The organism is Pseudooceanicola marinus (genome assembly GCF_020177265.1).
Classification (GTDB): domain Bacteria; phylum Pseudomonadota; class Alphaproteobacteria; order Rhodobacterales; family Rhodobacteraceae; genus Pseudooceanicola; species Pseudooceanicola marinus_A.
The window spans coordinates 168663-224429 of record NZ_JAIVMC010000001.1 but is presented as its reverse complement, the minus strand read 5'-3'; the positions used below and the strand labels follow the sequence as shown (position 1 = coordinate 224429).

General features: G+C 66.5%; 55 protein-coding genes (2 of these 55 running past the window's edge). 26 read left to right on the top strand and 29 right to left on the bottom strand.

The features are described 5' to 3' along the window. Positions 1-1263, top strand: partial view of a protein adenylyltransferase SelO gene (locus tag LC066_RS01090; RefSeq protein ID WP_224896190.1) — the 3' portion only. Its footprint begins 165 nt before the window's first position; the window shows 1263 of its 1428 coding nt (coding positions 166-1428); its start codon lies off the left edge, out of view; the stop codon is at positions 1261-1263. 132 nt (positions 1264-1395) lie between these two features. Here the strand turns inward: LC066_RS01090 and LC066_RS01085 are convergent, their stop codons facing one another. Continuing rightward, positions 1396-2055, bottom strand: a complete 660-nt coding sequence (locus LC066_RS01085; protein ID WP_224896189.1) for a hypothetical protein — start codon at positions 2053-2055, stop codon at positions 1396-1398. Between the two features lie 38 nt (positions 2056-2093). Between LC066_RS01085 and LC066_RS01080 the strand changes: the two genes are divergently transcribed. From LC066_RS01080 to LC066_RS01040, 9 genes are all read left to right on the top strand, one after another. Further along, complete coding sequence (locus tag LC066_RS01080; RefSeq protein ID WP_224896188.1) at positions 2094-2807, top strand: endonuclease/exonuclease/phosphatase family protein; 714 nt, start codon at positions 2094-2096, stop codon at positions 2805-2807. A 57-nt stretch (positions 2808-2864) separates the two neighbouring features. Continuing rightward, on the top strand, positions 2865-4130 hold the full coding sequence (locus LC066_RS01075; protein WP_224896187.1) for a cation:proton antiporter: 1266 nt from the start codon (positions 2865-2867) through the stop codon (positions 4128-4130). Between the two features lie 87 nt (positions 4131-4217). After that, positions 4218-5087 carry a DMT family transporter gene (locus LC066_RS01070; RefSeq protein ID WP_224896186.1) on the top strand — a complete coding sequence of 290 codons (870 nt, stop codon included), beginning with the start codon at positions 4218-4220 and terminating at the stop codon, positions 5085-5087. Between the two features lie 365 nt (positions 5088-5452). Next, positions 5453-6556, top strand: coding sequence for an OmpP1/FadL family transporter (locus LC066_RS01065; protein WP_224896185.1), 1104 nt, complete (start codon positions 5453-5455; stop codon positions 6554-6556). A 303-nt stretch (positions 6557-6859) separates the two neighbouring features. Further along, complete coding sequence (locus tag LC066_RS01060; RefSeq protein WP_224896184.1) at positions 6860-8020, top strand: OmpP1/FadL family transporter; 1161 nt, start codon at positions 6860-6862, stop codon at positions 8018-8020. 212 nt (positions 8021-8232) lie between these two features. Then, a complete protein-coding gene (locus tag LC066_RS01055) occupies positions 8233-9105 on the top strand; it encodes an ATPase (protein ID WP_224896183.1) in 873 nt (290 codons plus the stop codon). Positions 9106-9144: 39 nt separating this feature from the next. Continuing rightward, entirely contained in the window at positions 9145-10110 is a 966-nt protein-coding gene (locus tag LC066_RS01050; RefSeq protein ID WP_224896182.1) for a homoserine O-succinyltransferase, read from the top strand. 145 nt (positions 10111-10255) lie between these two features. Next, on the top strand, positions 10256-11125 hold the full coding sequence (ppk2, locus tag LC066_RS01045; protein WP_224896181.1) for a polyphosphate kinase 2: 870 nt from the start codon (positions 10256-10258) through the stop codon (positions 11123-11125). Beyond that, positions 11118-11738 (top strand): TetR/AcrR family transcriptional regulator, encoded by a 621-nt coding sequence (locus LC066_RS01040; protein ID WP_222480152.1) that lies wholly within the window; start codon positions 11118-11120, stop codon positions 11736-11738. The genes ppk2 and LC066_RS01040 overlap by 8 nt, the downstream gene beginning before the upstream one ends. A gap of 15 nt (positions 11739-11753) precedes the next feature. Here the strand turns inward: LC066_RS01040 and LC066_RS01035 are convergent, their stop codons facing one another. The 4 genes from LC066_RS01035 to LC066_RS01020 form a co-directional block, all read right to left on the bottom strand. Next, positions 11754-12425, bottom strand: coding sequence for a YrbL family protein (locus LC066_RS01035; RefSeq protein WP_224896180.1), 672 nt, complete (start codon positions 12423-12425; stop codon positions 11754-11756). Positions 12426-12619: 194 nt separating this feature from the next. Next, positions 12620-13108, bottom strand: a complete 489-nt coding sequence (gene rpsI / locus LC066_RS01030; RefSeq protein WP_085890046.1) for a 30S ribosomal protein S9 — start codon at positions 13106-13108, stop codon at positions 12620-12622. Between the two features lie 5 nt (positions 13109-13113). Continuing rightward, positions 13114-13575, bottom strand: a complete 462-nt coding sequence (gene rplM / locus LC066_RS01025; RefSeq protein ID WP_085890047.1) for a 50S ribosomal protein L13 — start codon at positions 13573-13575, stop codon at positions 13114-13116. Between the two features lie 174 nt (positions 13576-13749). Next, positions 13750-14196, bottom strand: a complete 447-nt coding sequence (locus tag LC066_RS01020; RefSeq protein ID WP_224896179.1) for a PaaI family thioesterase — start codon at positions 14194-14196, stop codon at positions 13750-13752. Between the two features lie 56 nt (positions 14197-14252). Here LC066_RS01020 and LC066_RS01015 point away from each other — a divergent pair, with 56 nt between their 5' ends. The 3 genes from LC066_RS01015 to LC066_RS01005 all read left to right on the top strand — a co-directional run bounded on the left by LC066_RS01015 (position 14253) and on the right by LC066_RS01005 (position 17714). Further along, positions 14253-15041: an enoyl-CoA hydratase gene (locus LC066_RS01015; protein ID WP_224896178.1), complete on the top strand. Its 789-nt coding sequence runs from the start codon at positions 14253-14255 to the stop codon at positions 15039-15041. Positions 15042-15537: 496 nt separating this feature from the next. After that, a complete protein-coding gene (trmFO, locus tag LC066_RS01010) occupies positions 15538-16920 on the top strand; it encodes a methylenetetrahydrofolate--tRNA-(uracil(54)-C(5))-methyltransferase (FADH(2)-oxidizing) TrmFO (RefSeq protein WP_224896177.1) in 1383 nt (460 codons plus the stop codon). A 173-nt stretch (positions 16921-17093) separates the two neighbouring features. Next, positions 17094-17714: a class I SAM-dependent DNA methyltransferase gene (locus LC066_RS01005; protein WP_222480933.1), complete on the top strand. Its 621-nt coding sequence runs from the start codon at positions 17094-17096 to the stop codon at positions 17712-17714. Positions 17715-17808: 94 nt separating this feature from the next. Here LC066_RS01005 and LC066_RS01000 read toward each other — a convergent pair whose 3' ends face one another. Then, positions 17809-18354, bottom strand: a complete 546-nt coding sequence (locus LC066_RS01000; protein WP_224896176.1) for a YbhB/YbcL family Raf kinase inhibitor-like protein — start codon at positions 18352-18354, stop codon at positions 17809-17811. Positions 18355-18518: 164 nt separating this feature from the next. Between LC066_RS01000 and gluQRS the strand changes: the two genes are divergently transcribed. Then, a complete protein-coding gene (gene gluQRS, locus LC066_RS00995) occupies positions 18519-19400 on the top strand; it encodes a tRNA glutamyl-Q(34) synthetase GluQRS (RefSeq protein ID WP_224896175.1) in 882 nt (293 codons plus the stop codon). Between the two features lie 7 nt (positions 19401-19407). Here the strand turns inward: gluQRS and hisI are convergent, their stop codons facing one another. Beyond that, positions 19408-19767 (bottom strand): phosphoribosyl-AMP cyclohydrolase, encoded by a 360-nt coding sequence (gene hisI, locus LC066_RS00990; RefSeq protein WP_222480938.1) that lies wholly within the window; start codon positions 19765-19767, stop codon positions 19408-19410. A 102-nt stretch (positions 19768-19869) separates the two neighbouring features. Between hisI and LC066_RS00985 the strand changes: the two genes are divergently transcribed. Further along, on the top strand, positions 19870-20319 hold the full coding sequence (locus tag LC066_RS00985) for an iron-sulfur cluster assembly scaffold protein (protein WP_224896174.1): 450 nt from the start codon (positions 19870-19872) through the stop codon (positions 20317-20319). Positions 20320-20376: 57 nt separating this feature from the next. After that, positions 20377-21798: a methyl-accepting chemotaxis protein gene (locus LC066_RS00980; protein WP_224896173.1), complete on the top strand. Its 1422-nt coding sequence runs from the start codon at positions 20377-20379 to the stop codon at positions 21796-21798. Between the two features lie 254 nt (positions 21799-22052). Here LC066_RS00980 and LC066_RS21400 read toward each other — a convergent pair whose 3' ends face one another. The 5 genes from LC066_RS21400 to LC066_RS00960 form a co-directional block, all read right to left on the bottom strand. Next, positions 22053-22175, bottom strand: coding sequence for a hypothetical protein (locus LC066_RS21400; protein WP_263624943.1), 123 nt, complete (start codon positions 22173-22175; stop codon positions 22053-22055). A gap of 220 nt (positions 22176-22395) precedes the next feature. Next, the gene (gene recG / locus LC066_RS00975; RefSeq protein ID WP_224896172.1) at positions 22396-24486 is read right to left on the bottom strand and encodes an ATP-dependent DNA helicase RecG; all 2091 of its coding nucleotides are present in this window, start codon (positions 24484-24486) and stop codon (positions 22396-22398) included. Further along, the gene (gene ligA, locus LC066_RS00970; protein WP_224896171.1) at positions 24483-26909 is read right to left on the bottom strand and encodes an NAD-dependent DNA ligase LigA; all 2427 of its coding nucleotides are present in this window, start codon (positions 26907-26909) and stop codon (positions 24483-24485) included. The genes recG and ligA overlap by 4 nt, the downstream gene beginning before the upstream one ends. A gap of 370 nt (positions 26910-27279) precedes the next feature. Next, complete coding sequence (gene ctrA / locus LC066_RS00965) at positions 27280-27999, bottom strand: response regulator transcription factor CtrA (protein ID WP_224896170.1); 720 nt, start codon at positions 27997-27999, stop codon at positions 27280-27282. Between the two features lie 95 nt (positions 28000-28094). Beyond that, complete coding sequence (locus LC066_RS00960; protein ID WP_085887992.1) at positions 28095-28373, bottom strand: DUF1153 domain-containing protein; 279 nt, start codon at positions 28371-28373, stop codon at positions 28095-28097. Between the two features lie 172 nt (positions 28374-28545). On the opposite strand from LC066_RS00960, the gene mnmA reads away from it, so the two are divergent. After that, positions 28546-29691: a tRNA 2-thiouridine(34) synthase MnmA gene (mnmA, locus tag LC066_RS00955; RefSeq protein ID WP_224896169.1), complete on the top strand. Its 1146-nt coding sequence runs from the start codon at positions 28546-28548 to the stop codon at positions 29689-29691. Between the two features lie 99 nt (positions 29692-29790). Here mnmA and lpxB read toward each other — a convergent pair whose 3' ends face one another. The 14 genes from lpxB to pyrH all read right to left on the bottom strand — a co-directional run bounded on the left by lpxB (position 29791) and on the right by pyrH (position 43830). Beyond that, positions 29791-30945 carry a lipid-A-disaccharide synthase gene (lpxB, locus tag LC066_RS00950; protein WP_224896168.1) on the bottom strand — a complete coding sequence of 385 codons (1155 nt, stop codon included), beginning with the start codon at positions 30943-30945 and terminating at the stop codon, positions 29791-29793. After that, entirely contained in the window at positions 30945-31826 is an 882-nt protein-coding gene (locus tag LC066_RS00945; RefSeq protein WP_224896167.1) for an LpxI family protein, read from the bottom strand. Before LC066_RS00945 ends, lpxB begins: the two co-directional genes overlap by 1 nt. Position 31827: 1 nt before the next feature. After that, positions 31828-32628, bottom strand: coding sequence for an acyl-ACP--UDP-N-acetylglucosamine O-acyltransferase (gene lpxA, locus LC066_RS00940; protein ID WP_224896166.1), 801 nt, complete (start codon positions 32626-32628; stop codon positions 31828-31830). Between the two features lie 3 nt (positions 32629-32631). After that, positions 32632-33108, bottom strand: a complete 477-nt coding sequence (gene fabZ / locus LC066_RS00935; RefSeq protein WP_085888002.1) for a 3-hydroxyacyl-ACP dehydratase FabZ — start codon at positions 33106-33108, stop codon at positions 32632-32634. A 152-nt stretch (positions 33109-33260) separates the two neighbouring features. Beyond that, positions 33261-34064 (bottom strand): OmpH family outer membrane protein, encoded by an 804-nt coding sequence (locus LC066_RS00930; protein ID WP_224896165.1) that lies wholly within the window; start codon positions 34062-34064, stop codon positions 33261-33263. Positions 34065-34072: 8 nt separating this feature from the next. Further along, positions 34073-36421, bottom strand: coding sequence for an outer membrane protein assembly factor BamA (bamA, locus tag LC066_RS00925; RefSeq protein WP_224896164.1), 2349 nt, complete (start codon positions 36419-36421; stop codon positions 34073-34075). A gap of 172 nt (positions 36422-36593) precedes the next feature. Further along, positions 36594-36725 carry a hypothetical protein gene (locus tag LC066_RS21395; protein ID WP_263624942.1) on the bottom strand — a complete coding sequence of 44 codons (132 nt, stop codon included), beginning with the start codon at positions 36723-36725 and terminating at the stop codon, positions 36594-36596. 169 nt (positions 36726-36894) lie between these two features. After that, positions 36895-38253, bottom strand: a complete 1359-nt coding sequence (gene rseP / locus LC066_RS00920; RefSeq protein WP_224896163.1) for an RIP metalloprotease RseP — start codon at positions 38251-38253, stop codon at positions 36895-36897. A 31-nt stretch (positions 38254-38284) separates the two neighbouring features. Continuing rightward, complete coding sequence (gene dxr, locus LC066_RS00915; protein ID WP_224896162.1) at positions 38285-39466, bottom strand: 1-deoxy-D-xylulose-5-phosphate reductoisomerase; 1182 nt, start codon at positions 39464-39466, stop codon at positions 38285-38287. Between the two features lies 1 nt (position 39467). Continuing rightward, positions 39468-40256 carry a phosphatidate cytidylyltransferase gene (locus LC066_RS00910; protein WP_224896161.1) on the bottom strand — a complete coding sequence of 263 codons (789 nt, stop codon included), beginning with the start codon at positions 40254-40256 and terminating at the stop codon, positions 39468-39470. A 4-nt stretch (positions 40257-40260) separates the two neighbouring features. Next, positions 40261-41001, bottom strand: a complete 741-nt coding sequence (uppS, locus tag LC066_RS00905) for a polyprenyl diphosphate synthase (RefSeq protein WP_224896701.1) — start codon at positions 40999-41001, stop codon at positions 40261-40263. A gap of 105 nt (positions 41002-41106) precedes the next feature. Next, positions 41107-41670, bottom strand: coding sequence for a ribosome recycling factor (gene frr / locus LC066_RS00900; protein WP_224896160.1), 564 nt, complete (start codon positions 41668-41670; stop codon positions 41107-41109). Positions 41671-41889: 219 nt separating this feature from the next. Beyond that, positions 41890-42753 carry an aldo/keto reductase gene (locus LC066_RS00895; RefSeq protein ID WP_224896159.1) on the bottom strand — a complete coding sequence of 288 codons (864 nt, stop codon included), beginning with the start codon at positions 42751-42753 and terminating at the stop codon, positions 41890-41892. 345 nt (positions 42754-43098) lie between these two features. Next, positions 43099-43830 carry a UMP kinase gene (gene pyrH, locus LC066_RS00890; protein WP_224896158.1) on the bottom strand — a complete coding sequence of 244 codons (732 nt, stop codon included), beginning with the start codon at positions 43828-43830 and terminating at the stop codon, positions 43099-43101. 110 nt (positions 43831-43940) lie between these two features. On the opposite strand from pyrH, the gene miaA reads away from it, so the two are divergent. The 6 genes from miaA to LC066_RS00860 all read left to right on the top strand — a co-directional run bounded on the left by miaA (position 43941) and on the right by LC066_RS00860 (position 52212). Beyond that, positions 43941-44813, top strand: a complete 873-nt coding sequence (miaA, locus tag LC066_RS00885) for a tRNA (adenosine(37)-N6)-dimethylallyltransferase MiaA (protein ID WP_224896157.1) — start codon at positions 43941-43943, stop codon at positions 44811-44813. A 77-nt stretch (positions 44814-44890) separates the two neighbouring features. Next, positions 44891-45685, top strand: coding sequence for a helix-turn-helix transcriptional regulator (locus LC066_RS00880; protein ID WP_224896156.1), 795 nt, complete (start codon positions 44891-44893; stop codon positions 45683-45685). Positions 45686-46027: 342 nt separating this feature from the next. Beyond that, positions 46028-47668 (top strand): ABC transporter substrate-binding protein, encoded by a 1641-nt coding sequence (locus tag LC066_RS00875; RefSeq protein ID WP_224896155.1) that lies wholly within the window; start codon positions 46028-46030, stop codon positions 47666-47668. Positions 47669-47781: 113 nt separating this feature from the next. Beyond that, positions 47782-48825: an ABC transporter permease gene (locus LC066_RS00870; RefSeq protein WP_224896154.1), complete on the top strand. Its 1044-nt coding sequence runs from the start codon at positions 47782-47784 to the stop codon at positions 48823-48825. A 13-nt stretch (positions 48826-48838) separates the two neighbouring features. Next, the gene (locus LC066_RS00865) at positions 48839-50035 is read left to right on the top strand and encodes an ABC transporter permease (protein ID WP_224896153.1); all 1197 of its coding nucleotides are present in this window, start codon (positions 48839-48841) and stop codon (positions 50033-50035) included. A 92-nt stretch (positions 50036-50127) separates the two neighbouring features. Next, positions 50128-52212 (top strand): ABC transporter ATP-binding protein, encoded by a 2085-nt coding sequence (locus tag LC066_RS00860; protein ID WP_224896152.1) that lies wholly within the window; start codon positions 50128-50130, stop codon positions 52210-52212. Positions 52213-52309: 97 nt separating this feature from the next. Here the strand turns inward: LC066_RS00860 and LC066_RS00855 are convergent, their stop codons facing one another. Both LC066_RS00855 and LC066_RS00850 read right to left on the bottom strand, forming a co-directional pair. Further along, complete coding sequence (locus tag LC066_RS00855) at positions 52310-52795, bottom strand: hypothetical protein (RefSeq protein ID WP_222481013.1); 486 nt, start codon at positions 52793-52795, stop codon at positions 52310-52312. Between the two features lie 231 nt (positions 52796-53026). Beyond that, positions 53027-53662 carry a lytic transglycosylase domain-containing protein gene (locus LC066_RS00850; protein ID WP_224896151.1) on the bottom strand — a complete coding sequence of 212 codons (636 nt, stop codon included), beginning with the start codon at positions 53660-53662 and terminating at the stop codon, positions 53027-53029. Between the two features lie 292 nt (positions 53663-53954). Here LC066_RS00850 and ssb point away from each other — a divergent pair, with 292 nt between their 5' ends. Further along, positions 53955-54500: a single-stranded DNA-binding protein gene (ssb, locus tag LC066_RS00845; protein WP_224896150.1), complete on the top strand. Its 546-nt coding sequence runs from the start codon at positions 53955-53957 to the stop codon at positions 54498-54500. A 13-nt stretch (positions 54501-54513) separates the two neighbouring features. On the opposite strand, the gene LC066_RS00840 is transcribed toward ssb, so the two are convergent. Further along, positions 54514-54705: a hypothetical protein gene (locus LC066_RS00840; protein WP_222481018.1), complete on the bottom strand. Its 192-nt coding sequence runs from the start codon at positions 54703-54705 to the stop codon at positions 54514-54516. Positions 54706-54880: 175 nt separating this feature from the next. Here LC066_RS00840 and LC066_RS00835 point away from each other — a divergent pair, with 175 nt between their 5' ends. Next, positions 54881-55588: a GNAT family N-acetyltransferase gene (locus LC066_RS00835; RefSeq protein ID WP_224896149.1), complete on the top strand. Its 708-nt coding sequence runs from the start codon at positions 54881-54883 to the stop codon at positions 55586-55588. Between the two features lie 71 nt (positions 55589-55659). Then, positions 55660-55767 carry the 5' portion of a translational GTPase TypA gene (typA, locus tag LC066_RS00830; RefSeq protein WP_222481022.1) on the top strand. It continues 1707 nt past the right edge of the window, so the window shows 108 of its 1815 coding nt (coding positions 1-108); its start codon is at positions 55660-55662; the stop codon falls past the right edge of the window.

The window sequence follows — 55767 nt, the reverse complement described above, 5'->3', positions numbered from 1 at the left end:
CAGTGCTTTTCCGGCAATGCCCTGCCCGAGGGCGCCGAACCCATCGCCCAGGCCTACGCGGGGCACCAGTTCGGCGGCTTCTCGCCCCAGCTGGGCGACGGACGCGCCCTGCTGATCGGCGAGGTGGTGGATACCCAGGGCCAACGCCGGGACCTGCAACTGAAGGGATCAGGGCGCACGGCCTTTTCCCGTGGCGGCGACGGACTGGCCCCCATGGGGCCGGTGCTGCGCGAATACATCGTCAGCGAGGCCATGGCGGCCCTGGGCGTGCCCACCACCCGGTCGCTGGCCGCCGTGGCCACCGGCGACACGGTCTACCGTGAAACCGCCCTGCCCGGCGCCGTGCTGACCCGGGTGGCCAGTTCGCACCTGCGCGTCGGTCATTTCGAGTTCTTCGCGGGCCGCCGTGACGCTGCACGGATGCGGGTCCTGCTGGACCATGCCATCGCCCGCCACGATCCTCAGGCGGACAGCCCGCTGGCCTTCCTGAAGGGCGTCATCGCCCGGCAGGCCGAACTGGTGGCACAATGGCTGTCGCTTGGCTTCATCCACGGCGTGATGAACACCGACAACACGACGATTTCCGGCGAGACCATCGACTACGGCCCCTGCGCCTTCATGGAGGCCTACCACCCGCAGACCGTCTTCTCCTCCATCGACCGGCAGGGGCGCTATGCCTACGACAGCCAGCGCCACGTCCTGCCCTGGAACATGGCGCAGCTGGCCTCGGCCCTGCTGCTGCTGGAAGAAGACGCCGAAGCGATGGTGGAGATCTACACCCAAGCCGTGCATGCCATGCCCGCGCTGATCGACGCGGCGACCCTGCGGCGCTTCGGGCAGAAGCTGGGCCTGGCCGATGCGCGTGAGGCGGATCGCCCGCTGATCGAGGCCTGGCTGGCACTGTTGCAGAACCAGGGGGCAGATTTCACCAACAGCTTCCGCGCCCTGTCACTGGACGTGGCCCAGGCCGAACGCCTCTTTGACGATGGCGCCGGTTTCGCCGCCTGGCGCAGGGAATGGGAGGCACGGATCACCAGCGAAAGCCTGCCGCAGGAGCGGATGCAGGCGACCAACCCGGCTGTCATTCCGCGCAATCACCGCGTCGAGGAGGCCCTGGCCGCGGCCCAGATCGGCGACATGGCGCCCTTCCACCGGCTGACCCAGGTCCTTCAGACGCCCTTTACCCTGTCGGGCGAGAACGCCGACCTGGCACAGCCCGCGGCGCCGGGTGAAGAGGTCGAGACGACCTTCTGCGGGACCTGAGGCGCGACGCCGGCCAGTCCTAGAAGCGACGTGGCCCGAGTTGACCTCCCGCGGGACAACGGGCCGCGCCGCCTCCCGTATCGGAGGTGGCGCCGGTCGCGACCCACCGCACGCTCCTGAGCCGGCCTAGCCCTACGTGTCGTCGTGCTTGTGCTGCCAGTCCTTCAGCTTCTTGAAGAAGCGCGGGTTCCGCTTGACGAAGTCGTCTATCATCCGCGTCAGCCCGCCGCGTTCCTGCCCCTTGAGGTAGGCAAAACCCGCGGAGGCGCCAAGGATCGCGCCCACGTGGTCGACGATCAGGTCGCCCATGGTGTCCCGCAACCCGGACTTCTGCATGTTGGTGCCGAACAGCTGATCCATGGAGAACTCGAACACCTCCCAGCTGGCGCCGATCGACACGGCGAAGCAATAGGCGAAGAAAGCGATGGCAATCGGCGGCGCGGCGTAGCGGTCGCCCTGGAACATGATCAGCACCAGTACCGTGCCGATCAGGCCGAAACCGATGGCCGACCCGCCGTGCATGACGATGTCCCACCACCAGTAACGGTTATAGAAATCAAAGACTTCCCCGAGGAAGATCGTGCCCCAGACGAACAGCACCACCGCCGCCATGAAGCTGGGCGGGACGCGCACGTGCATCCAGCGCGCGACGTAAAGCGGCGTCATCGACAGCCCTAGGGTCACGGCAGCGATGAAGGCCAGGGACCATCGGCCCAGCACCAGGGATTCCGCTATCGAAAAGAGCAGCGAAATCCAGATCAGCCGCGTCACGAGGGATTGTTCGGAAAACATGCTGGAAGCTCCGCCGGGGGGATGTCACATCATGTCCCATGAAAGACGTGACGCTGCGGATCGCAACCTACAACCTGCAGAAATGTGTCGGACTGGACCTTCGGCGCAACCCCCGGCGGGTGCTGGAGGTGATCGAGGACACCGAAGCGCAGATCGTCGTGCTGCAGGAGGCCGACAAGCGCCTGCCGCCGCGTCCCGCCGCCCTGCCCCATGACATGATCCGCGCCGAAGGCTGGCAGATCGTGCCCTTCGGCACGGCGCAGTCGCTGGGCTGGCACGGCAACGCCATGCTCTACCGCCCCGAGGGGATCCGCGTCACGGCAACGGACCGCATGGACCTGCCGGGGCTGGAGCCGCGCGGCGCCATCCTGGCCGAGTTCGACACGGCCCTGGGCCCGCTGCGGGTGATCGGCACCCACCTGGGCCTGGTGGCACGGTCGCGCCGCATGCAATGCGCCGCGCTGCGCCGGGCGCTGGAGGATCGCGCGCCGATGCCCGTGTTGATCGCCGGCGATTTCAACGCCTGGGGATCGGCGGCAGACCTGGACGCGGAACTGGGCATGGTAGACCTGCTGCCCTCGCCGCCCTCCTACCCGGCGCCACGGGCCGTGGCGCCGCTGGACCGCTTCGGTATCGGCGGCGGATTGATGGCCGGGCCGGTGACGGCCCATCGCGCCCAGCCCGCCCGCATCGCGTCGGACCACCTGCCGGTGACGGTGCAGATCTGGCGCCGCGACAGCGACGCGCAATAGCCTTGTCACCCCCCGCGTGCTAGGCCCGGGTCATCCCCCTATTCGCGGACCCCTTCCATGACCATCCTGCAAATCGCCTCTCTCCTGATCGTGCTGGCCGCAGCCTTCGGCACGATCAACTACTTCGTCCTGCGCCTGCCGTCGTCCATCGGCATCCTTCTGGTGGCCTTGGTCACCTCTCTGGCGATGCTGGGCCTCGATCAGCTGCTGCCGCATTTCGCCCTGGCCGACCAGCTGCGCGACATGGTGCTGGGCATCGATTTTTCCGACGCGCTGCTGGAGGGGATGCTGGGCCTGCTGCTGTTTGCCGGCGCCCTGCACGTGAAGGTGTCCGAGCTGCGCCAGCAATGGGCGATCGTTCTGCTGATGGCGACGCTGGGGGTGGCTGTCTCCACCGCGATCGTCGGCTTTGGCTTTGCCTGGCTGACGGGCATGCCCCTGCTGGTCGCGCTGGTCTTCGGCGCGCTGATCTCGCCGACCGATCCGGTGGCGGTGCTGGGCGTGCTGCGCGAGGCGGAACTGCGCAAGAGCCTGGAGACGACCATCGCCGGCGAGAGCCTGTTCAACGACGGGGTGGGATATGTCGTCTACCTGGTCCTCGTGGGTCTGGCCTTCGGCGCGACGGGCCATGGCGCCGGCGGGGGCGAAGAGCAGTCGCAGGTGGCGGCCGCAGCGCAGCTCTTCGCGCGCGAGGCTCTGGGCGGCGCGCTGATCGGGCTGGGCCTGGGCTACCTGGTCTTCCGCATCATGCGCCACATCGACGACGCGGCACTGGAGGTTCTGATTACCCTGGCGCTGGCCTTCGGCGGGTACGAGCTGTCGGTGGCGCTGCATGTCTCGGCGCCGATCATGGCGGTCTGTGCGGGCCTGCTGATCGGGGACATCGGGGCGCGCCACGGCATGTCGGAACGCACCCGCGACTATGTGGAGACCTTCTGGCACCTGATCGACGAGATCCTGAACGCCGTCCTCTTCCTGCTGATCGGGCTGGAGGTCTTCGCCGTGGCCTTCGAACAGGATTTCCTGCTGGCCGCCGTCCTGGCCGTGGGGCTGGCGCTGGTGGCGCGCCTGGGCGCCGTGGCGATCCCGATCCTGCTGCTGCGGCCCTTGCGCAGTTTCGGCCCCGGCACGGTGCAGATCATGACCTGGGGCGGGCTGAAGGGCGGCATATCCGTCGCCCTGGCGCTGTCGCTGCCCGAGGGCGAATGGAAGGCGCTGATCCTGACGGCGACCTATTGCGTGGTGATCTTCTCCATCGTGGTGCAGGGGCTGACCGTGGGCAAGCTGGCCAACCGCGTCGGCCGCCAGCCCGACCTGATGTGACGGCGACCTGGCGCCGGGGCGGCGACAGGCTTGCACCCCCGCCCCAGCCGGGCCAAAAGGTCCCTTGACCATTCAAGGAGCGCCCCCGTGACAACCCGCCAAGACATCCTGCGTGCCGTCCTGTGGATGAGCGGCGCGGTGGCCAGCTTCCTGACCATGGCCTTTGCCGGGCGCGCCCTCAGCAGCAGCCTGGACACCTTCGAGATCATGACCTGGCGGTCCGTCACCGGGGTCATCATCATGGTGGCCGTCATCAGCCTGCGCGGGGACTGGGGGCTGATCGACACCCGGCGCATGGGCCTGCACATCGGGCGCAACATCGCCCACTTTACCGGCCAGAACCTGTGGTTCTTCGCCGTGGCGGTCATCCCCGTGGCCCAGGTCTTCGCGCTGGAGTTCACCTCGCCCCTGTGGGTGCTGGTGCTGTCGCCGCTGGTGCTGGGCGAACGCCTGACGCCGATGCGCGTGCTGGCCGCCGGACTGGGGTTCATCGGGATCCTCGTGGTCACCCGCCCCGGCGCCGAAAGCCTGTCGCCCGGCATCCTCGCGGCGGGCTGTGCGGCCATCGCTTTTGCCATCACCATGGTCACTACCAAACGGCTGACCCGCGACGTGCCAACGTTGTCGATCATCTTTTGGATGACGGTGACGCAGACCGTCTTCGGTTTCCTCTGCGGCGGCTATGACCTCGACTTCGCCTTCCCCACGCTGGACACGCTGCCGCTGCTGGTGCTGGTGGGATGCTGCGGCCTGTTTGCGCATTTCTGCGTGACCACCGCGCTCAGCTTCGCCCCGGCTACGGTGGTCGTCCCCATCGACTTCACCCGGCTGCCGCTGGCGGCGATCCTCGGGGCGATCTTCGTCAACGAACCCTTCGATCTGTGGGTGCTGGCCGGAGCCGCGATCATCTTTGTCGGCAACTACCTCAACATTCGGGGCGAGACGCGCGCGCGGTGAGACGCGCGTCAGTGACCGGCAATGCGCAATCTGCGCGACGACGCCACCTAACCGGCGTCACGGTCCACGCTCAAAAGACGCCAATGCGCGTCAAATGGGAGATTCTCGGTTAAACACGCGATTGCCATCAATACGTGCAATTCGGGCAAAACCATTCGCCATTCCGCATTTCGGAAAATGGCGCAGATCTATTTCCGCTGCATTCCAGAGATTATTGCAAAGCCGCCACATATTGCGCGGCATTCCGCTACGTCAACCACAGGCGAATGGCAAATTACGCACAGGACAATTGATAGGAAAATAATCACGCAATAATATTTCCCCACGGCGGACACGGGAGCAATGTCCGTCAAGGGAGGAAAACCATGAAACTCTATACAGGCGCCCTTCTGGCGCTTCTTGGCGCATCCGCCGCGCAGGCTGGCGGGATCGAACGCACCACGCAATCGGCCATGATCCTGTTCTCGGACGGCAACCGGGTGGAGCTGAGCTTTGGCCGCGTGATGCCGAAACTGACCGGCGTGATGAACGACAGCCTGGGGTCCGGCGATATCGCCAACGACTTCACCTCGCCCTCGTTCGCTTTGAAGATGGATGTCAGCGAGACGGTCGCTCTGGCCTTCATCTACGACAAGCCCTTCGGCTCCGACGTGGTCTATGACGACGGCGACAGCGTGTTCCTGTCCGGCCAGGCCGGCATGGCGGAAACAAAGGCCTACACCTTCCTGGCGAAGTACCAGGCGACCGACCGGGTCAGCGTCTTCGGCGGGATCCGGGTGCAGGAATCCGGCGGCTCGACCGTGCTGGACGGCACGCCCTACAACCTCGTCCTCGCCCCGGCGCCGACCCCCTACGAGGTGTCCTTCGGCGACGACTGGGGCACGGGGTATGTCCTCGGTGCGGCCTATGAAATCCCGGAGATGGCGCTGCGCCTGGCCCTGACCTACAACTCGGAGGTTGAGCACAGCTACGACACCGACGAGAGCTTTGGAGGCGCCTCGGCCGGACCGACCAGCCAGACCAAGAGCGTGACGCCGCAGTCGGTCAACCTGGAGTTCCAGACCGGCCTGAACCAGCGCACCCTGCTGATGGCCTCGGCCCGTTGGGTGGAACATTCGGCGTTCCAGCTGCGACCCGAGGTGTTTGATCGGGAGCTTGTCAGTCTGCGCGATACGACGACCTACCGGATCGGTATCGGCCGGGCGTTCACCCAGAAGCTCTCCGGCTCGGTCACCTATGCCTTTGAGCCGGAAGGCAGCGAAAACGTGTCGTCGCTGTCGCCCTACAACGGCTACAAGCAGCTGTCGCTGGGGCTGAGCTACAAGGCAACAGAGGCGCTGGAGATCTCGGGCGGGATCACCTACCGCCTCTACGGCGATGCCAACGCCACGGTCAGTGGCACCAGCATGGGCCGGTTCGAGGACAACAGCCTGACCGGCGTCGGTCTGAAGATGGCCTACACCTTCTGAGGCTAGCGACCGACAGGGCGCCCGCCGGGAAACGGCGGGCGCCGCAGCGCGGAATGAAACGATGCTGCGCTGCGGAAAGGACGTTGCCGTCCGCCCGACCTCTGCCGGGTAATGCAGCCCCCGGGACGGTAAAACGCCGCCCCCACACCGGACCTATTGCAAGCGGGCCACAGGCCCCGCCGAAAAACCGCAGTTTACCTAAGCTTCCCCCAACGTCATCTGGCACAGCCGATTGATTGGGTCCACTTTGGCGCGAATAGTGGCCCCAGGCAGAGGATACTCTGCAAACGGGAGGAGTTTACCATGAAATTCAAGTCGAGCGCCCTGCTGGTGCTGCTTGCCGCCACCACCGCCACCTCGGCCTATGCCGGGGGCATCGAACGCACGCCGCAATCGGCGATGGTGCTGTACGGCGAAGGCAACCGTTTCGAGCTGAGCTTCGGCTCGGCCAGCCCCTCGCTGTCTGGCGCGGACGCCTTCGGCAACGCCACCGGAAATGTCGCAGGCGATTTCACCCTGCCCAGCTTCGCGCTGAAAATGGACGTGACCGACAAGCTGTCGGTGGCGATGATCTACGACAAGCCCTTCGGCGCAGATATCGAATACGACTACGCTGGAGGCGGCCTGACGACCCCCGCCCTTCTCGCCGGCACGACAGCCCAGGCGGACGTCGATGCGCTGACCCTGCTGGCGAAGTTCCAGGCGACCGATCGCGTCAGCGTCTTCGGCGGTCTGCGCTTCCAGAAGGCAACCGGGGACATCACGCTGGGTGGCGCGGCCTACGCCTACAACCCGCCGCAGAACCCCGCCAACCTGAACGGCTACAACGTGAAGCTGGAGGACGGCACGGGCGTCGGCTACGTCCTTGGGGCCGCCTATGAAATCCCGGACATCGCCCTCCGCGTGGCGCTGACCTACAATTCGTCCATCGAACATGACTTCGACACGATCGAGCGCAACGTGCCGAACCTCGCGGGCCCTCCGGGGTCGCAGATCGCCGGCCCGCTGGAAAGCACCCTGGACGTGAAGACGCCCGAAAGCTGGAACCTGGAGTTCCAGTCGGGCATCGCCGCCGACACGCTGATCATGGGCTCGATCCGCTACGTAAAGCACTCGGAATTCAAGATCGACCCGACCTATGGTCCCGACCTCGTGGATCTGAGCGATACCACCACCTACAACCTCGGCATCGGCCGTCGGTTCACCCCGAAACTGGCCGGCTCGATCATGGTGGGCTACGAGGCGGAGGGCGACACGCTGGTCTCGCCGCTGGCGCCTTCGACCGGGAAGACCTCCCTGTCCATCGGATTGTCCTACAAGGTCACCGAGGCCTTCGAGGTCTCCGGTGGTGTCAGCAAGATCTGGGTCGGTGATGCAACTGCCGCGCCCGGCGGCACCCCGGTGGCCCCGTTTGAGGACAACGACGCGACGGCCTTCGGCCTGAAGGTCGCCTACACCTTCTGATCGCGCCCTGCCGCGCATCGACGCCTCCGGTCCAGTCGGGCCGGGGGCGTTTTCGCGTTCAGCGGCCTGACACGTCCCCTTTCCGGCGTTTCCGATTTGACCCGCGCCACGCTCTCCCCTAACGATTTTCAGGTCGTATTCCCCGGCGGGTGGAGGCGGCGACCGGACATCCAGACGACACTGCCGACGCAGAAGATCGCGAAAGGGGCGAAATGATTTACAAATCCGGACAGGAGTGGCTGGACGCCACCGAGAAGCGCGTTCTTCTTTTCGGCATGTCGGGACTGGGCAAGACCCATGTGTCGAACCTGCTGCGCGATGCGGGCACCTGGTTCCACTTCTCGATCGATTACCGCATCGGCACCGGCTACATGGGCGAACATATCGCCGACAATGCCAAGCGCCACGCGATGCAGATCCCCTTCCTGCGTGACCTGCTGATGACGGATTCGATCTTCATCGGCTCCAACATCACCTTCAACAACCTCAAGCCGCTGTCGGCCTACCTGGGCAAGCCCGGCGACCCGGCCAAGGGCGGTCTGCCCTTCGAGGAATACATGATCCGGCAGGAGCAGCACCGCCTGGCCGAGATCTACTCGCTGATGGACACGCCCCGCTTCGCCCGGCGCGCCATCGACCTCTACGGCTATCCGAATTTCGTTTGCGACAGCGGCGGCTCGATCTGTGAAGTGGTGGACCCCTGGGATCCCGAGGACGAGCTTCTGAACGTTCTCGAAGACACCGCGCTGATGGTCTGGATCAAGGGCGACGACGCCCATACGGAGGAACTTGTCCGCCGTTTTGACCGCGCACCGAAACCCATGTATTACGACCCCGTGTTTCTGCGCGCCGCCTGGGAACAATACCGGGCCGAGACCGGCGAGGCCGAGGACGAGGTCGACCCGGACGCCTTCGTGCGCTGGACATATGCCCGTGCCCTGGCCCATCGGCAACCGCGCTACGCGGCCATGGCGCGCCGCGGCGTGACCGTGCTGGCCGACGAAGTGGCCGCCGTCAAAAGCGCCGAGGATTTCGAAGTCTTGATCGCGGACGCGCTTGAACGGCGCGAAAGCGAACATATCTGAGCGGCCCCCGCCGCGTGCAACCGAGCCACAGGAGCCAGCATGCCCATCAAGATCCCCAACGACCTGCCCGCTTTCGACGTTCTGACGAAAGAAGGCGTGATGGTCATGTCGGAGGATCAGGCGGCCCGCCAGGACATTCGCCCTCTGAGGATCGGTTTGCTGAACCTGATGCCGAAGAAGATCCAGACGGAGACCCAGTTCGCCCGGCTGATCGGATCCACGCCCCTGCAGATCGAGCTGTCGCTGATCCGCATGACGGAGCATCGCAGCCGCAACACCGCGGCCGAGCACATGGAGAGCTTCTACCAGACCTTCGAGGAGATCGAGGCCTCTGGCGAGAAGTTCGACGGCTTCATCATCACCGGCGCCCCGATAGAGCATCTGGAGTTCGAGGATGTCACCTACTGGGATGAGCTGACCCGGGTCTTCGAGTGGACCCAGACCCATGTGCACGCCACCTTCGGCGTCTGCTGGGGTGGCATGGCGATGATCCATTACTTCCACGGCGTGCCCAAGCACCTGCTGCCGGAAAAAAGCTTCGGCTGCTACCCGCAGGAGAACCTGGATCCTTCCTCGGTCTTCCTCAACGGCTTCTCCGACCGGCTGGTCGTGCCGGTCAGCCGCTGGACAGAGATGCGCGAAGAGGACATCCGGGCCGCGGGCGGCGGGTTGCGCACCCTGCTGGGCAATGCCGACACCGGCCCCTGCCTGGTGGAAGACCCGGAGCACCGCGCCCTCTATGTCTTCAACCACTTCGAGTATGACAGCGACACGCTGAAGCAGGAGTACGAGCGCGACGTGGCCAGCGGCGCAGGTATCCTGACCCCGGTGAATTACTTCCCCGGCGACGACCCCAGCCGCAAGCCGCTGAACCGCTGGCGCAGCCATGCGCATCTGCTTTACGGCAACTGGATCAACCAGATCTACCAGACCACGCCCTATGACCCGACCCTGATCGGCTTTGCCGAATACGACGACGAGCTGGCCGCCGACGTTCCCGTCTGAGGCCCCATGCGCCCGCCCTCTCGCGGCGGGCGCAGCCCGGCTCTGCCCCGACCCGATCCAACCGACCGCGCGCGCAGCCCTGCCGCAACGCGCGGATTGCGCCGCGCAGCCCGGCCCGCCATATAGAGGGAAAAGGATTTTTCCGATGGACCTTCCCTTCGACGGGGCGATCAGCGCCTTCTACGACACCGACGCGCCCGAACCCGTGCGCAACGCCATCCGGCGCGGGGACAAGGACGACATCTTGGATCCCTCCTACCCCTACAGCGAACGCATGCCGCGCAAGTCCTACGAGAAGGAGCTAGAGGCGCTGCAGATCGAGCTGGTGAAGATGCAGGCCTGGGCCAAGGACAGCGGTGCGCGCATCCTCTGCGTCTTCGAAGGGCGCGACGCGGCCGGCAAGGGCGGCACCATCAAGCGGTTCCGCGAGTACCTAAACCCGCGCGGGGCGCGTGTCGTGGCGCTGCCAAAACCCTCGGACACCGAACGCGGGCAGTGGTATTTCCAGCGCTACATCTCGCACCTGCCCGCCGCTGGCGAAATCGCCTTCTTCGACCGGTCCTGGTACAACCGCGGCGTGGTCGAGCATGTCTTCGATTTCTGCACCACCGCGCAGCGCGAGCATTTCTTCAGCCAAGTGAACGAGTTCGAGGCCATGCTGGCCGAGGACGGCATTCATATCTTCAAGTTCTGGCTGAACGTCGGCCGGGCCGAACAACTGCGCCGTTTCCTGGATCGCGAGAAGGATCCGCTGAAACAGTGGAAGCTGAGCGAGATCGACGTGAAGGGCCTGGCCCGCTGGGACGCCTATTCCGCCGCCATCGTGGAAACCCTGGGCCGCAGCCACAGCCATGCCGCGCCCTGGACCGTCGTGCGCTCGGACGACAAGCGGCGCGCGCGGCTGGCGGCCATCCGCCAGGTTCTGCTGCACCTGCCCTACGCCTCCAAGGATCCGAAGGCGATCGGCCTGCCCGATGACCAGATCGTCGGAGGCCCCGAGATCTGGGATGTCTAAGAAACGCGGCTATCACCACGGCAACCTGCGCCAGGCGCTGGTCGAGGCCGCGCTGTCCCTGATCGAGGCGAAGGGCCCGACCGGGTTCACCCTGTCGGAGGCGGCGAAGCAGGCCGGCGTGACGCCCGCCGCCGTCTACCGCCATTTCGAGGGCCGCGAGGACCTGATCGCCGAGGCGGCGCGGCAGGGTTACGAGATCTTCGCCGACGTGATCCACTACGCCTACGAGAAGGGCCAGCCCTCGGCCCTGGCAGCGTTTGAGGCCACGGGCCGCGCCTACCTGGCCTTCGCGCGCAAGTATCCGGGCCATTACATCGCGATGTTCGAAAGCGGCATCTCGGTCAACCGCACGCCGGAACTGGCCGCCGTCGCCCGCCGCGCCTGGGAGGTGATGGAACAGGCCGCCCATGACCTGTCGCAGCATATCCCGCCGGAGAAACGCCCGCCTGCCTCGATGTTCACCGCCCATATCTGGGCGATGAGCCACGGCGTCGTCGAGCTTTTCGCACGGAACTCTCCGGGGCGGCAAAGCCCCTTCCCGCCCGAGGATCTGCTGGAAACCGGGATCGGCGTCTACCTGCGCGGCCTGGGCCTGATCGAGGGCGACCGCTAGGGCCCTCGCGCGGCCTCAGGCGCGGGCCAGTTTCCGGTCGATCTGCTGGTGGAAGGTCGCGCGCCGACGGTTCAGCGACCGAGTGCGCAGCCAGCGCGAGAACATCTTCGTCTTGATCAGCACGATATCCCCCAGCCCGTCGATCAGCACGAACTTCTCGTTCGGCCCTTCGCGCAGGACGATATTGCCCAGGTGCAGCCCGCTGACCACCGCGTCGCTGGCGATCAGGTCATCGAAGAAGCGATCCACCAGCCGGTGCAGGCGATCCGCCTCCAGGCGCCCCTCCTTCAGCAGGCTCTCCAGCGTCTGCGCCATGGATCCGTCCGGCCCCAGGACCTTTTCCACCACCATGCCGGGGCCGAAGTTGGTCTGGCAGAAACCGAAATAGCGCGAGATGTAGTCGGGCAGCTCGCGTGAACGCCAGAGCAGGGCGATATATTCATCGTATTCCCGCGCCCAGACCCGCATGCCGCCGAACCGCCAGACCGAATAGCGGCGCGGGCGCGCGTTCTCGAACCGCTCCTCGTCCCGGCAGCCGGGGCGGACGACCTTGATCAACAGGCTGTCGAAGGCCGGGTGCTGGTAGACGATCCGGCTCTTGCCCTGGGTCAGGGGGGCGACATCGGACAGGTCGTAATAGGCTGCGACCGGGTCGATGATGGACCCGGCGGAGGGATCAGGGGACATGGCAGGACCTTCGGGCAACTTGCGCCCCCGGGAAAAGCCGGGCGCGTCAGGCGTTTTCAAACCTACCGCCGCCCCTGGCACAAGTAAAATCGATGTGCATGACGCCACAGCCGGTTGCGGAGGACAGCCCCCGCCAGGCCAAAGCAAAAAGGCCGCCCTGGGGGCGGCCTTTCGCAGTCTCGATCCCGAAGCGATTAACGCTTGGAGAACTGGAACGAACGGCGGGCTTTGCGCTTACCGTATTTCTTACGCTCGACGACACGGCTGTCGCGGGTCAGGAACCCGGCGGCCTTCAGGGCGCCACGCAGCGAGGGATCGTACAGCTGCAGGGCCTTGGAGATGCCGTGCTTGACCGCACCGGCCTGGCCGGTCAGACCGCCGCCCTTGACGGTGGCGTAGACGTCAAACTCGCCTTCCACACCGGCAACCTGGAACGGCTGGTTCAGGATCAGCTGCAGAACGGGGCGAGCAAAGTAGACCTTCATCTCCTTGCCGTTCACCACGACCTTGCCGGAGCCCGGCTTGATCCAGACGCGTGCGACGGCGTCCTTCCGCTTGCCGGTGGCGTAGGAGCGGCCCAGCTCGTCCCGAACGGGTTCGCGCGGGGTTTCGATCTCGGTCACCACACCCTCTTCGGCGACGGCGTCCTTCAGATCTTCCAGGGAATTCACTTGATCAGCCATCGTTATCAGCTCCGGGTGTTCTTGGAGTTCATGGACTTCACGTCCACCACTTCGGGCGACTGCGCCTCGTGCGGGTGCTCGGAGCCGGCGTAGACGCGCAGGTTGGTCATCTGCTGGCGCGACAGGCGGTTGCCCGGCAGCATGCGCTTGACCGCCAGGGTCACGACGCGCTCGGGGTGCTCGCCTTCCAGGATCTGGCCGTAGGTGCGATCCTTGATGCCGCCCGGGAAGCCGGTGTGCCAGTAGTAGCGCTTGTCTGCGCGCTTCTTGCCGGTCAGCTGGACCTTGTCAGCGTTGATCACGATGACGTTGTCGCCCATGTCCATGTGAGGAGTGAAGGACGGCTTGTGCTTGCCACGCAGACGCATGGCGATGATCGAGGCAAGACGGCCCAGCACCACGCCCTCGGCGTCGATGATGATCCACTTCTTGTCGATATCTGCCGGAGTTGCAGAGTAGGTTTTCATGTCGGGTGCCCTTTGGAAATTGGCAGCCCGCGAGATCGAAAGACCCGCGGGCGAAGTGATGGGCGGGTTATACAGCCGCGAACGGTCCAGTCAAGCGCCACAAACTCCAATTTCACACGTCATATCAATGACTTGAAATTTAGGTATTAAGATACCCCAAAAAATCGCCTCCCGTTAACGCTCCGGCGGGATGGAATAGGTCAGCGTGGCCCGTGCCACGGGGGACAGGCGGCCCGCCTCCGCGGCCTCCGGCCCGGTATCCGACCAAATCACCACGTCCCCCACGGCCAGCACCCGCCCCAGTTTCAGCAGCCGCGCCTCGGCCACCAGGTCCTGCCCCGCCGCCGGTTTGCGCATGAAGTCGATCGAACAATTCGTGGTCACCGCCAGCGCCTTCGGCCCTATCATCGCGAGCACGCCAAGGTAGACGGTCACATCGGCCAACGAGAACATCGACGGCCCAGAGATCGTGCCCCCCGGCCGCAGGTGCCGGTCATCCACCACCAGGCGCACCCGGATCAGCTTCTCCTCCACATGGTCGACCACGTAGTCGTCCGAGACCTGGGGAAAGGCCTCCTTCAGGAAGGCCATCAGGTCCTCCCGCGTCATTGCCAGCGTCATGCTTTCCTCCCTCGCGTAACCGCCCTAGAGTTCCAGCAGGAGAGGGAGGAGACAAGATGACACTTCTGGAACGTCACGACACGGACGGGATCGCCCGGCTGACCCTGAACGCACCGGACCGGCTGAACGCGCTGAGCGATGCGATGCTGGCGGCGCTGAGCGCCGAGATCGCCGCGCTGAAGGAGGACCGCGAGACGCGCGTCGTCCTGTTGTCGGGCGCCGGCCGGGCCTTCTGCGCCGGCCACGACCTGAAGGAGATGCAGGCGGGTCGCCAGGCCGAGGACGCGGGCGCGGCCTATTTCGCCGACCTCTTCACCCGCTGCGCCGCGGTGATGACCGGGCTGCGCGACCTGCCCCAGCCGGTGATCGCCCTGCCCCACGGGATCGCCACCGCCGCCGGCTGCCAGCTGGTTGCCTCCTGCGACATGGCGATTGCCGCCGAGGGCACCCGCTTTGGCGTCAACGGGGTGAACATCGGCCTTTTCTGTTCCACCCCCATGGTGGCCCTGTCGCGCAACATCCCCCGCAAGCAGGCCTTCGAGATGCTGACCACCGGCGAGATGATCGACTGCGCCCGCGCCGCCGAGCTGGGGCTGATCAACCGCGCCGTGCCCCATGAGGCGCTGGAGGAGGAAGGCATGGCCATGGCACGGAAGGTCGCGGCGAAACTGTCGACCGCGATCCGCATCGGCAAGTCGGCCTTCTACCGCCAGATGGAGATGGACCTGGACAGCGCCTATGCCTTCACCGGCGCCGCCATGGTCGAGAACATGCTGGACGGCGACACCGACGAGGGCATCCAGGCCTTCCTGGAAAAGCGCAGCCCCGGCTGGGCCCGCGACTGACCCCCCACGACAGACCACGACGACGCCCGCCCCGCTTCGGCGCGGTTGCCGCCGCAAGCGGGGCGAAAAGACGGCCCCTTGACGCAGGTTCCGCACCGATCCCGGGCCGTCGGCCCCGATCGTTTCCGTATCGCGTCCAGTCTTGTTCCGGATTCGCCACTTTCACGCCGCAAGCGGATCCGCTACCCCTTGTGGACCAAGGCGCGCGGGATACGCGCCGCACGAACGCGCGAGTTCGGGTCACCGTCTCCCCCCTCCAGGCCAGCTCTCTCTGGCATTCGACCAGGGACCCGGTGACCCGCTCGCAACTCCCCCCGAAGACTGCTGCGCGGCTCACCATCTGCCCCACCCAGACGCGTGCCCGCCGGGTACCATCCCCCCTGCTTACCTTTGCCCAGAACATCCCGGGGGAGTCGCCGAGCAGCCGCGGAGGCAGAGCTCGGCCTCCCGCAACCGGGGACTAGCCAAACGCCCTCACTTCGCCTAGATCGCGCCCATGACACACAGCCCTTCAGACGTTCTTCACATCATCGGCGGCGGCATGGCCGGGTCGGAGGCCGCCTGGCAGGCCGCCCAGGCCGGCATCCCCGTGGTCATCCACGAGATGCGCCCGCAGGTGGAAACCTTCGCCCACCGGACCGGCAACCTGGCCGAGATGGTCTGCTCCAACTCCTTCCGCTCCGACGACAGCGAACAGAACGCCGTCGGCCTGCTGCATTGGGAAATGCGCGCGGCCGGGGGCCTGATCATGCAGACCGCCGACCGTCACCGCCTGCCCGCCGGTGGCGCACTGGCCGTCGACCGCGACCCCTTCTCCGAAGAGGTCACCGCTACCCTGCGCGCCCATCCGCTGGTGACGGTGGAGGAAGGCGAGATCTCCGAACTGCCCAAGGACGGCCACTGGATCATCGCCACCGGCCCGCTGACCTCCGGCGCCCTGGCCGAGGCGATCCGCGCCGAGACCGGCGCCGAAAGCCTGGCCTTCTTCGACGCGATCGCCCCCATCGTCTATGCGGACAGCATCGACATGGACACGGCCTGGATGCAATCGCGCTACGACAAGGGCGAAACGGAGGAAGAGCAAAAGGCCTACCTCAACTGCCCGATGACCAAGGACCAGTACGAAGCCTTCATCGACGCCCTGCTGGCCGCCGACAAGACCGAGTTCCACGAGGGCGAAACCGCCGGCTACTTCGACGGCTGCCTACCGATCGAGGTGATGGCAGAGCGCGGGCGCGAGACCCTGCGCCACGGGCCGATGAAACCCGTCGGCCTGACCAATGCCCACAAGCCCGACGAAAAGGCCTATGCCGTGGTGCAGCTGCGCCGCGACAACAAGCTGGGCACGCTCTACAACATCGTCGGCTTCCAGACGAAGATGAAGTACGGCGCCCAGACCGAGGTGTTCAAGATGATCCCCGGGCTGGAGAACGCCAGCTTCGCGCGTCTGGGCGGCATCCACCGCAACACCTTCCTCAACTCGCCCACCCTGCTGGACGGCGAGATGCGCCTGCGCTCGCGTCCCAACATCCGTTTCGCGGGCCAGATCACCGGCGTCGAAGGCTACGTGGAAAGCGCCGCCATGGGCCTGCTGGCCGGGCGCCTGGCCGTGGCCGAGATCACCGGCAAGACCCTGCCGCCCGTGCCGGCGGAAACCGCCATGGGTGCGTTGGTCACCCACATCACCGGCGGCGCGGAGGCCAAGACCTTCCAGCCGATGAACGTGAACTTCGGGCTGTTCCCCCCGGTCGAGGGCCTGAAGGGCGGGCGGCGTGGCCGCAAGGACCGCTACAAGGCCTACACCGACCGCGCGAAATCTCTCTGGACCGACTGGCTGCAGACGACCGTGACCGGCGCCGAGGCCAGCCCGGCCGAGTAAGACCCCTCCCGACATCCGGCCCGCGCCGGGTGTCGGACGACAGGCCCTCGGGCCCCGGCCACGTCCTGTCCGCCCTTGTTTCCAAGCCCCTTTTGCCGGACTTGTGCATCCCTGCACGCGACGCGCCGGACCTGTGGGTGGAACTTTCCGTCCTCTTGGGCCATATAGGGGGCATGTCTCAAAATTATCTGGATAAAATCTACGGCGTTGATGACGCCGAAAAGCAACGCGACGTTTACGACCAGTGGGCCGAGAGCTACGACAGCGAGCTCGAACGGAACAACTACCTGACCCCTGGTCGGCTCGTCGATGCCCTGAAATCCTGCGTCAAGGAAGGCGACCTGACCACTCCGGTCCTCGACTTCGGCTGCGGCACCGGTATCTCCGGCGAGGAGCTGGCCAATGCCGGCTTCAAGCGCCTGCACGGCGCCGATGTCTCCGAAGGCATGCTGAAGATGGCCGAGGCGAAAGGCGTCTACGAGAAGCTGGTGACCCTGCCCTTCGGCAACCCCGATCCGGGCCTGGTGTCCCGCTATCGCCTGGTGACGGCCGTGGGCGCGATTTCCCATGGCGCCGCCCCCGCCTCCTGCCTGCCGGCGATCGTCATGGCCCTGCCGTCAGGCGGCCGCCTCGCGCTGAGCTACAACCAGCACACGCTGGAAGACGACGAATACATGCAGGCCCTCGACCGCACCGTGAACAGCTCAGAAGCCGTGCTGGAGTTCTCCGAGGACGGACCGCACCTGGAAGGGCTCGACACGATCTCGCGCGTGATGGTGATCCGCCGCCGCTGACGGCTGGTCCGCTCTATCGAAACGACGCACGAAGGGCGGCCCCGGTTGGGGCCGCCCTTCCTGTTTCCGGCCTCCTGCGCAAGGCTGCGGCACCTCAGTGCCCGTAGGTTGCCTGGAAGCTGGCCTTGGCCAGGGCCGTGGCGTTGACGGTGAAACCGACCACGGCCTTCGACGCCCCCGCGGGCACCGGCAGCTTCGCCTCGGGCAGCGCATAAAGCGTCACGTTGTAGCGATGCGGGTCATCGCCCTGCGGCGGGCACGGGCCACCCCACCCTTCGACGCCATAGTCGTTGGCGATGACCCGCGTGCCCTCGGGCATCCCCTCGGCACTGGCGTTCTGCGCCAGGCCCGTGACCTCGGCGGGGATGTCCAGCACGATCCAGTGCCAGAACCCGGCCCCGCCCGTGGGCGCATCCGGGTCATGCACCATCAGGGCGAAACTCTGTGTCCCCTCGGGGGCGTCGGACCAGCTCAGCTCGGGCGAGATGTTCTGCCCCTCGCAGCCCCAGCCATCAAAGACGAAGGGCATCTCGACGGTGCTGCCGTCGGCAATGTCGGCGCTGGTCAGCTCCAGCGCGGCGGCGGGGCTGGCCAGGCAGAGAGCGGTGAGGAATGGATTTAAAATGTGTTTCAAAGTCATGATATTACTCCGTTAAATGCATGGGCCAAGGGACGCGCACCTTGCGCGGGGGAGAGGCCCGCTCCAGCTTGCCCCGACCGCACCCGTGCCAATATGGAGGAATTCCGGAATTGTGAGCCGCCCCGTCTTGTGATGCGCCGGCCCGCTTTCTAGGGTGGGTCGCCATGATCACCCGCTTTGCCCCTTCGCCCACGGGCCCCCTGCACTTGGGCCACGCCTTTTCTGCGCTCACCGCTGCCCGCCGGGCGCAGGCAGAGGGCGGCACGTTCCTGCTCAGGATCGAGGACATCGACCTGAGTCGCGCGCGTCCGGAATGGGAAGAGCTGATCTACGAGGACCTGCACTGGCTGGGTCTCAGCTGGCCCGAACCGGTGATGCGCCAGTCCGAGCGCATGCCGGCCTATCGCGCGGCCCTGCAGCGGCTGTGGGACATGGGGCTGCTCTATCCCTGCAGCTGCACCCGCCGTGACATCGCCGCCGCCGCCAGCGCCCCGCAGGAAGGGGGCGACCCGGTCGTCGGCCCCGACGGCATCGTCTATCCCGGCACTTGCCGCCCCGCGACGCCGCCCACAGGGCCCCTGCCCGAGGCCGTTCTGCGCCTGGACATGGCCGCCGCGATGGAACGCGCCTGCCGCTACGAAGCCCTGCATTTCACCGAGACCGGCCGCGGCCCCAATGGCGAGCACGGCCGGCAGGAGATCGCCCTGCGCCGGATGATCGACAAGATCGGGGACGTGGTGCTGGCGCGGCGCGAGATGGGCACCTCCTATCACCTGGCGGTGGTGGTGGATGACGCGGCCCAGGGCGTGACGGAGGTGGTCCGCGGCGCGGACCTCTTCGAGGCCACGCCCATCCACGCCCTGCTGCACCGCCTGCTGGGCCTGCCGACGCCCGTGTACCATCACCACCGGCTGATCCGCGACGCGGGCGGCAAGCGGCTGGCGAAACGCGACGACGCCCGCGCCATCCGGCTTTACCGGGAGGACGGCCGGACGCCGGCGGAGGTCATGAAGATGGTCGGTCTGCCCCCAGCCCCGACAGGCTGAGGCACGATCACACCATCGGGTCGGCGATCACCACCTCCTCGCCGTCGCGCACGGCGGTGTAGAAACAGTTGCGGCGGTTGGTATGGCAGGCCGGGCCCGTCTGATCGACGATCAGCAGCAGGCAATCGCGGTCGCAATCCACCCGCAGTTCCACCAGCTTCTGCACGTGGCCGGAACTTTCGCCCTTGGCCCAGAAGCTCTGGCGCGAGCGCGACCAGTAGGTGACATGGCCCGTCTCCAGCGTCTTCTCGATCGAGGCCGCGTTCATCCAGGCCATCATCAGCACCTCGCCGGTGCCCTCCTGCTGGGCAATGGCGGGGATCAGCCCCTTGTCGTCGAATTTCAGATTGCTCGGGTCAAAGCGCATGGGTGTCCTTTCCGCCCCTTTCCCATGGGGCCGTTGCGGCCTATCTAGGAGGAAACGCCCTGAAGAACCAGCGCCGCCGTGCCGCGCCGGAAAGGATGCTCCATGAGCGAGACTGACCTGATCAAACTCTATTCCTCGCGCATCCTGGCGCTGGCGGCCGAGATCCCCCACCAGGACCGGCTGACCGACCCCGATGCCACGGTGAAGAAACGCGCGCCGCTTTGCGGCTCCACCGTGACGGTGGACGTGGATGTCGAGGGCGGCAAGATCGCCCGCTACGGCCAGGAGGTGCGCGCCTGCGCCCTGGGCCAGGCGTCCGCCAGCGTCGTGGGCGGCGCCGTGATCGGCCGCACCAAGGCGGAAATCCTGACGGCCCGCGATCAGCTGCGCGCCATGCTGAAGGACGGCGGCCCGGTGCCTGACGCGCCCTTCGACGGGCTGGAGGTGCTGCAGCCCGCGCGCGAGTACAAGAACCGCCATGCCTCGATCCTGCTGGCGCTGGAGGCCCTGTCCGAAGCCCTGGAGCAGGCCGAGGCCAGCGACTGCGCTTAACCGCATCGCAGGGTTTGCCCCCTAGGTCTGAGGTCGCGCAACCAGCAGCGGCCCCAGATGCAACACGACCCAAGCTTCCCCTCCCGTGACGCCGATCCCCCCCGGCCCGCCGGTGTCTCCCTCGACCGGCTGGCCCGCAATGCCTCCGCGCTCGGCCAGGAAATAGTCGATGTCGACGGCTTCCTGGAGGATCTGACCCAGCAGACCGAACAGCTGTTGCGGCAACTGAAGACGGTGCGCGAGGGCACGGGCCAGGTGTTGCAGATGAATGCGGCCGTGATGACCACGATCCGCGATTCCTGCGCCCAGCTGGAAGAGACCCAGGCCAGTTTCGACAAGGCGCTCGGCATGGCGGATGTCGCGGGCCGGCAGTCACGCGAGGTTCTGACCTGGGTGCTGACCCTGGCCACCCGCACCCAGGACGTGGAAAGCGTGCTGGAGGACGTCCAGCAGAGCAACGATCAGATCGCCGACATCGCCGCCCAGGTGAACATGCTGGCGATCAATGCCAAGATCGAGGCGGCCCGCGCCGGCACCGCCGGCCAGGGGTTCTCGGTCGTGGCCGATGCGATCAACCAGCTGTCGCAGCAGACCGGCGCCACCGCCGAGACGATCAGCGACAACATCCAGCGGCTCGTGGACTGGATCACCACGCTGCAACAGGAAACCGGCCAGGTTTCCGCCACCTCGCGGGAGCTGTCGCATACCGGCGACAAGGTGGCCGAGATGAATGGCGCCGTGAAGGAGGCGATGGACCGCTCCGTCACCCGCATGAAACTGGTGCGCGACGATGCTGTGGAGGCGGACGCGGCCCTGCGCGACTACACCCCGCGGATCGAGAGCATGTTCAACAGCGTCCAGGACAGTGCCGATGGTGTGGATGATGTTCACCATCGCCTGCAGGTGCTGCGCGACCTGTCCGAGGCGCTGGTGCAGGATTCCATCTCGGCCGGCGGCGACACCGAGGATGGCCCCTTCATCGCCGATGTGCAGGCGCGGGCGCGCCGCATCAGCGCCGCCTTCGAGGAGGCCGTGGACGAGGAACGTATCAGTTTCGACGATCTCTTCGACACCGAGTATCGCCCGGTGCCAAACAGCGACCCGGAACAGGTCACCACCCGCTTCACGCGGCTGACCGACCTGCTGCTGCCCGAAATCCTGGAAGAGGCGCTGGCGCTGGACGACAAGGTCGCCTTCTGCGCCGCGGTGGATCGCAATGGCTACCTGCCGACCCACAACCGCAAGTTCTCGCATCCGCAATCCGACGATCCGGTTTGGAACACGGCCCATTGCCGCAACCGCCGCATCTTTGACGACCGCGTCGGGCTGAAGGCCGGGCGCAACAAGGAACCCTTCCTGATGCAGGTCTACCGGCGCGACATGGGCGGCGGCGACTACGTACTGATGAAGGACCTCTCGGCGCCTATCTTCGTCAAGAATCGTCACTGGGGCGGGCTGCGCCTGGCCTACCGGTTCTGAGCGGGGGCTTGGCCGCTCCCCGATCGGCTGCGAGGCACCGCCATGGCCCCGCCCGGGCCAAAGTACCGTGCGCAGAAGCGCGTCAGACAAAAAACCGCCGCACGTCCCGAGGGACGGCGGCGGCAAGGATGCAGATCGCTTGGGACTGAGGGACGCGCACCGGGGGATGAGGCAGACCCGGCCGGGCGGACAGGCGATCCGACCCGTGGGATGGGGATCCGGCGCGCCCCTCGCGATTTGCAGGCAGAAACGGCTCAGGTCAGAGCCGGCAGGTAGAGTGAGCCCAGAAGAAGCACGACCAGGGCCGCGGCCCCGAAAAGATCCTGAACCAACGCCGAAGGCGAACGGCGGGCAACCTGGATGAAGTCTTTCAGCATGTCTTGGCTCCTTGCGATCGGTGTCATTCCTCTGAGTTGCCCCTTTGTTCTCAGATTCTCGGGCGCACGTAAAGAACTTTTTAAGAACATTTGAGAACAAAAGGGGTTTCATCGGAACATCAAGGTGTTAGCCCGTTCTTAGTGAGACCAGAACAGAGGGGAGCGCCGTCTCTTCCTGGCGAAAGGACGGGCGGCATCGTCTCCGAATACGGGGGGCGCCTCAGCCGACGTTGATCAGGCGGATCGCCTCGTCTTGGCCCATCAGCCACAGCAGCGTCCGTGCCGCCTGCCCGCGCGGGCTTTCCAGCGACGGATCCTTGGCCAGCAGGGTGCGCGCGTCGCTTTGGGCGATGGCCATCAGCGCGGTCTGGCGTTCCAGGTCAGCGATGCGGAACCGGGGCATCCCGCTTTGCGCCGTACCGATCAGGTCGCCGGCGCCGCGCATTTCCAGGTCGGCCTCGGCGATGCGGAAACCATCCTCGGTCTCGCGCAGCAGGGTCAGCCGTTTCATCCCTGCCTCCGACAGCGGCGCCTGGTAAAGCATGAGGCAGGTCGAGGCCGCCTCGCCCCGACCGACCCGACCGCGCAGCTGGTGCAGCTGCGCCAGGCCAAAGAACTCGGCCCGCTCGATCACCATGATCGAGGCATTGGGCACGTTCACCCCCACCTCGATCACGGTCGTGGCGACCAGCACATCGGTCTCGCCCCGCTGGAAGGCGGCCATGGCGGCGTCCTTCTGCTCTGGCGGCATCTGGCCGTGCACCAGCCCGACGCGCCCCTCGCCCAGACGGGCGCGCAGATGCTTGAACCGCTCCTCGGCCGCGGTCAGGTCGCTTTTCTCGCTCTCCTCGACCAGCGGACAGACCCAATAAGCCTGCCGCCCGTCGCGCGTGGCACGGTCCAGGTGGTCGACAATCTCTCCCAGCCGCTCGGTGGAACTCAGCGTGGTCTTCACCGGGGTCCGCCCGGGCGGTTTCTCATCCAGCACCGAGATGTCCATGTCGCCATATTGCGCAAGCGACAGGGACCGCGGGATCGGCGTCGCGGTCATCACCAAGATATCCGCCTGGCGCCCCTTGCGCCCCAGCTCCAGCCGCTGGCGGACGCCGAAGCGATGCTGTTCGTCGACGATAGCCAGGCGCAGGTCGGCGAAATGCACGTCCTGCTGAAAGACAGCATGCGTGCCGACCAGGATGTCGATCTCACCTCCCGACAGCCTGGCGAGCTTGGCCGCGCGATCGGCGCCCTTGTCGCGCCCCGTCAGGATGTCCAGCGTGACGCCCGCGGCCTCGGCCAGCGGCGCCAGGCCCTCCATGTGCTGCCGCGCCAGGATTTCGGTCGGGGCCATCATCACCCCCTGCCCGCCCGCCTCGACGGCGATCAGCAGCGCCAGGAAGGCCACCAGCGTCTTGCCCGCGCCCACGTCGCCCTGCAACAGCCGTGACATGCGATCCTCGCGTCCCATGTCGGCGGCAATCTCGCCAACAGCGCGAGTCTGCGCCTCGGTCGGCTTGTAGGGAAGCGATTTCAACACCTTGCTGCGCAGGTGCCCGTCACCATGACTGGGGCGCCCCGCTCGCTTGCGCTCGACCATGCGCGCCAGCGCCAGGGTCAACTGATGCGCCAGCAGCTCGTCAAAGGCCAGCCGTTCCCGCGCCGGATCTTCCGGACTGACGGCATCCACCCCATCGGGCCCATGGGCCTGACGCAGCGCCGACAGCCAGTCCGGCCAGAGCTTCGACGCCCGCTGCCCGGTGTCGATCCACTCCGGCAACAGGGGCGCACGGGACAGGGCCGAGGCCGCCGCCTTGGCCATCACCCGCTGGGTCACACCGGCGGTCAGCGGATAGACCGGTTCGAAATCCGGGATCTCGTCGCCCTGGTCGAGGGGCAACACATGGTCCGGATGGGGCATGTTGGCGACCCCGTCGTACATCTCCAGCTTGCCGGACACCAGGCGCCGGCTGCCCTCCGGCAGGATCTGTTGCAGGTAGTTCGACCGGGCGTGGAAGAAGATCAGGTCAAACTCCGTCTCCGCATCGGCCACGCGGATGCGATAGGCCCCGCCCCGGCTGCGCGGCGGGTGATGGGCGCCCACCCTGACCTCAACCGTCGCCGTGGCCGGCAAGGTCAGGCCCAGGATCGTCTCGCGTCGGCGCCGGTCGATGACCCCGTGAGGCAGCAGGAACAGCATGTCCCGCGGCACCTCCACGTCGAGTTGCGCCAGGTGCTTGGCCGTCTTCGGCCCGACGCCCTCCAGCGTTTCCAGCCCCGCGAAGAGGGGGAAGAGGATTTCGGGCCGGCCGGTCATGCGTCACCGATCAGCGACAGCCAGCCATCCTCGTCAATGACTCGCACACCCAGGTCGGCGGCCTTGGTGGCCTTCGACCCGGCGCCCGGCCCGGCGATCAGGATGTCGGTCTTCTTCGAGACCGAGCCGGACACCTTGGCGCCAAGCGCCTCGGCGCGGGCCTTGGCCTCAGGTCGGGTCATCTTTTCCAGCGTCCCGGTAAAGACCAGGGTCAGCCCCGCGACCGGGCTGCCGCTGTCGTCGGGCGCCTCGACGTCGAGGATCGTCAGCTCGGCGGCCAGCCGGTCGATGGAGGCGCGCTCGGCCTCCTGGCCGAAGGCGGCGACAAGCGAGGCGGCGACCTTGGCGCCGATGCCGTCGATGCCGATCAGCTCTTCCCAGGCGTCCCGCTGCTCCTTGGTCAGGGGGGGCTCCGTCGCCCAGGCCGCATCCCGCGCGGCCTTCAGGCTGGCCCGACGCCCCGCTTCGCGCGCCGCCGCGCGTTCCTCGGCCTCGGCGGCATCGGCCTGCAGGTGACGTTCCTGCGCCGGGCGTGCCAGGTCGACGACCTGCGTCAGCCGCGACCAACTGCCGAAGTGGCGCGCCAGGTCCTGCGACACGACCTCCCCCACGTGGCGAATGCCAAGGGCGAAAAGCGCACGGTTCAGCTCGATCTCGCGGCGGGTGTCGATGGCGTCGAAGAGGTTCTCGGCCGACTTCTCGCCCCAGCCCTTGATCTTCGCCAGCGGGGTTTCGGCCAGGTGGCGGATGGCGGCGCCCACATGGGCGGGGTCGGTGTCATCCACCGGCACACCGGCGGTGCGCAGCATCTCGGCCAGTTCGGACAGCAGCGCGGCGCGCCGCTCTGGGTCGTCCTCGTAGCGCGCGGTCACCTCCTGCGGGTCCCGCACCAGGCGCCGGTCCTCGGCGTCCCGGACGCGCAGGGTGAAGATGTCCGCAGGCTCCGCGATCCAGCACATGTCGTAGAGGAACTCGGCCTGCTTGGTCCCCAGCCCCTCGATGTCGAAGGCGGCGCGAGACACGAAATGGCGCAGCTTTTCGACCGCCTGCGCGGGGCAGATCAGGCCCCCAGTGCAGCGGCGGACGCTGTCGCCCTCCTCCCGGATCGCCTGGGACCCGCATTCGGGGCAGGTTTCGGGGAAGCTGTAGGGGGTCGCATCCTCGGGGCGCTTCGACAGGTCCACGTCGGCGATCTTGGGGATCACGTCGCCCGCGCGGTAGACCTGCACCCAGTCGCCCGGGCGAATGTCCTTGCCCTCGCGGATCTGCTCCCCCTTGTTGTCGCGGCCCGCGATGTAGTCCTCGTTGTGCAGCGTCGCGTTGGAGACGACGACGCCGCCGACGGTGACGGGATGCAGACGCGCCACGGGGCTGAGCGCGCCGGTACGGCCGACCTGGATGTCGATCGCCTCCAGCCGGGTCCAGGCCAGTTCGGCGGGGAACTTGTGGGCGATGGCCCAGCGGGGCGTGGTGGAGCGGAAGCCGAGGCGCCCCTGCAGCGCCAGGTCGTCGACCTTGTAGACGACGCCGTCGATGTCATAGCCCAGCGTGGCGCGCTGTTCCTCGATGCGGGCGTAATGGGCCAGCATCTCCTCCGGTCCGTCGCAAAGCTGGGTTAGGGGGTTGGTCTGGAAACCAAGGGTGGCGAGCCGGTCGATCGCGCCCTTCTGGGTGTCCGCTAGCGGGTCCGACAGGACGCCCCAGGCATAGGCGAAGAAACGCAGCGGGCGGGCGCGGGTGATCTCCGCATCCAGCTGACGCAGGGACCCGGCGGCGGCGTTGCGCGGGTTGGCAAAGGTCTTGGCCCCGGCCTCCTCCTGGCGCGCGTTCAGCGCCTGGAAATCCTCGTGGGACATGTAGACCTCACCCCGCACCTCCAGCCGGTCGGGGGCGCCGTCGAGGCGGGTCGGGATGTCGGCGATGGTGCGGGCGTTGGCGGTGACATTCTCGCCCTCCTCGCCATCGCCGCGGGTGGCCGCGCGCACCAGCTCGCCGTTCTCATAGAGCAGCGACAGGGACAGGCCGTCGATCTTGGGTTCCGCCGTGTAGGCCAGCGGCGCGTCCGGGCCGAGGCCGAGGTAGCGCCGGATGCGCGCATCGAAATCGCGCACGTCCCCGTCCTCGAAGGCATTGCCGAGCGAGAGCATCCGCACCTCGTGGCGCACCTTGCCGAAACCCTCGGCGGGGGCCGCGCCCACCTGGTCGGAGGGGCTGTCGGCGCGTTTGAGCGCGGGGAAGCGCGCCTCGATCTCCGCGTTGCGGATCTTTAGCGCGTCATACTCGGCATCGGATATCTCGGGCGCGTCGCTCTGGTGATAGGCCAGATTCGCCCCATTCAGCGCCTCGGCCAGGCGGGCCAGTTCGCCCTCTGCCTCTGCCGATGTCAGCGTTTCCACTGCCTTCTGCGCCGTCTCACCCGTCATGCACGATCCCCTTGTCCTGATCCTCGGCCAGACCGGCCGATTGGGGAAAGAGATAGGCGGGGTGGAAAGCGAGGTCCAGCGACTTGCGTGACCGGGACGGGGGTGGAGCGTCAGCCCGCAGGCACCTTTGCCGTGCACCGCGCCCCTACCAGGGCTGGATCGCCTGCCGAACCTGCGCCGCCTTATTGCCAGTGCGTCTCTGGTCGCGGCGCGGGATAGGTGTCGGGCTTCGGCGGTATCGCACAGAAGGGCGACCTGCGAAGATCCAACCGGCCAGCGACGCCCCTCTCCGCGCTGTGGTCACAACATGGACGGGCCATCCGCAAACCGTGAGTGGTGGTCAGTCGCAGGAGCTCCGGTCGAGCACGGGTCAGCCAGCGCCGAGCGCGATCCTCTTCTCGTCCATCTGTTCCGGCTCGGGATCACGCAGCACATAGCCGCGGCCCCAGACGGTTTCGATGTAGTTGTCGCCTTCAGTGGCGGTCGACAGCTTCTTGCGCAGCTTGCAGATGAAGACGTCGATGATCTTCAGCTCCGGTTCATCCATGCCGCCGTAGAGATGGTTCAGGAACATTTCCTTGGTCAGGGTCGTGCCCTTGCGCAGAGACAGCAGTTCCAGCATCTGGTACTCCTTGCCGGTCAGATGCACCGGCTTGCCGCCCACCTCCACCGTCTTGGCATCCAGGTTCACCTCGATCCGGCCAGTGCGGATGATCGACTGGGAATGCCCCTTGGAGCGCCGGATGATCGCATGGATCCGCGCCACCAGTTCCTCGCGATGGAAGGGTTTCGTCAGGTAGTCATCGGCACCGAAGCCGAAGCCCTTCAGCTTGCTCTCGGTATCATCGGCGCCCGAGAGGATCAGGATCGGCGTCTCGATCCGCGCCAGGCGCAGCTGGCGCAGCACCTCATGCCCGTTCATGTCCGGAAGGCCCAGATCGAGCAGGATCAGGTCGTAGTCATAGAGCTTGGCAAGGTCGATGCCCTCTTCGCCCAGGTCGGTCGTATAGACGTTCAGGTTGGCATGGGTCAGCATCAATTCGATGCTCTTTGAGGTGGTCGGATCATCTTCTACCAAAAGCACGCGCATGCCGAGTTCTCTCCGTTAATCCCCTGGTTGCCTTGGATCGTGACGGCATTTGGTTAACCTCTGGTTACCGGGAAATACCCTTTGCGGCCAACAACCTAAGATTGTCTGTACTTCTGCAATGCCGTCGCCTTCAGCGCCTCCTCGCCATGGTTGGCGACCGCGCTGACCCACTCCAGAAATTCCTCCGGTGAGAGCGAGTATCTCTCAAGCGCCTCGTCCTGGGATATAAGACCATGGACCACCCCCCGCACGACGGCCGCCTTGCGCGAGGCAACCCAGCGACGGGTCGTCGCCGGCGGCAGATCCGCCCGCGTCATCACCCGGCCATCCGGCAGGGTCACCGCCCGCGGCCCCTGGACTTTCTTCAGATACATCGCTCCGGCCCTCACTGGCCCTCAGTAGATCCCCGCCATTCTTTGGGGCGGGTTTTAACGGCTGGTGAAACGGCGGGTTGAGAGTGTGTCGCATTTTCCTATATTCTCTTGATCTTCGAGCCGGGCCGACGAGTCGTCCCTCTCCCCCATCCCCGGCCGATCAGGAGCACCCATGGCACTGGACACCGCACCCGAGCTGAATTCCCTGGGCTTCGCCAAGCCCCCGTCCGAGACCCGCGTGGTCGTCGCCATGTCCGGCGGCGTCGACAGTTCCGTCGTGGCGGCGAAACTGGCCGAGGAAGGCTATGACGTCGTGGGCGTGACGCTGCAGCTGTACGACCACGGCGCGGCCCTGGCCAAGAAGGGCGCCTGCTGTGCCGGCATCGACATCCACGATGCGCGCCGCGTCGCGGAGGAGATGAACTTCCCCCACTATGTCCTTGATTACGAAAACATCTTCCAGGATGCGGTGATCGACGAATTTGCCGACAGCTACCTGGCGGGCGCCACCCCCGTGCCCTGCATCCGCTGCAACGAGCGGGTGAAGTTCAAGGACCTGCTGGAGACGGCGAAGGACCTGGATGCCGACTGCATGGCCACCGGCCACTACATCCAGCGCAAGATGGGCGAGACCGGACCGGAGCTTCATTGCGCGGCCGATGCGAACCGCGACCAGAGCTATTTCCTCTTCTCGACCACCCCCGAACAGCTCGCCTTCCTGCGCTTCCCGCTGGGCCATCTGCCGTCGAAGGACGCCACCCGCGAGCTGGCGGCGCAATACGGCCTGGCCGTGGCGGACAAGCCCGACAGCCAGGACATCTGCTTTGTCCCGAACGGAAACTATGCGTCCGTGATCGAGAAACTGCGCCCCGGCGCGGCGGAACCGGGCGAGATCGTCCATGCGGACGGACGGGTGCTGGGCACGCATGAGGGCGTGATCCACTACACCATCGGCCAGCGCCGCGGCCTGGGCATCGGTGGGCTGAGCGAGCCGCTTTACGTGGTGAAGCTGGACGTCGACGCCAAGCAGGTGATCGTCGGCCCGAAGGAGCTCTTGGCCACCCGCCGCGTGCCGGTGCGGGAGATCAACTGGCTGGGCGACGGCAAGATGACCGACAAGGCCGAGCATCACATCTCGGTCAAGGTCCGCTCCACCCGCCCCCCGCGCGAGGCCATCCTGCGCCCGATCAGCGAGACCGAGGCGGAAGTGGAGCTGCTGAGTGCCGAGGAAGGCATTTCTCCCGGCCAGGCCTGCGTGTTCTACGAAACCGAAAGCAGCCGCATCCTTGGCGGTGGCTGGATCTGGCGCGGGCACTGACCTTGGCGCCAGAGGAACGAAGGAACGCGCGTCCCTCAGGGGCGCGCGTTCTGCCTTTTGGGGCCCGGCAAAAGGGGCGTGGGGGGCTCTGCCCCCTTCCTAGAGACGGGCGAGGATGGCGCGAGCGGCGCGCAGGCCCGGGGCCTCGCCGCCGCGGCCCAGGCGATCCATCGTGACGTCGAGGGCCTCGAACTGGTCGGTCGGATCCTCCAGCACGGCGGACAAGGCCGGGGCGATCTTCGTTGCATCGCAGTCATCGCCGATGAACTCGGGGATCACCCGCGTGTCGGAGACCAGGTTGACCAGGGTCACCGTGTCGGTGATCAGCATCCGCTGCATGATCATCCGCGTCAGCGGCGCCATGTCGTAGGCGATGACCATCGGCGTGTCATTGGCGGCCAGCTCCAGCGAGACGGTGCCCGAGGCCGCCAGCGCCAGGTCGGCGGCCCGGAAGGCGGCGCGCTTGATCCGGGCGAATTCCGCCGGGTCGGCGTCGCGCGGGTCGAGGATCATCAGCCCCGTGGGCCAGTCGCGCGTCAGCTCCTCCACCAGCGGAGCCACATGGGCAGCGGCGGGCAGGACGAAGCGCAGTTCCGGGTGGCGGGCGCGCAGGTCGCGCAGCACGGGGCCGAAGACCGGCGCCAGGCGCGCGACCTCGCCGCTGCGCGAGCCGGGCAGCACCAGCAGGACCGGGGCGTCCCCGATGCCGCTTTGGACGCGAAAGTCGTGCACCTCCTCGACCGTGGCGATCGGCTGGGTGGCGATCGGATGGCCGACGAAATCGCATTCCATCCCGGCGGCCTGCATCAGCGGCGGCTCAAAGGGGAAAAGCGCCAGGACCTGGTCGATGACGCGGGCCATCTTCACGGCGCGTTTCGGCCGCCAGGCCCAGACCGTGGGGGCGACGTAGTGAACTGTGCGGACGTCCGACTTCGCCTTCACCAGCTTGGCCACGCGCAGGCAGAAATCGGGGCTGTCGATGGTCAGCAGCAGATCCGGCGGATCGGCCAGCACCGCCTCGGCGCATTCCCGGATTCGGCGTTTCAGGTGGAAATACTTCGGCAGGATCTCCGCCAGCCCCATGACCGACAGTTCCGACATGGGAAAGCGCGAGGTGAGGCCCTCGGCCTCCATCGCCGGGCCGCCCACGCCCTCGAAGGTGACCTGGCCACCCGTCAGCTCCTTCAGCCCGGCCATAACGGCGGCGCCGAGGTTGTCGCCCGAGGGCTCGCCCGCGATGACGAAGATGCGCATCATGCCTCCTGCACCCAGATGGTGACGCCCAGATCCTCTGCCCGGGCCAGCATCGCCGCGCGGTCCAGCAGCAGCACGGCCCCCGGGGCGATGGCGATGGCCGCCAAGCCCGCTGCATGGGCCCCCTCGACCGTGGCGGGGCCGATGGCGGGCATGTCGACGCGCAGGTCCTGTCCGGCCTTGGGGCGCTTGACGAAAACGCCCGGCGCACGCCGCAGGGGCTCGGGCGTCGTCGCCACGTAACGCAGAAGCGCGTCGCTGCCCTGAAGTGTCTCGATCCCAAGGCACAGCCCACCCGCCACCACACAGGCCTGGCCGATGTCCAGCGACGCCATATGGGCTAGGATCTCCGCCCCTCGGGTGGCATCGGCGCGGAGCTGGGCGTCTGGCGCGGGACCGGCCAGAAGGCCGGGCGTGGGCGCGATCAGATCAGGCAGGACCTCATGGGCGCCCTGAACGGCGAAGCCTTCTTCTTCGAAGATGGAAATCACCAGCCGCAACAGGCTGTCGTCCCCGCCCTGCCCCATGGCTTTCAGCAGGCGCGGGGCGAGCATCAGCATCTTGGCGTCCAGCGCCGTCTTGTCGAAATCGGGTCGCGCCAGGCTGCCCGCCAGGACCACGCGGGTCACGCCCGCGTCCTTCAACCCACGAAACAGGCTGCCAAGCTTCTCGAAGCGGTAGCGGGTCAGCCGCTCTTCCGGCAGGTCACAGGCGATGCCCGCAAGGGAGACGAGGAAGGCCTCTGGCTCGGCCTCGGCAAGGGCCACGGGCAGCGCGCCAGCGCCGGCGATGATCGCGAGGCGCCCGTCTGGCGCATCTGCCGCCGTTCTGTCCTGCGCGGGGGCCGCGCGGCCCCCGCCCCGCCTGCCGAAGAGCGCCATCTCAACCGCCCGGGGTCAGGAAGGAGCGGTCGCTTTCGCCAGTGATGAAATCGACGATCTCGCGCACATAGGCGCTTTCGGTTTCTTCGCCCAGGCGGCGGGCGCGATCCTGGAAGGCACCTTCGCCCTGGGCCAGCATCTGGAAGGCGGCGCGCAGAGCGGTGATGTCCGACCGCGCGACGCCGCGCCGTTTCAAGCCGACCAGGTTCAGACCATCGAGATGGCCCCGCGGCGCCTGCACCAGCCCGTGCGGGATCACGTCATTGGTGACCATGGTCACCGCGCCGATGATCGCGCCGCGGCCGATGCGCACCCATTGGTGCACGCCCGAGAGGCCACCGATGATGACCTCGTCCTCGATCACGCAATGGCCCGCCAAGGCGGCGTTGTTGACGATGATGACATGGTTGCCGACCTGGCAGTCGTGGGCCACGTGGGACCCCGCCATGAACAGCCCATCGTCCCCCACGCGGGTCACGCCGCCACCGCCTTCGGTGCCGGTGTTCATCGACACGTGTTCACGGATGCGGTTGCGCTTGCCGATGACCAGCGAGGTTTCCTCGCCCTTGAACTTCAGGTCCTGGGGAATGCCGCCCAGCACCGCGAAGGGATGCACCAGCGTCTCTTCCCCGATCTCGGTCCGGCCCTGCACCACCACATGGCTCATCAGCTCGACCCGGGGGCCGATCACGGCCTTGGCGCCGATGTGGCAGAAGGGACCGATCCGCGCGCCGGGGCCGATCTCGGCACCATCCTCGACATGGGCGGAGGGGTGCACGATGGCTTCGTGGCTGATCGCCATGGCTCAGCCCTCGACCGCGTCGGCTGGCAGATCGAGCATGGCCATGAACTCGGCCTCGCAGGCCAGGTCCCCGTCCACGGTCGCCTTGCCGCCGAATTTCCACATCTTCGCGCCGGGCTTGCCGCGCAGGGTTTCGACCTGCAGCTCCAGCACGTCGCCGGGCACGACCATGCGGCGGAACTTCGCCTTCTCGATCGACATGAAGTAGATCAGCGCGTTCTTGTCTTCCAGGCCGAGGGCCGCGCCCACCATGACGCCGGCGGTCTGGGCCATCGCCTCGACGATGGTCACGCCGGGCATGATCGGCTTGCCCGGGAAATGCCCCTGGAAATGCGGTTCGTTCATGGTGACGTTCTTGATGCCCCGCCCCGAGCTGTAGCCGTCGATGTCGACGACCTTGTCGACCAGCAGGAAGGGATAGCGGTGCGGAATAATACGCTGAATACGAGCGATATCGGCGGTTTGCAGCGTCTCGGTCATGAAATCTTTCCTCATGCGGTCCCGGGGGCGCGCCCCTGGGGCGCCTCCGGGGAAGCCCCGTGTCCCTGTGTCCCTAGCAAGTCACCCGCGCGGCGGCAAGCGGCAGGCGCCCTACTGGCGGATGCGCGGCGCCACCCAACCCGTGGGGCAGCTCAGTCGCCGGAGGTCGCCCCTGCGGGCGCCTGCTCCGGCACCTCCGGCAAGACACCGCCGTCGGGCGCCGTGACGCCTTCGGTCAGCCCGTCTTCCGTCAGGCTGCCGCCGGTCAGCGCACCTTCGGTCGGCCCCTCGGGCGCGGCACCGGGTTGCTGCGCAGGCTCTGATCCGATCCCGGCCTCGGGGTCAGTCTCGGCGTCGGTGCCCCTGTCCGTGTCGGCGCCGTCCTCCGGCCGCGACAGAAGGGCGGCATCGATCCGGCGGATGGCCTCATCGGTCACATCCACCGCTTCCCGCGTCACGAAGACCGTGCGACGTTCGAGGATCACCGCAGTCCCGGCCTCCTGCATCAATCGATCCAAAACGGGTTCGACGGACACCAGGAACTCCCGCCGGATCGCCTCGCTGTCCTCGCCAAGGCCCTGCGCCTCCAGGTCGCGTTCGCGGCGGATGCGGATCACCTTCTCGTCGAAGGCATCGGCCAGGTCCCGGAAGGCCTGCGGATCCATCTCCGCCCGACGTTCCGTCAGGGTGCGTTCTTCCTCCGCCAGCTCGGCCTCGATCCGCCGGTTCTCCGCCGCGATCTCGGCGGCGCGGGCCTCCAGCTCCTCGGCCAGTTGCTGCGCGTAGTCGCTTTCGGAAAAGAGCCGTTCGCTGTCGATGACCAGCACCGGGGAGCGCAACTGCTGCGCGGCCTGGCCCTGCGCCATCGACGGCGCTGCGCCCAGCAGGGAAAACGCAAGGGCCCCGGCCAGCGCAAGCCGGACCGGGGCCCCGAAAAAGGTGGAAAATGTCGACACGCCGGTCCTCAGAAATCCGTCCGGATGGAGAGGTCGAAGGTCTGCTCCTCGTCGAAGTCTTCCTTCTGCAACGCCGTCGTCCAGTTGAAGCGCAGCGGCCCGACCGGCGTATCCCAGAACAGCGAGACACCGACGACCTGGCGCAGCGAGAAGTCCTCGTAGAAGACATCGCTGGCCGACTGATCCAGCCCCCAGACGGAGCCGACGTCGTAGAAGACACCACCGGTGATGCCCAGTTCTTCGGGCAGGCCCAGCGGGAATTCGGCATCAAACTGCGCCACGGCGTAGGTGGTGCCTCCCAGGGCATCGTCGTAGTTGCCGGGCGAATACTGCCGCGGGCCGATCCCGTCGGGGGTGAAGCCCCGCATGATCGACGACCCGATCCGATAGCGGTCGGTCGCGATGGAATCGCTGCTGCCCAGCATCGAGATGTTGCCGGCGCGGAAGGTGGCCCGCAGGGTCACTTCCTCGTTCCAGACGGCGGTCTGCGCGATCGCCCGCGCGGTGGAGCGGATGAATTCCACGTCGCCGCCGACCCCGCCGAAGTCCTGGCCGAATTCCAGCAGGATGCCGGCGTTCGGGTTCAGCCCCGTCAGGCGCGTGTCATAGGCATAGGTGTAGCCCACGGAGGAAGAATAGCGCAGATCCTCTTCCGCCTCGGCCCGCAGCAGCGGGCCAACATCGCTGTCGTCGTCGAGATTGATGTCCCGCGCGTTCAGCTTGTAGTTCAGGTTCAGGCTCGACTGTTCGCTCAGCGGGAAGGTCAGGCCCGTGGTGAAGGAGCCGCTGATCGCGTTGTAGTCCGAATAATCGGATTCGGACTCACTGTAGGACAGGCCGAAGTTCAGCCGCAGATCCCGGCCCAGCAGGCGCGGTTCAACGAAGTTGATCGAGTAGTTGGTGTTCGAGCTGACACCCGACACCGTCACCCCCAGGGTCTGGCCCCGGCCCAGGAAGTTGCGTTCCTGGAAGGCGACCTGAAGCCCGAAACCGTCGGTGGTCGAATAGGTCCCGCCGAAGGACAGCGAGCCGGTGGGCGCCTCTTCGACATCCACGTCGAGGATGACCTGGTCCGGGCGGGTGCCCTCGCGCGCGTTCACGTCGGCGGTCGAGAAGAACCCGAGCGCGCGGATGCGCTCCGCGGTCTGGCGGATCTCACGCGGATTGAAGGGGTCGCCCTCGGCCATGCGGAACTCCTGGCGGATCACGCGGTCCAGGGTGGTTGTGTTGCCCTCGATGTCGATCCGCTCGACGAAGACCCGCGGGCCGCGCGACAGGACGAATTCCACATCCAGCGTCAGATCGCGGTCGTTGCGGGTGATGCGCGGCTCGATCCGCAGGAAGTCGCGGCCCTGGCGCACGGCCAGGCGCTCCATCCGGGTGATCGAGTTTTCGACATCGGTGGGGGTATAGGTCTGGCCCGGCTTGATGCGCAGGGCCTCCTGGTAGGGTGCCGCGTCGACGCCTTCATATTCGCTGACCGTGGTGATCTGACCGAACTCGAAGGGCTGCCCTTCCTGAACGTTGAAGGTCAGGACGTAGCCGTCGCGCTCGGGCGACAGCTCGGCAGAGACGCCGGTGATCCGAAAGTCGACGTAGCCGCGCGACTGGTAGAAATCGTTCAGCACCTGGCGGTCAAACTCGATCCGGTCGGCCACGAAGGTGTCCGAGCGGAAGAAGGCCCGCAGCAGACCGGCCTGTTTCGATTCCAGCACCTGGCGCAGGCGACGGTCGGAATAGACGGTGTTGCCGACGAAGGAGATCCGTTCGACCTCGGCGTTGTCGCCCTCGAAGACCTCGAACACCAGATCGACGCGGTTGTCCGAACGGCGGATGATGCGCGGGGTGACGCGCGCCGCCAGCCGGCCCTGCTGGGAATAGGCCTCGGAGATCAGCGCGGCATCGGCCTCGGCCCGGGTCGGCGAGAAGACCTGGCGGGAGGTCGACTGCACGATTTCCGTCAGGGCATCGTCCTTGATCCGGCGGTTCCCCTCGAAGGAGATGCGGTTGATCGTCGGGTATTCGGTGACGTTGATGACCAGGGTGCCGCCGCGCGGCGTCAGCTCGACGGTCTCGAAGAGACCGGAATTGACGATGTTCTGGTAGGCGTCGTTCAGCTCTGCCGCCGTGACGGCCTCACCGCGCCCGATTCCCGCGTAGGAGACGACGGTGGCGTCGGGGATCCGCTGGTTGCCTTCGATGGCGACCGCGTTGAACCGGTAGCTCTGTGCCAGCACCGCGTCCGGCGCGGTGAGAGAAACGCCTGAAACAATGGCGAAAATCGCAGCTGCCAGAGGCAAGGAAAATTTGTTGCGGCGAACGGAGGTGGCAGCCCCGGCTCCAAAGGTATTCGTCATATTCCAAACCCAGTCAGACATCCCAGTTAAGACGTGAGTATCGGGTTAATAACCGCTTGTCAAAACAGGAAAACGCGCGGGACGTGTCGCCGCGCGCGTCGGGTTAGGCCCGGGTCCGAAGTGGGGAAGAGATGGCCGTTTCAGCGCCCGCCAGGGCCCGGCCAAAGGCCGCTCAGAACAGGATCTGGCCCATGTAGGCACCCGCCGAAAGCGCCAGCGCCGTCAGCCCCGCGTAGAGCAACAGATCGACGTTCAGTTCGAACAGCACCGACAGGCCACGGTAGCTTTTCTGAAGAAGCGTCATTTCGTTCCAACCTTTCCCGTACGCGACTTGGGCCCCTCGGGCCCGCAATCGCGCACAGTTATCCCATCGGAATGCGGCAAAAATCAGGCGGAGCGCCCCCGCCCTTGCCGAGTCAGGAAATGACCTCTGCCGGGAGGGGGCCGCCGATCCGTCGGGACGCCCCCGGACGTCAGGGGCAGAAAACGTCGTTGGTCAGGGCAAAGACCATAACCGACAGCACGATGGTCAGGCCGACGGCCATCAGAACCCGCAGCGCACCGTCCGACGGCGGCTTGCCCGCCACGGCCTCGTAGGCATGGAAGACCAGGTGCCCGCCGTCCAGGATCGGCACCGGGAATAGGTTCAGCAGGCCCACGCCCGTGGACAGGGCCGCGACGAACCACAGGAAGCTGGTGGTGCCCTGGCTGGCCATCGCGCCGGAGGTCTTGGCGATGCCGATCGGGCCGGACATGTTGCAGGACGAAATCGCCCCGGTGATCATATGCCAGATGCCAGACAGCGAGCTGGTGATCACGCCCCAGGTCTGCAGCACCCCGCCCCGGAGCGACTCCAGAACCCCGGCCCGTTCGGTCGCCAGGTCGAAGGCCATGCCCCCGGCAATGCCGATCCGCCATTCGGTGCGGAAGCCGCCTTCGGGCGCGGGTTCATCGACCCGGCGCGGGGTCAGGGCGAATTCCAGGGTCTCCCCGGTCTCGGGCCGCCAGACATCCAGCAGCAGAGTCGCCCCTTCGGAGCCTTCGACCCGTGTCTTCAGCTGGTCGAAGGCGAAGATCTGCGTGCTGTCGATGCCGGTGATCACGTCGCCCGGTTTCATGCCGATGTCATAGGCGGCCGAGTTGGGCGCCAGTTGCAGCACGATGGGCGGATAGGGATAGGGGCCGGGCACCGTCACCTCCTGGCCATCGCGGCGCAGGCGGTAGTCCAGCTGGGCCGCCTGCGGCAGCGCGTCGGAGAAGCCGGACATGCCCTCGGCATCGTCCATTCCCGGCAGGTCGACGCCACCGATGGCCAGGATCTCATCCCCTGGGCGCAGATCGGCGCCCTGCGACAGCGCGGGCGGCAGCGGGCGCAGCTCTCCCACGGCCAGCGGCTCGGCCACCTGGCCCCGTGCCAGGAAGAGACCGGCGAACAGCAGGATCGACAGGATGAAATTGAAGACCGGCCCCGCCGCCACGGTGGCCGAACGTGCCCAGAGCGGCGCGCCCAGCATGGTGTGCCGGCGATCCTCTGCGCTGAGGCGCGAAATCGCCTCCTCATCGGGACCGGAGGAGGCCGCATCACCATCGCCCAGGAACTTCACGTAGCCGCCGAAGGGCAGCGCGGCCAGCTGCCAGCGGGTGCCGTGACGGTCGACGCGGGAAAACAGGACGGGGCCGAATCCCAGGGAGAAGACCTCTGCCTTGATGCCCGACACGCGGCCGATGATGTAATGGCCGTATTCATGGATCGCGACGATGATCGACAGGGCGACGACGAAGGCGATGATCACGTAAAGGGCGTTGCCGAACTCTGGCAGGAAACTGGTCATAAAGGTCTACGTCTTCCTATTTGAAAAGCTCTCAAGTCACCGCCGCAACGCCGGAATTGACGTTTTCCCAGGCATAGGCCCTGGCGATCTGGTCCATTGAGAGGACGTTATCAAGGTCGAAGGCGGCATCAATGAGACCGGAATCGGTCTCTATCCGGTCAAGAACGCGTGTGACCACCTCGGCCATCTGCATGAATCCGATGTGGCGGTCGAGGAAGGCGTCCAGCGCCACTTCCTTCGCGGCGTTCATCGCCGCCCCCGACAGACCGCCCCGGCGCATGACCCGTTGCGCGATGGCCAGCGCGGGGTAGCGCGCGGGATCGGGCGCCTCGAAGGTCAGCTGGCCGATCTTCGCCAGGTTCAGACGCTCCACCGGCAGATCCACGCGGGCGGGCCAGTTCAGGGCGTAGCCGATGGCGTGACGCATGTCCGCCGGGCCGAGGTGCGCCAGGATGCCGCCGTCGATATGACCGACCAGCGCATGCACCAGGCTTTCGCGGTGCACGACCACCTCGATGATCTCCGGATCGAGGTGGAAGAATTCCTTCGCCTCGATCAGTTCCAGCGCCTTGTTGAACATCGAGGCCGAATCCACGGTGATCCGCTGCCCCATGGCCCAGTTGGGATGGGTGGAAGCCTGTTCCGGCGTGGCCGCCGCCAGTTTCTCCAGCGGCCAGTCACGGAAGGCGCCGCCGGAGGCGGTGATGATGACCCGCTCCACGCTCGTCATGTCTTCGCCCAGCAGGGCCTGGTAGAGGGCGGAATGTTCGCTGTCGACGGGGATCAGATCGGCGCCCGACCGCGCGGCGGTCTCCAGCACCAGCGGCCCGGCGCAGACCAGGGTTTCCTTGTTGGCCAGGGCCAGGGCTGCGCCACGTTCCAGCGCGGCCAGACCGGGCGCCAGGCCTGCGGCGCCGACGATGGCGGACATCACCCAGTCGGCGGGACGCTGGGCGGCCTCCATCAGGGCGCCCTGCCCCGCCGCCACCTCGATGCCGGTTCCGGACAGCGCGGCCTTCAGATCGGCGTAGCGGTCTTCGTGGGCGGTGACGGCCAGCCTGGCGCCCAGGCGCCGGGCGTCCTCGGCCAGCAGGTCGATATTATGTCCGCCGGTCAGCGCCTCGACAGTGAAATCATCAGGCCGCCGGGCGATTAAATCGACGGTGTTCTGACCGATGGAGCCCGTGGCCCCGAGGATGGTGATCCCGCGCATGTTACCCCGCGATGAAGAACAGGCCGGTCCAGGGGCCGGTCAGAAGCAGCATGAGGGAGGCGCCCAGCATGCCGTCGAAGCGGTCCATCAGCCCGCCATGGCCGGGGATCAGGTTCGAGCTGTCCTTGACGCCCACGCGCCGCTTGGCCGCGCTTTCGGCAATGTCGCCCATCTGCGAGGCCATGGACAATGCGACCGAAACGCCCGCCAGCTGCACGCCCTCGCCCATCCACAGACCGAAGGCCAGGCCGACGAGGCCGGCCACGATCCAACCCGCGATGGTGCCCGACCAGGTCTTCTTCGGGCTGACACGCGGCCAGAACTTCGGACCACCGATCATGCGCCCGGCGAAATAGCCCGCCACGTCGGTCACCACGACCACCGCGACCAGCCAGCCCAGCCACAGCGCGCCCTGCCCGTCACGCAGCCCGACCATGCCGTAGCCGGCGATCAGGATCATGGCGCTGAAGGTCAGAAACAGCGCGCGCCGTTGCGGCAGCAGCGACAGCCCCACCATCGAGGGCGCCAGCAGGAAAGGCAGCGCGAAGCCCCCCGGCAGGTAGAGCGCCAGCGCCAGGCACCCGGCGGCCACGCCCCCCATCTGCAGAGGCACGTCGCGGCGCAGCGGCGCGCACATCCGCGCCAGCTCCCACACCATGCCGCCGCAGGCCAGGGCGATGAAGATGCGGAACCAGTGCCCGCCGGCCCAGATCAGGGCCAGCCCGCCCAGGACCATCACGATGCCCGACACCAGTCGCGGCGCCAGATCCGACCACTTGCGATCCGCCATGCCCCTAGCCCTTCGCGCCGCCGAAACGGCGGTCCCGCTTGCCGAAATTGGCCAGCACACCGGCGAAGACCTCGCGGGTGAAGTCGGGCCAGAGAGTGTCGATGAACTCGTATTCCGCATAGGCCGACTGCCACAGCAGAAAGTTGGAGATGCGCGCCTCGCCAGAGGTGCGGATCACCAGGTCCGGGTCGGGCAGCACGTAGGTATCGAGGTAGCGCGGCAGGGTTTCCTCGTCGACGTTCTCGGGCAGCAGGCGACCCGACGCCACGTCCTCGGCCAGGCGCTTGGTGGCGCGGGCCACCTCGTCGCGGCCGCCGTAGTTCAGGGCGATGGTCAGGTTGGTGCCGGTGCACTCGGCCGTCATCTCTTCCAGCTCGTCCATCAGCGCCTGCAATTTCTCATCGAGGCCCGGACGGTCGCCGATGAAGCGCACCCGCACGTTGCGGTCGCGCAGCGCGCGCGCCTCCTTGCGGATGTAGGACCGGAACAGCGACATCAGACCCGCCACCTCGATCTGGGTGCGTTTCCAGTTCTCGGTCGAAAAGCCGAAGATGGTCAGGTATTTCACGCCCAGATCCGGGCAGGCCTCGACGATCTCGCGCACGCGCCGGGCGCCGGCGTGGTGACCGAACAGCCGCGGTCGGCCGCGCATCGTGGCCCAGCGTCCGTTGCCGTCCATGATGATCGCGACGTGGCAGGGCCTGGGGCGATCACCCGACGTGCCAAGGGAGATTTCCTCGGCCATGGCCTCTTCACTGTCCGCCATGCGTGCTCTCTCCCCGTACGTCACAGGCAAAGGCGGACCCGGGCCCGCCTTTCTCCGGTCTTCGTCGCAGCCGCATGCCAGGTCTCAGACCTGCATGATTTCCTGCTGCTTGGTCTCCAGCGCCTGGTCGACCTTCTTGATGTAGGTGTCGGTCAGTTCCTGCACCTCGGATTCCCAGAACTTCTGGTCATCTTCCGAGAGGCCGTCGGCCTTGGCCTTCTTGATCTGGTCCATGCCGTCGCGGCGCAGGTTGCGCACGGCGACGCGCGCATGTTCGGCATATTGCGCGGCGACCTTGGTCAGTTCCTTGCGGCGTTCCTCGTTCAGTTCGGGGATCGGAAGCATGATGATGGTGCCGTTCATCTGGGGGTTGATCCCCAGGCCCGATTCCCGGATCGCCTTTTCCACCTTGTTCACCATCGACTTGTCCCAGACGTTGATGGTGACCATGCGGGGTTCCGGCACGTTCACGGTACCCACCTGGTTGATCGGCGTCATCTGGCCATAGGCCTCGACCATGACCGGCTCCAGCATGGAGGAGGAGGCCCGGCCGGTCCGCAGCGAGGCGAATTCCGTCTTGAGGTTCGCCATTGCGCCGTCCATGCGGCGCGAAAGGTCGTCGGTGTCGAGTTCGAAGTCTTCAGACATGGTGATTTTGCCCGCTGAGCTGGTTCTTCTTTCCGCAGCCTTCTAAGTCTTCGGGCCCGGGATGTATAGTGATTTGCGACAGATGCCCGGCAAGCCGCCGCTTTCGACGCGGCATTCGCCCCCTGCCCCGACGACAAAGGGCGCACCGCAGGCTCTGGCCCGCGATGCGCCCCTGATCCGGCTTTCCGGCCCCCGCAGGGACCGGCTTGCCCGGCTCGCTTACATCTTGCCGCCGTAGACGGGGAAGACGCTGGCGTCGCCGTAGTCCTTGATCGGCTCGATGTTCTTCAGCGCGTCCATGTCCTCGTCGGAGATGACGAAGTCCAGCTCGGCGTTGGATTTCATGTGCGCCGGGGTCGCGGTCTTCGGCAGGGCCAGCACGTCCAGCTGCAGCACGTAGCGGATGCAGAGCTGGGCGACGGTCACGCCGTATTTCTCGGCCATCGCCTTGATCTCGGCATTGTCGAGGATCTTGCCGTGCCCGATGGGCGAATAGGCCTCGACCAGCAGGCCCTTGGACTTGCAGTAGTCGATCAGCTCGAACGGGGTGTTCGACACGTGGCAGAGCACCTGGTTGATCATCGGCTTGACCGAAGTGTTCTCCAGCAGGTTGTCGAGGTCTTCCTTCTCGAAGTTCGACACGCCGAGGGCGCGGATCTTGCCGGCCTCGTAGAACTCTTCCAGCGCCTTCCAGGCCGCCAGGTTGCCTTCGAAGAAGCGATCATCGCCGGCAAAGTTTTCCCAGGGCTGCGGGCTGTGGATGATCATCAGGTCGATGTAGTCCACGCCCAGGGTGTCCAGAGAGCCCTGGATGGCTTCCTTGGCGGTTTCGTAATCCTTGGCTTCGGCGGCCAGTTTCGTCTGCAGGAAGATCTGGTCGCGCGGCACGCCGCTGTTGCGGATGCCTTCACCGACGCCGCGTTCGTTGCCGTAGGCCTGGGCGGTGTCGATGTGGCGGTAGCCCAGGTCGATCGCGGTCTTGACCGCATCGGCGACGACATCGTCCTCGATCATCCAGGTGCCAAGCGCCAGCTTGGGGATTTCGACGCCGTTCGGCAGGGTGGAGGTTTCTTGCAAGATCATCAGATTTGCCTTTCCTTTTCGGGCTCTGCGAGCCGCATCATGTCCCGGATCAGACACCGCGGGCCGACGTCTGCCGCAAGGGCGCGACGAGGGCGGCGTTGGTCCTGTCGTCGGGCAGGCGCGCCTTGGCTCTGGCAGCAGAGCACGGCATGCGCCTGTTCCTTGCCCAAAGATCTAGGACGGGACATGCCACAAGAAAACCGCCGGAAAGATCAAGGTACTCATGAGCAGGATACATGAATGACCTTCGGCGCGTTCGGCCACGCTGCCATCATAGCACGAAGGGCCGCCCGTGGGGCGACCAGTGTCTTTGAACCGAAGGTCTGACCTGTAAAGGTCGCGTGTTTAGTCGCGGACCACGGTGTAGGTGCCCTTGCCTTCCAGGACGCCCTTGAACCCGTTGGGTTCGTCCAGCGGGAAGACGATGATCGGCTTGTGGTTGTCGCGCGCCAGGGCAATGGCCGAGGCGTCCATGACCTTCAGATGCTTCTGCAGCACCTCGTCGTAGGTGACATGCTCGAACCGCTTGGCGTCCGGGTTGGTCTTGGGATCGCTGTCATAGACCCCGTCGACCCCGTTCTTGCCCATGAAGATGGCTTCGCAGTTCATCTCGTTGGCGCGCAGCGTGGCGGCGGTGTCGGTGGTGAAATAGGGGTTGCCGGTGCCGCCGGCGAAGATGCAGACCCGCTTCTTCTCCAGGTGACGCACGGCGCGGCGGCGGATGTAGGGTTCGGCCACCTCGTTCATGGTGATGGCGCTGATGACCCGGGTGTAGACGCCCAGACCCTCCAGCGAGCTTTGCATCGCCAGGGCGTTCATCACCGTGGCCAGCATGCCCATGTAGTCGGCCGTGGTGCGTTCCATCCCCTGGGCGCTGCCGGCCAGACCGCGGAAGATGTTGCCGCCGCCGATGACCATGCAGATCTCGACACCCATGTCATGAACGCTTTTGACCTCTTCGGCGATACGTTCCACCGTCGGCGGATGCAGGCCGAAGCCTCGGGGCCCCATCAGGGCCTCCCCCGAGATCTTCAGCAACACCCGCTTGTAGCTGGGCTCCTGAGCGGTTTCGGCCATGTTGCGCTCCTTCACGGCGGGGGACTAGGATCGCGCGCAAAATGTCGGAAAAGGCGGGCGGGTTCAATGCGCGAATTGGGACAACAGGCAGGCTTGGCAAGGGGACGCGGATGAGACAGGCGCCGGTGACGGATAGTGCCCGCCATGTGCTCATCGCCGGGCCCACGGCCTCGGGCAAATCGGCCCTGGCGATGGAGATCGCGGCGCGCGACGGCGGGGTGATCGTCAATGCCGATGCGCTGCAGGTCTACGCCAACTGGCGCCTGCTGTCGGCCCGCCCCTCGCCCCAGGAAGAGGCCAGCCTGCCGCACCGCCTGTTCGGCCATGTCGGGCGCCTCGCCCCCTACTCCACCGGCGCCTGGCTGCGCGAGGTGGCGGAGCTGCTGGAGGGACCGGAGCGGCTGATCATCGTCGGCGGCACCGGCCTCTACTTCCGCGCCCTGACCGAGGGGCTGGTAGAGATCCCGCCGATCCCCGAGGCAATCCGTGCCGAGGGCAACGCCCTGCGCGAGGCCGACCTGCCCGCGATGATCGCGGATCTGGACCGGCAGAGCGCCGCGCGCGTCGACCTGGCCAACCCCGCCCGGGTGCAGCGCGCCTGGGAGGTGCTGCGCGCGACGGGCCGCGGCCTGGCTGCCTGGCAGGACGATACACCGGCGCCCCTTCTGCCGTCCGAGCAGGCCACGCGGCTGGTGCTGGAGGCGCCGAAGGACTGGCTGACGCCGCGAATCGAGCGCCGTTTCGACCTGATGATGGAGGCAGGTGCCCTGGAGGAGGCGCGCGCCAACCTGGAGGGCTGGGACCCTGCCCTGCCCTCGTCCAAGGCGATCGGGGGGCCCGAGCTGATTGCCCACCTCCAGGGCGATATTTCACTGGACGAGGCCCGGGAGCGCGCCATTATCGGAACCCGTAGATACGCGAAGCGGCAGCGGACCTGGTTTCGCGCCCGCATGCGGGACTGGCAGCAGCTCACGCTTCCGTGATGCTTTACTTATCCCGACTGAACCGTTCTATTCCCGTCTAGGGACACTCGGGACACATACCAGAACGCTATTCGCCATTGGCTGATTACACGCCTCCAACGGTCAGAAGTCAGACCCTTTCACAGCTGTCCGGCCATGAGGACTGGCGGCTGACCCTGCCGCACGCGCGCAGCACACACCTGTTCCTCTTCCTGTCTAAGGGCCAGGGGCGCACCATCGTGCTGGGCCGGCGGCGCGGACTGACGATGAACACCGTCCTCTTCGTGCCGGCCGGCACGCTGATGATGCTGGACATCGGCAAGCAGAGTTACGGTCAGGTCGTCCAGATCCCCGCCGACGCGGGGCTGGTGCTGCCCGGCGATCCGGTGCAGCTGCGCGTCCGCGAAAGCATGGCCCAGGCCGAGCTGATCGCGATCATCGACGCCATGCAGCGCGAGCAGGCCACCCACCGCCCCTACGGCGCCGAGGCGCTGCAGGCCCATGCCGGGCTGCTGTCGGTTTGGCTGCGCCGCCTGCTGGCCTCCGAGCCGGCCCCCGTGGGCGCGGGCAAGGCCGCCGACCGGCTGGCCGCCGCGTTCTGCGCGCTGGTTGAACGCGACTTTCGCTCCAGCCAGTCGATGGCGGATTTCGCCGCCACGCTGGGCGTCACGCCCACCCACCTGACCCGCACCCTGCGCCAGACCGCCGGGATCACGGCGGCGGAAATTCTGACCGGCCGCACCCTGCACGAGGCTCGGGGCCTGTTGCAGGACGGCAGCCTGCCCATCGGCCTGATCTCCGAGATGCTGGGCTTCTCCTCTGCCGCCTATTTCACCAGGTTCATCCAGAAACATACCGGCAAAACGCCGACCGCGCTGCGCCGCCGCCGCTGACGCGCCCCCGCAAGGTGCCCCTACGTCGCCCGCCCGGATCGGCATCCGGCGCCGCTGCGTCATATTTTTGCATTCAAGATCAGATATTTGCCTAGAAACATCCGCCGACGAATGCCGCTAAAACAGACGCGACGGTGTCGCTTTCAGATGGAAGGCATGTCGTTTTTGACCTATGAAAAGGCGGAGACATGAATTGACGGGCGGGTCTTTTCCTGCGGGAATACCCCTCACAACAAGGTCCGCACCCGGCGAGGGTCAGCAGACGGGCCGATACCTTCGTCTTCGGCATCCGGGCAGAGACCGCTCGCTGCGCCGGGGATGGAACGTCACAGGGAGAACGACATGACGCATCACGACACGCCGCAGGGCCGCATTCACCCCGCGGCCCGCATGTACGCGGATGAATTCAAGGCCGGCAAGCTCAGCCGCCGCGAATTCATGGCCCGCACCTCCGCGCTTGGCGTCGCCTCGGCGGGCATCTACGCGCTTGGCGGGCTGGACCGTCCGGCGATGGCCCAGGCCACGCCCAAGTCCGGCGGCACCCTGCGCGTGCAGATGGAGACCAAGGCGCTGAAGGATCCGCGCAATTTCGACTGGTCGCAGATGGCGAACTTCGCCCGCGGCTGGCTGGAATACCTGGTCGAGTACCAGAACGACGGCACCTTCAAGGGCATGCTGATCGAAAGCTGGGACGTGAACGAGGACGCGACCGAATACACCCTGCACGTCCGCCCCGGCGTGACCTGGAACAACGGCGATCCCTTCACCGCCGAGGACGTGGTGTTCAACATCAACCGCTGGTGCGAACAGGGCGTCGAAGGCAACTCCATGGCCTCGCGCATGTCCTCGCTGATCGACAGCGACAGCGGCATGGCGCGCGAGGGCGCGGTGACCGTGGTGGACGATCTGACCGTGAAACTGGTCTGCGCCTCCCCCGACATCACCATCATTCCCGGCTTCGCCGACTATCCGGCCGCCGTGGTGCACCCGTCCTACGCCGGCGAGGATCCGGCGGAGAACCCGATCGGCACCGGCCCCTACCTGCCCGAAACCAACGAGGTCGGGGTGACCCAGGTGCTGGTGAAGAACACCGAGCACGACTGGTGGGGTGAAGGCGCCTACCTCGACCGGATCGAGTTCATCGACTTCGGCACCGACATGGCCAGCTGGGTCGCCGCCGCCGACAGCGACGAGATCGACATGACCTACCAGTCGACCGGCGAGTTCATCGAGGTGCTGGACGCCATGGGCTGGAAGAAGTCCGAGGCCGTCACTGCCGCGACCATCGCCGTGCGGTTCAACCAGGGCCAGGAACCCTACACCGACCCGGAGGTCCGTAAGGCGCTGATCCAGGCGGTCGACAACGAGGTGATCCTGGAGCTCGGCTACGCCGGGTACGGCACCGTGGCGGAAAACCACCACGTCTGCCCGATCCACCCCGAATATGCCGAGGTGCCGGGCATCCCCACCGACCCCGCCGCCGCAATGGCCAAGCTGGAAGAACTCGGGATGGCCGACACCGAGTTCACGCTGATCTCGATCGATGACCAGTGGCAGTCGGAAACCTGTGATGCCGTGGCCGCGCAGATGCGCGACGCCGGCATCAACATCAGCCGCGAGATCCTGCCCGGCTCGACCTTCTGGAACGACTGGCTGGTCTATCCCTTCTCCGCGACCGAGTGGAACATGCGCCCCCTGGGCGTGCAGGTCCTGGCCCTGGCCTACAAGTCCGGCGCCTCCTGGAACGAGACGGCGATGGCTAACCCCGAGTTCGACAGCCTGCTGGAACAGGCGCTGTCGATCTCCGACGCCGATAGCCGCCGCGAGGTCATGGCCCAGCTGGAAACCATCATGCTGGATGACGGTGTCATGGTGCAGCCCTACTGGCGTTCGCTGTTCCGTCACGCCAAGGACTACGTGATGGATGCGGGCCAGCACCCGACCTTCGAGATGCATCACTACAAGTGGTGGCTCGACACCTGATCCGCGATCAGACCGGGGCCATGGCGCAAGACAGGCCATGGCCCCTTTCACTTCCTGCGGCCGCCAAGAACGACAAGCCGGGCCCACCCGGACGCCACTGACAGGGACATTCCATGCTTCTCTTCCTCCTGCGACGGATCGGGGTGATGATCCTGACGGCGCTCTGCCTCAGTTTCATCGTCTTCTTCCTGACCAACCTTCCGCCCAACCTGGAAAAGATCGCCAAGTACGAAGGCAACGCCCGGATGTCCGACGAGGAGGTCGCGGGCTGGCTGGAGAACAACGGCTTCAACCAGCCGACGCTGGTGCGCTACGGTGAATGGCTGGGCGTGGTGCCGGGCTGGACGAACGACCGGGGCGAGCGCGTCACCGGGCGCTGCATCACGGGGGACCTGACGGCCGAGACGGCCCCCGCGCGCTGCGGCATCCTGCAGGGCTACTGGGGCGAAAGCCGGGTCTTCCGCGACGACGTGTCCAACATCGTGGCGGTGCGGCTGTGGATGACCGGCAAGCTGATGCTCTGGGTGATGCTGCTGATGGTGCCAGCGGCGCTGATCATCGGCGTGCTGGCCGGCATGCGCGAGGGATCGAAGACCGACCGCACCCTGTCCACCGTTTCCATCGCCACCACGGCGACGCCGGAATATGTCTCCGGCGTGATCCTGATCGCGGTCTTCGCCTCCTCTGCCGTGGGGCTGAAATGGTTCAAGGGCACGGCGACCTCGGCGATGGACAACGCCACCTTCGAGAATTTCTTCCTGCCGGTGCTGACCATCTCGCTTTACGGCATGGGCTATATCGCGCGGATGACCCGGGCGAGCATGGCCGAGGTGATGACCGCGCAGTACATCCGCACTGCGCGGCTGAAGGGCGTGAGTTTCCGCAACATCGTGCTGAAACACGCCCTGCGCAATGCGCTGATCGCGCCCTTCACCGTCATCATGCTGCAGTTCCCCTGGCTGCTGAACGGGGTCGTCGTCGTCGAGACGCTGTTCAACTACAAGGGGCTGGGCTGGGCGCTGGTGCAGGCGGCGGGCAACAATGACATCGACCTTCTGCTGGGCATTTCGGTCGTCTCGGTGCTGGTGGTCCTGGTGACGCAGCTGATCTCGGATATCGGCTATGTCTACCTGAACCCCCGGATCCGGATTTCCTGAGGAGGCGCGGCACATGGAACCTTTGTCCTGGGGCCAGATCGCCCTGCAACTCGCGATCCGCTTCGTCCCCGTCTGGGTGGCACTGATCGTGACCTTCACCCTGTCCATCGCCTACAAGCGCAAGCTGGGGCTATACGGCAAACTCTTTGACAACACCATCGGCATGGTGGGCTTCGGCCTGGTGATGTTCTGGGTCTACACGGCCCTGTTCGTGGGGGTCTTCGACATGATCATGACCCATGATCCGCTGTCCACCGCCATGGGCATGAAGAACGAACCGCCCGGCACGCCGTTGCGCAGTCCCGACGAGGGCGAGTTCGCCTATTACCTGCTGGGTGGCGATACGCTGGCACGCGATGTCTTCTCGCGGATGGTGGCCGGCGCCTGGGTGGTGATCCGCATCGCCCCGCTGGCCACGCTGTTTGCCTTCATGGTGGGGATCACGCTGGGCCTGCCGGCGGGCTATTTCGGCGGCAAGCTGGACAGCGCGCTGTCCTTCCTGGCGAACCTGATCCTGGCCTTCCCCGTCATCCTGCTGTTCTACCTGCTGGTGACGCCGGAAATGGTGGAAACGGGCATCCCCAGCTACATGGCGATCGTGCTGTTCCTCTTCCCGATCATCTTCCTCGCCGTGCTGATCAACTCGCGCTACCGCACGCAACCGCCGAAGCGGAACGTGATGCTGGCGGTGCTGATCTTCGTGCTGGGCTGGGCCTACCTGTCGCTGATCTCGGACCCGGAAACGCGGGTGGCCTTCCTGCCGCCCTGGCTTGACCTCTTCAACATCCCCGGGGGCATCCTGGTGGTCTTCGTCTCGGTGGTCTTCGTCAATGCGCCGACGGTCTTCCGCATCGTGCGGGGCCTGACGCTGGACATCAAGACGCGCGACTACGTGGCCGCCGCCCAGACCCGGGGCGAAGGGGCGTGGTACATCATGCTGTGGGAGATCCTGCCCAACACGCGCGGGCCGCTGATCGTCGATTTCTGCCTGCGCATCGGCTACACCACCATCCTTCTGGGCACCCTGGGCTTCTTCGGCCTGGGCCTGCCCCCCGAAAGCCCCGACTGGGGGACGACGATCAACCAAGGGCGCAAGCTGCTGTCGATCTATCCCCACCCCGCCATCGTGCCGGCCGTCGCGCTGCTGTCGATGGTGCTGGGTCTGAACCTGCTGGCCGACGGGCTGCGCGAGGAAAGCCTGAAAGACTAATCGGGGCAAAGCCGGGGGCGCTGCCCCCGGACCCCCGGGATATTTATGGCCACGAAATATGGGAGGCGCGGCGCCTTCCGAGGAGAGGTGTCATGAGCGACAAGCCCGACTATGACGGACCCATCCTGGAGATCGACCGGCTGTCGATCTCCTTCTTCACCCGCCTGCGGGAGATCCCCGCGGTGATGGATTTCTCCGTCTCCGTGCGCCCCGGCGAGGCCGTGGGCCTGGTTGGGGAGTCGGGCTGCGGCAAATCCACCGTGGCGCTTGGCGTCATGCAGGACCTTGGCGTGAACGGCCGCGTCGTCGGCGGCTCGATCAAGTTCAAGGGCCGCGACCTGGCCGAGATGTCGGACGCCGAGCTGCGCCACGTGCGCGGCAATGAGATCGCGATGATCTACCAGGAGCCCATGGCCTCGCTGAACCCCGCCATGCGCATCGGCAAGCAGCTGATGGAAGTGCCGATGATCCATGAGGGAATCTCGGAGAGCGAAGCGCGGGCGCGGGCGCTTCAGGTGATCGAGGACGTGAAGCTGCCCGATCCCGAACGCATCCTGAAGGCCTTTCCGCACCAGCTGTCGGGCGGCCAGCAGCAGCGGATCGTCATCGCCATGGCGCTGATGTCGAAACCCGCCCTGCTGATCCTCGACGAGCCCACCACGGCGCTGGACGTGACCGTCGAGGCCGCCATCGTCGAGCTGGTGAAGGATCTGGGCCAGAAATACGGCACCTCGATGCTGTTCATCTCCCACAACCTCGGGCTGGTGCTGGAGACCTGCGACCGGATCTGCGTCATGTATTCCGGCGAGGCGGTGGAGCGCGGATCCATCGAGGATGTCTTCGACCAGATGCGCCACCCCTATACCCAGGCGCTGTTCCGCTCGATCCCGCTGCCCGGCGCGTCGAAGACGGAACGGCCGCTGGTGGCGATCCCCGGCAACTTCCCTCTGCCCCACGAACGCCCGCCCGGCTGCAACTTCGGCCCGCGCTGCGACTATTTCGTCGAGGGGCGCTGTGATGCTCAGGACATCCGCATGGAGCGGGTCAAAGGCGACGAGCGTCACGAGACCCGCTGCCTGCGCCAGGAGGAGATCGACTGGGACGCGCCGCCGCAGGTCGGCGCCCAGCACCAGAAGGCCGAGGTTGGCCGTTCGGTGCTGAAGATGGAGAACCTGAAGAAGTACTACGAGGTCGCGGCCTCCGCCCTGTTCAAGGGCGGCGAGAAGAAGGTGGTGAAGGCCAACGAAACCCTGACCTTCGAGGCCCGCGAAAGCGAGACCCTGGCCATCGTCGGCGAGAGTGGCTGCGGCAAGTCGACCTTTGCCAAGGTCCTGATGGGGCTGGAAACGGCGACCGAGGGCCGCATCCTGCTGGACAACCGCGAGATCCAGGGCACCCCTATCGAAGCGCGCGACACCAAGACGGTGGCCGACGTGCAGATGGTGTTCCAGAACCCCTTCGACACGCTGAACCCCTCGATGACCGTCGGCCGCCAGATCATGCGCGCTCTGGAGGTCTTCGGCGTGGGCGCCAATGAGACCGAGCGGCGGGAGCGCATGCTGACCCTGCTGGACCTGGTGAAACTGCCGCGTGAATTCGCCGACCGGATGCCGCGCCAGCTGTCGGGCGGGCAGAAACAGCGCGTGGGAATCGCGCGGGCCTTTGCGGGGGATGCGCGCATCGTGGTGGCGGACGAACCGGTCTCGGCCCTCGACGTCTCGGTGCAGGCCGCCGTCACCGATCTGCTGATGGAGATCCAGCGCGAACAGAAGACCACGCTTCTGTTCATCTCGCACGACCTCAGCATCGTGCGCTATCTCAGCGACCGGGTGATGGTGATGTACCTGGGCCACGTGGTCGAGCTGGGCACCACCGAAGAGGTCTTTGCCCCGCCCTATCACCCCTACACCGAGGCGCTGTTGTCGGCGGTGCCCATTGCCGACACCTCGGTCCGGAAGAAGCACGTGGTGCTGGAGGGCGACATTCCCTCGGCGGTGAACCCGCCGCCGGGCTGTCCGTTCCAGACCCGCTGCCGCTGGAAGGACAAGGTGCCCGGCGGGCTGTGCGAGCGCGAAGTGCCCCCGATGCGCCAGTTCGGAGACCACCAGATCAAGTGCCACCTCAGCGAGGCCGATTTCGCCGAGATGGAGCCAGTGATCCAGATCGCCGCGGAATGACGGGCCCCTGAAACGACGGTCCCCAAAAACGGAAAAGGCCCCTGCCTATGGCAGGGGCCGGAACAGAGAGAACTCTGCCTAGCGATGTGGCGACCGATCAGTCGGCGGCGGCTTCACCCACGACGGCTTCATCGTCCACGACCGGCAGCTCGGCCACGTGTTCTGCGGCGACCGAAGCGAACTTCTCGACCATCGGGCCGTAGTAGGCTTCCGGATCGGTATTGCCTGCGATCGTATCGGCTTCCAGAGCGACGTTGAAGGTCGTCATGATTTCACCGGTCTGCTCATAGACGGCAACCTGGCCGGCCATGGTGCCCATGTCGGGCGTCATGTCCATTGCGAGGATCGAAGCCTCCAGGCGCAGGCCAAAGCCACCGTCGACGGGTTCGTCGAACTTGGCGCGCAGAGCGGCTTCAACATCTTCGTTGATGGTGGGGACATAGGCGGCGGGGAAATTGCCTTCTTCGACTGCGCTGGCCGGCACGTCGGCTTCGATCTCGGAGATCGGGCCGTCGTAGGCGAAGGCAGGGATGGCGGTCAGGGAAGCGGCGGCGATGGCGGGAATGATCAGTGCGTTGCGCATGATGGTGTCCTTTCTCTTTCTTCCTTTTGTGACACCGCCAACAGCCCTGAGTGAGCGCTGTGTCTGCGGCGGCGCCGTCATGTGGAGAGACAACACCGCCCCCTGTCCCGGGTTCCGGAAAGAACCGAAATTTCTATCCGCCCTCGGCGCCAAGCCGCGCAAACGCAAGAGGACGCCCCAGTCGGGGCATCCAAAAAATCATATCTTTTCAGACGGTTGCAAGGGAGCTAATCAGCTTCCCCAGATTGTCTTCACGTAAGCTTGAGTTTCCGCATAGGGCGGGATGCCACCGTGCCGCTGCACCGCCTTGGGGCCGGCGTTGTAGGCCGCAAGCGCCAGAGGCCAGCTGCCGAAGGCGCGATATTGCTCTGCCAGATAGCGGGCGCCGCCATCGAGATTCTGGTAGGGGTCGGTCGCATCGACCTTCAGCAGCCGTGCCGTCCCCGGCATCAGCTGCGCCAGACCAATGGCCCCCTTGTGCGAGACGGCAGCGGCGTTCCAGTTGCTTTCCTGCTGCACCAGCCGCAGGAAGACGCCTTCGGGCACGTTGTGGCGCTGCGCGGCGGAACGCGCCATGTCCAGGTAGGGCCCGGAATAGGCGCCCTCCCAGACGTCATCCCACTTGGTCGGCGTGCGGATCGCCTGGGGCGTCAGCCGGACCGAGGCCGCATATTGCGATGCCGCACGTTGATCCAGCAGCCGGGTCTGGGCGCCGAACTGCTTCTTGCGGGCCTGCGAGGCCAGGACATCCGCCGCCGCGGGTGCGGCAAGACCGGCGGCCAGGGCACAGCCAAGGGCGACGGTCACGACGCGGGGGGCCGAACGTCCCGAGGGCCTGCGTGGCGTGGCAAGAAAGCGGCTGTACATGCGGCATCCCTCCGGAAACTGTCGAAACCTTGATAAATCGGCGCGATCCTAGCGGCGGCGGAGGGGTTTTGCACCCCTTTCCTGCCCCGGCGGCGGCTCTTTGCCCTTCGCCGGCCTGCCCGCCCCGGCGGCATCACCGCTGCCCGGCACCGGGTTAACCCGAACACCCACAGCAAGCGGCTTGCCCTTTCACGCCCGCTTTGATGTAACGCTCTGAACATCGGCCCTGACTCGGGGCCCCAATGCGGGGTACGCTCCCCGGGACAGTACGAAACACGAGGGGAGACGCACCATGGCAGGTTCCGTCAACAAGGTCATCCTGATCGGCAATCTGGGGCGCGACCCCGAGGTGCGGTCGTTCCAGAACGGCGGCAAGGTCTGCAACCTGCGGATCGCCACGTCGGAGAACTGGAAGGATCGCAACACCGGCGAACGTCGCGAACGCACCGAATGGCATTCGGTCGCCATCTTTTCCGAGCCGCTGGTCCGCGTGGCGGAACAGTATCTGCGCAAGGGCTCGAAGGTCTACATCGAGGGCAAGCTGGAAACGCGCAAGTGGCAGGACCAGTCCGGCCAGGACCGGTATTCGACCGAGGTCGTGCTGCGTCCCTACCAGTCCGAGCTGACCATGCTCGACGGTCGCGGTGAAGGCGGCGGCGGTGGTGGTGGCGGCAGCTACGGTGGCGGCCAGGGCGGCGGCGGCTACGGTGGTGGCGGCGGCGGTTACGACGACCGCGGCGGCGCCGGTGGCGGCTATGATGACCGTGGCGGCTTCGGCGGCGGGTCCGGCGGCGGCGGTGGCCGCAACAGCGACCTGGACGACGAGATCCCGTTCTGATCCGACGCCCGGCCTAGCGCCACAGCGCCTCGGCCAGGGTCAGCGCCAGCCAGACCGGCGGCGCCAGACACAGAAACACCAGCAGGGCCGCCCGCCACGTCGGGCGGCCCTGTTGCGTTTCGGGCAGGGACGTCGGGCATCGGGCGCGCGGTTTCATCCCGCCATTAACCCTGAGATAGGTTTTCACGCCCTTAACATGGGTCATGTTGCACGCCCGCCCCCCTGCCGCGCTGGTCCCCCCGGCGCCCCCGAAGTCATCCGCCCCGGAGGATGCCCCGGAAAACAGCGGAGGCTGGCGGATGCACCGCCATCCGCATTACGCCACGACGCTCACCCAGATCGGTGCGCAGGTCTCGCGGTCTCCCGATGGAGCGCTTGCAGTGACGCGCCGACTGGGGCCGATGCGCATCCTGTGGCTGCCTGACCCCGCCGTCCCGCCCGATCTGCGCTCCCTGCCCGGCCCGGCCCTGATCTCAGCCGGGGATGCCGCGATGGATACCGCCCTCAGGGGCAGTGGCGCGATCCGGGTGATGACGCCGCAATCGCGGGCGGTTCTGACCCTCTTGCAGGACGAAGACCGGCAACGCGCAGGGCTGGCCCAGAAATGGCGCAACCGCCTGAACCGGGCAGACAAGTCCGGGCTGCGCCTGCGGCACGGCCCCCTGCCCCGCGATCCGCAGCACTGGCTGCTGTCGGCAGAGGCCGCACAACAGCGCGCGCGCGGGTATCGCGCCCTGCCCCCCGCCTTTGCCCTGACCTGGCCGGAGACGCGACTGTTCACGGCCACCTGGAATGGCGAGGCAATCGCCGCCATGCTTTTCCTGCTGCACACCCCCGGCGCCAGCTACCACATCGGGTGGAGCGGAGAGACGGGCCGCCGCCTGTCGGCCCATACGCTACTGCTGTGGACCGCGATGCGCTGGCTGACGGCGCGGGGCATCACGCGGCTGGACCTCGGCCCGGTGGATCGCGACCGTGCCCCAGGCCTCCTGCGGTTCAAGCTGGGCAGCGGCGCCCGTGTCGCGGATACGGGCCATACCTGGTTCCATAGCCGGTTTTCTGCACCGCTTGGCCGCTGTCTCGGCTGATCCCCGCTTTGGGCCTTTCTTTTCTGGCCATACCGGGCTAGGGCCTGCGCGAGACCCTAAGAGGACCCCACATGGATCTGCGCAATATCGCCATCATCGCCCACGTCGACCACGGCAAGACCACGCTCGTTGACGAACTGCTGAAACAATCCGGCGCCTTCCGCGCCAACCAGGCCGTT

What these genes read in the sequence shown, in the direction of transcription:
- mnmA (WP_224896169.1), top strand. Translation starts at nt 28,546, where the DNA reads ATGGCACTGGACACCGCACCCGAGCTGAATTCCCTGGGCTTCGCCAAG.
- LC066_RS00855 (WP_222481013.1), bottom strand. Translation starts at nt 52,795, where the DNA reads ATGCGCAACGCACTGATCATTCCCGCCATCGCCGCCGCTTCCCTGACC.
- LC066_RS00850 (WP_224896151.1), bottom strand. Translation starts at nt 53,662, where the DNA reads ATGTACAGCCGCTTTCTTGCCACGCCACGCAGGCCCTCGGGACGTTCG.
- lpxB (WP_224896168.1), bottom strand. Translation starts at nt 30,945, where the DNA reads ATGCGCATCTTCGTCATCGCGGGCGAGCCCTCGGGCGACAACCTCGGC.
- LC066_RS01000 (WP_224896176.1), bottom strand. Translation starts at nt 18,354, where the DNA reads ATGACTTTGAAACACATTTTAAATCCATTCCTCACCGCTCTCTGCCTG.
- rseP (WP_224896163.1), bottom strand. Translation starts at nt 38,253, where the DNA reads ATGACCAGTTTCCTGCCAGAGTTCGGCAACGCCCTTTACGTGATCATC.
- LC066_RS00985 (WP_224896174.1), top strand. Translation starts at nt 19,870, where the DNA reads ATGAGCGAGACTGACCTGATCAAACTCTATTCCTCGCGCATCCTGGCG.
- ppk2 (WP_224896181.1), top strand. Translation starts at nt 10,256, where the DNA reads ATGGACCTTCCCTTCGACGGGGCGATCAGCGCCTTCTACGACACCGAC.
- LC066_RS00875 (WP_224896155.1), top strand. Translation starts at nt 46,028, where the DNA reads ATGACGCATCACGACACGCCGCAGGGCCGCATTCACCCCGCGGCCCGC.
- LC066_RS00960 (WP_085887992.1), bottom strand. Translation starts at nt 28,373, where the DNA reads ATGTATCTGAAGAAAGTCCAGGGGCCGCGGGCGGTGACCCTGCCGGAT.
- uppS (WP_224896701.1), bottom strand. Translation starts at nt 41,001, where the DNA reads ATGGCCGAGGAAATCTCCCTTGGCACGTCGGGTGATCGCCCCAGGCCC.
- LC066_RS01035 (WP_224896180.1), bottom strand. Translation starts at nt 12,425, where the DNA reads ATGTCCCCTGATCCCTCCGCCGGGTCCATCATCGACCCGGTCGCAGCC.
- trmFO (WP_224896177.1), top strand. Translation starts at nt 15,538, where the DNA reads ATGACACACAGCCCTTCAGACGTTCTTCACATCATCGGCGGCGGCATG.
- LC066_RS00865 (WP_224896153.1), top strand. Translation starts at nt 48,839, where the DNA reads ATGGAACCTTTGTCCTGGGGCCAGATCGCCCTGCAACTCGCGATCCGC.
- miaA (WP_224896157.1), top strand. Translation starts at nt 43,941, where the DNA reads ATGAGACAGGCGCCGGTGACGGATAGTGCCCGCCATGTGCTCATCGCC.
- fabZ (WP_085888002.1), bottom strand. Translation starts at nt 33,108, where the DNA reads ATGACCGAGACGCTGCAAACCGCCGATATCGCTCGTATTCAGCGTATT.
- pyrH (WP_224896158.1), bottom strand. Translation starts at nt 43,830, where the DNA reads ATGGCCGAAACCGCTCAGGAGCCCAGCTACAAGCGGGTGTTGCTGAAG.
- LC066_RS01040 (WP_222480152.1), top strand. Translation starts at nt 11,118, where the DNA reads ATGTCTAAGAAACGCGGCTATCACCACGGCAACCTGCGCCAGGCGCTG.
- ligA (WP_224896171.1), bottom strand. Translation starts at nt 26,909, where the DNA reads ATGACGGGTGAGACGGCGCAGAAGGCAGTGGAAACGCTGACATCGGCA.
- LC066_RS21395 (WP_263624942.1), bottom strand. Translation starts at nt 36,725, where the DNA reads ATGACGCTTCTTCAGAAAAGCTACCGTGGCCTGTCGGTGCTGTTCGAA.
- LC066_RS00895 (WP_224896159.1), bottom strand. Translation starts at nt 42,753, where the DNA reads ATGATCTTGCAAGAAACCTCCACCCTGCCGAACGGCGTCGAAATCCCC.
- gluQRS (WP_224896175.1), top strand. Translation starts at nt 18,519, where the DNA reads ATGATCACCCGCTTTGCCCCTTCGCCCACGGGCCCCCTGCACTTGGGC.
- ssb (WP_224896150.1), top strand. Translation starts at nt 53,955, where the DNA reads ATGGCAGGTTCCGTCAACAAGGTCATCCTGATCGGCAATCTGGGGCGC.
- LC066_RS01015 (WP_224896178.1), top strand. Translation starts at nt 14,253, where the DNA reads ATGACACTTCTGGAACGTCACGACACGGACGGGATCGCCCGGCTGACC.
- LC066_RS01060 (WP_224896184.1), top strand. Translation starts at nt 6,860, where the DNA reads ATGAAATTCAAGTCGAGCGCCCTGCTGGTGCTGCTTGCCGCCACCACC.
- lpxA (WP_224896166.1), bottom strand. Translation starts at nt 32,628, where the DNA reads ATGGCGATCAGCCACGAAGCCATCGTGCACCCCTCCGCCCATGTCGAG.
- recG (WP_224896172.1), bottom strand. Translation starts at nt 24,486, where the DNA reads ATGACCGGCCGGCCCGAAATCCTCTTCCCCCTCTTCGCGGGGCTGGAA.
- LC066_RS00860 (WP_224896152.1), top strand. Translation starts at nt 50,128, where the DNA reads ATGAGCGACAAGCCCGACTATGACGGACCCATCCTGGAGATCGACCGG.
- hisI (WP_222480938.1), bottom strand. Translation starts at nt 19,767, where the DNA reads ATGCGCTTTGACCCGAGCAATCTGAAATTCGACGACAAGGGGCTGATC.
- LC066_RS00910 (WP_224896161.1), bottom strand. Translation starts at nt 40,256, where the DNA reads ATGGCGGATCGCAAGTGGTCGGATCTGGCGCCGCGACTGGTGTCGGGC.
- LC066_RS01085 (WP_224896189.1), bottom strand. Translation starts at nt 2,055, where the DNA reads ATGTTTTCCGAACAATCCCTCGTGACGCGGCTGATCTGGATTTCGCTG.
- LC066_RS01065 (WP_224896185.1), top strand. Translation starts at nt 5,453, where the DNA reads ATGAAACTCTATACAGGCGCCCTTCTGGCGCTTCTTGGCGCATCCGCC.
- ctrA (WP_224896170.1), bottom strand. Translation starts at nt 27,999, where the DNA reads ATGCGCGTGCTTTTGGTAGAAGATGATCCGACCACCTCAAAGAGCATC.
- LC066_RS01050 (WP_224896182.1), top strand. Translation starts at nt 9,145, where the DNA reads ATGCCCATCAAGATCCCCAACGACCTGCCCGCTTTCGACGTTCTGACG.
- LC066_RS01020 (WP_224896179.1), bottom strand. Translation starts at nt 14,196, where the DNA reads ATGACGCTGGCAATGACGCGGGAGGACCTGATGGCCTTCCTGAAGGAG.
- rpsI (WP_085890046.1), bottom strand. Translation starts at nt 13,108, where the DNA reads ATGGCTGATCAAGTGAATTCCCTGGAAGATCTGAAGGACGCCGTCGCC.
- LC066_RS00870 (WP_224896154.1), top strand. Translation starts at nt 47,782, where the DNA reads ATGCTTCTCTTCCTCCTGCGACGGATCGGGGTGATGATCCTGACGGCG.
- LC066_RS01055 (WP_224896183.1), top strand. Translation starts at nt 8,233, where the DNA reads ATGATTTACAAATCCGGACAGGAGTGGCTGGACGCCACCGAGAAGCGC.
- LC066_RS00945 (WP_224896167.1), bottom strand. Translation starts at nt 31,826, where the DNA reads ATGGCGCTCTTCGGCAGGCGGGGCGGGGGCCGCGCGGCCCCCGCGCAG.
- LC066_RS00840 (WP_222481018.1), bottom strand. Translation starts at nt 54,705, where the DNA reads ATGACCCATGTTAAGGGCGTGAAAACCTATCTCAGGGTTAATGGCGGG.
- LC066_RS01080 (WP_224896188.1), top strand. Translation starts at nt 2,094, where the DNA reads ATGAAAGACGTGACGCTGCGGATCGCAACCTACAACCTGCAGAAATGT.
- frr (WP_224896160.1), bottom strand. Translation starts at nt 41,670, where the DNA reads ATGTCTGAAGACTTCGAACTCGACACCGACGACCTTTCGCGCCGCATG.
- rplM (WP_085890047.1), bottom strand. Translation starts at nt 13,575, where the DNA reads ATGAAAACCTACTCTGCAACTCCGGCAGATATCGACAAGAAGTGGATC.
- bamA (WP_224896164.1), bottom strand. Translation starts at nt 36,421, where the DNA reads ATGACGAATACCTTTGGAGCCGGGGCTGCCACCTCCGTTCGCCGCAAC.
- dxr (WP_224896162.1), bottom strand. Translation starts at nt 39,466, where the DNA reads ATGCGCGGGATCACCATCCTCGGGGCCACGGGCTCCATCGGTCAGAAC.
- LC066_RS01005 (WP_222480933.1), top strand. Translation starts at nt 17,094, where the DNA reads ATGTCTCAAAATTATCTGGATAAAATCTACGGCGTTGATGACGCCGAA.
- LC066_RS00980 (WP_224896173.1), top strand. Translation starts at nt 20,377, where the DNA reads ATGCAACACGACCCAAGCTTCCCCTCCCGTGACGCCGATCCCCCCCGG.
- LC066_RS21400 (WP_263624943.1), bottom strand. Translation starts at nt 22,175, where the DNA reads ATGCTGAAAGACTTCATCCAGGTTGCCCGCCGTTCGCCTTCGGCGTTG.
- LC066_RS01075 (WP_224896187.1), top strand. Translation starts at nt 2,865, where the DNA reads ATGACCATCCTGCAAATCGCCTCTCTCCTGATCGTGCTGGCCGCAGCC.